This is a genomic window from Pseudoalteromonas sp. MM17-2 (assembly GCF_022347945.1).
GTDB lineage: Bacteria > Pseudomonadota > Gammaproteobacteria > Enterobacterales > Alteromonadaceae > Pseudoalteromonas > Pseudoalteromonas ruthenica.
Genome location: NZ_JAKRFV010000026.1, coordinates 1 through 55,976, shown reverse-complemented (window position 1 = coordinate 55,976; position 55,976 = coordinate 1). Strand labels below are relative to the sequence as shown.

The window sequence follows — 55,976 nt, the reverse complement described above, 5'->3', positions numbered from 1 at the left end:
AGGCGACATGGTCAATACATTTAACGGCTTCATGGATTTCTGCGCTATCACACTGCCCATCGACGATGGTGATTTTTACGTGTGTGGTCCGCTGGCCTTTATGAAGTTTGTAAAAACCCGCTTAATCGCAATGGGGGTGAGTGATCATCGTATACATTACGAAGTGTTTGGCCCCCACGCTGAGCTTTAGTCATTAATGCACAGTGGCTCGCTGGCAGTTACCACGCACTGCTTTGGGCCACTGATGACGAAGGTTGGGAGATAAATCAAAATTATCAATACTCCTGGCGGCTATTTGAAGTCCCTTAATATTGCCAAACTAAAGCGAGTCTCTCGCAACCAGATACAAAATATTACGCATTAACATCGACAATAACCCGACCTCGCACTTGGCCGTGCAGTAACTGCTGTGCTACCTCTTGCACACCACTTAAAGGGATGCACTGTATCGCATCATCGAGCATCGACAGTTCCAAGTCGACCGTTAGACGCTGCCAAGCTTCTAAGCGTTGCTCCATTGGTGCCATGACGCTATCAATACCAATGAGTTTAACGCCTCTTAAAATAAAAGGGGCTACACTTGTAGGCAAGTCCATGCCTGCAGCCAATCCACAAGCTGTTACTACTCCACCGTATTGAGTTTGAGCAATAGCATTGGCCAATATGTTTGAGCCTGCAACATCTACAACACCTGCATACTTTTCCTTGGAGAGTGGTTTCGCCTCACCTTCAAATTCGCAACGCGGCAAAACTGCATTCGCTCCTAGATTACGGAGGTAACTTTCTTGTTCTAAACGCCCTGAAACAGCAGTTACGTTGTAACCCAGCTTACTTAAGATTGAGATTGCTATCGAGCCCACTCCTCCTGCAGCTCCGGTTACTAATATAGGCCCTGACTCAGGAGTAACACCCTGCTTCTCTAGGGCTAAAACACATAGCATAGATGTGTATCCAGCGGTTCCAATAGCCATTGATTGCTTAAGACTTAGATTTTCTGGCAGTGGAATCAGCCAATCGCCGTTAACACGAGCTTGCTGGGCAAGGCCACCGGTATGCTTTTCCCCAACACCATACCCATTGAGAAGTACCGCATCTCCCGCCTTGAAACGACTATGAGATGAGCTTTTGACAACCCCTGCGAAGTCGATACCTGGGATCATTGGCCATTGCTTTACGACACCCGGTTTATGGCAAATAGCCAAGGCATCTTTGTAATTTAGGGTCGAATAGGCGATATCAATGACAACATCGCCCTCATGTAATAGTGATTGGTCAACGGATTTTAGCGCCGTTGTTTGCTCACCGTTTTTGTCTATGACTAAAGCGTTAAACATAAAACCTCCAAATTAGACCGATCGTCTATAAAAATATAAAAAAATTACGCTTTTAAACCGCTTAGGTAAAAATCTACAAACATTCTGATTGGCTCAACATCCTTTTGAAGCTTAGTATGAAGAATTGCCCCCTCCCAACCTATCCAAAATAGCTTACTGTGATAAGTGCAGTCTATGGAACTGTCGACATTGCCCTTATCTTGTTCTGCTTTAAGATACGCTGCTAATAGATAACTCCACTGAGTGAATACATCAGTTAACTGATCACCAAAGCTGGTAGGCAAAGTACTAAGCTCTTGGCCAAGATTACCGATAAGGCAGCCTCGGCGAAATTTATATTTCTCAATTCCGGACATAGCATCTGCGACAAATGCGTGAAAACCACTGAGCGGCTTATGTTCATCGGATTGCAAATGCTTTGCTAACTTTTTTTTAAAAAATTGATTGTAGCTCTCTATAACAGCCTTACCGAAAGCCTCCTTACTATCAAAGTAGTGATAAAATGATCCTTTCGGGATCCCCTCTCTCTTTAGTATGGTTTCTATTCCAATACTCGAATAGCCAGCTTCCGTCAACACCTCAACTCCGGCATGAAGTAACCTACGACGGGTATCGTTATGCTCGCCCAAGACCTTTGCCGGGCGCCCTCGTGGACGCTTTGGTTTCATATTTGTACTCATAATCAAAAAATAGACTGATCGTCTATAAAAATCAAGACCCGTATTTATCCCAGTAAGGAACGGAACCAAAATATTCGATCAAATAATCTATAAGGCTTCGCACTTTAGGCGCCAGTTGGCGCGAGCTCGGATATACCGCCCATATTGCCGTATCGGAAACAAGTGGATACTCTGGAAGGAGCTCTACTAGCTTTCCTGAGGCGAGTTCCTTATATGCACTCCATCGTGAGTTAATGGTGATCCCAAGACCTGCGATACAGGCATCACGAATAGCCTCACCATTATCTGTCGAGAAGTTTCCTTTTGCTTTGATGTTTATCTGACCTTCAGGGCCAAGAAAAGACCAACGGTCGACATTATTTAGCGTAATGCAGTTATGCTCATACAAATCGCTGGGGGTCGTGGGGAGACCGTGTTCGGATAGGTAATCTGGGGCGGCGCATATTACTCTAGTATCTGCTGCCAATTTCCGCGCGATGAGGCTTGAGTCAGTCATTTCAGCATTGCGAATAGCAATATCAAACCCCCCTTCTACAAGATCGATAATCGTGTCGGATAATTTTAGGTCAATCGAAACTTGTGGATATTTAGTCAGAAATTTTGGTATTGCCGGAAGCAAATGCATTCTGCCAAATGAAGCTGGAGCGGCAATGCGCAATGTCCCCCGAGGACTCGCATTGCCGATTCCCACAGATGCTTTAGCAGCCTCGATACTATCAATCACGTCCTCTGCATAACGGACAAAGGCATGGCCATCCTCGGTAAGGGATACCTTGCGTGTTGTACGGTGTAGCAATCGTATTCCTAAATCTTTTTCAAGTTTAGAAATATGTGCACTGGCAACAGCGGGACTTAAGCCTAACTCCTTACCTGCTTGACTGATGTTGTACGTGTGTGCGGCGCGAATAAATAGTTTTAAGTGATCTAAATTCATTTTCAATAAAATCAAAAAACTGATTCTTTGAAAATAGCAATTTTCAAATAAAAACGCAGCAATTAGACTAAAAAACGTTCCAATCAAATCGACAAAAGGTCACGTTATGAAAGCTATGATTGTAAATAAATTCGGAAGTCCGGATGTATTCGAGCTAACAGAACTCACAAAGCCTGAAGTGAAAAAAGGCCATGTACTCGTGAAAATTGCGGCCACTAGCGTCAATACAGTGGATACGATGATCCGTCAAATGGGCGCTGATCTGCCTTTATCTCCTTCGGCTCCAGCCCTTTTAGGGATGGATTTTGCAGGAGTGGTTGAAGCAGTTGGTGAAGGCGTTCAGTCATTTAAAGTGGGGGATGAAGTTTACGGTTGTGCAGGCGGTTTAGCTGACCTTCCAGGCACTCTTGCTGAATATATTGTTGCGGATGCTGATTTAGTCGCCATCAAACCTAAAACAGCGTCTATGGAGGAAGCCGCTGCAATTCCACTAGTGGGGATAACAGCATATGAAGGGCTTATTCGCGCCAACGTAAAGCAAGGCCAAAAAGTGCTAGTCCATGGCGGCTCTGGAGGCGTTGGCCACATTGCACTGCAACTAGCTCGCCACTTCGGAGCAGAAGTATACTCAACAGGTGGAGGGGAGCGCCAACTTGAGTTAATAGAGCAGCTTGGAGCAACCCCTATTAACTACAAAACAGAGTCCGTTGCGAGTTACACGCAGCAATATACCAAGGACAAGGGATTTGACGTGGTATTCGATTCGGTGGGTGGCGAGAACCTCCTAAACTCATTCGAAGCTGCGGCGCTTAACGCACATGTCGTATCCACCGTTTCCATGCTCAACTTAGATCTAAACATGGTTCACTTTAAAGGCTTGTCACTGCATGTAGTGTTCATGCTTATTCCAATGCTTCATAACACTGGTCGCAGCGAGCATGGAGTGATATTGGCGCGGTTGGCAGAGTTGGTTGATAGTAAAAAATTAAAACCAGTCTTGGATGAATCGCGTTATACGCTTGAGCAAATTGGTCAAGCTCATCAACGGCTGGAAAGCGGTAAAGCAACAGGTAAAGTTGTGGTGACGCTGTAGTTTTTCGATATCTTCAATTTTCTGTGAGGAGCCAACTGGGAAAGCTCCTCACACTCACACTTTAGGAGAATCTTATGCTACTCACTTTAAGGCTTTCATTTATAAGCTTGGTAATACTTAGTAGCCACTTTGTAAACGCTGACGAGGCGCAGTCGACCTTTGTAAAGCCGTTTGATAACAAGATTGAATGGGGGTACCTAAACCCTTTACGTGGTGAGAATAGCCCAAAAGCACTCAATCTATGGGGTGATAGAACAACGTCAGGTGCCACAGGCATGCTGGTAAAGTTCAAGCCTGATTTTTCATCTCCCCCACATATTCATAATGTCGCGTATCGTGCAGTGGTTATTAGTGGTAGTTTGCACAATGACGATCCTACAGCGCAGCCGAACTGGATGACCACAGGTTCATTCTGGACTCAGCCGGCAGGCTCAAATCATATAACCGCTGCGAACAGCGCTGAAAATATGATTTACTTGGAGATAGACGAAGGTCCTTACTTAGTCAAACCGCCGCAACAGCAATTTGCTACAAAAGAGCAACCCCTCAATCTTTATTGGTCAAATATAGCATGGGTTGATTCTCATCAATCAAAAATGTTGTCAGGCTCCGGAATCGCCTTGTCAAAACTATGGCAAAGCAGTTCAGGCACTGCAATGACCGGGTATTTCTTGAAAGTGCCCGCAAATACATCTGTTAAGTTAAAGAGTGAGTCTTCACAATTTAAAGCCGTCGTCATCAAAGGAAATATCGAGTACGAAGGCCAAAACACCACAACTTCTCTTAAATCAGGCAGCCTTTTTAGCTCTGAAGGCGTTACCGACCACCGCTTTACCACTCAATCAGAAACGGTCCTGTACATCCGCACCAACGACGTATTTAAGGTGATAAAGATATGAAGGTTTATTAACTGCACTTTCAGTTCCGTAAACAAAAGGCAAGTTTGCTTGTTACTGGCGACTTGCCTTATAAGTGGTGATTACCAAACATAGTCTAAGGCGTTACTTACGCAGTAATATGGATAAATTAGCATTGCCAACGCAAACCAGCTATCCACTCGGTGAACTACTTTCATGACAGCCGCTTAAATTGAACTATAATTTCGTAGTCAATCTAGCCTTGAGGAGTAAGTATGTCAGGGTATCCTTATAAATCGCTTCATGATTTAGCGATAGAAGATGTTGAATGGATGCGATGGCAAAAACTAGTAAACACGGTCGCTGCACTATTCAATTCCCCAGTGGCTTTTATCAACCAAGCTTCAACCAAAGGCATTGAAGTGTTAGTGGCTTCGGAGTTACCAACAACCCATTACTCTCCTGGTGGTTCAGCTAGCAAAGAAGTCAATGTTTATTGTCATCATGTGGTGCAAAGTAATACACCAATGTATGTTAAAGACGCTTCAACAACCGACCAATGGAATAACAACCCCGAATATACCAAAGATAATTACGTCTCCTACTTGGGGTATCCAATACAGTGGCCTGATGGCAGAAGCTTTGGCACCTTATGTGTTATGGATACGGCTCCCACCGAGTACAAGCAGCATTTATTCGATGTTTTTGAGCTAATGAGGGACGTCATCAATAGCGATTTAGCGCATATATATAAAGAGAATGAATTGAAAGTTGAAAGCCGCCTTGATCCACTCACTGGCATCTATAACCGCCGTGGTTTCGAGGAAGCCTTTGACAAGTTTACTGCCCTGTCCTGTCGGCTGAATAGAAACGCACAGCTGCTTTTCATCGATTTAAACAACTTTAAGTCCATCAATGATACTTTAGGGCATGAAGCCGGAGATCAGGTATTGCAGCGCTTCGCCCATATCCTAAAGTCTTGCACTAGAGAGTCCGACTTATTGTGCCGTTGGGGAGGCGACGAATTTGTCGTAATGCTTAACAGTGATGACCAGGTCGCACAAAAAGAATTCATACAGCGCATAAATGATAAACAAAATAGCGAGTGTGACAATTTAGGGACCCCCGAGATTTGTTTTTCAGCGGGGGGAGCGGAGATTGCTCCCAGCCAAAATGCCAATTTAAGGGATTTCATACACATTGCAGATCAGCAAATGTACTCGTGTAAAGATAAAGCTAGTTAGGCTCTCTTCGCCATAAACACCTTGCCCTCTTTACTCGTTGTGAGGTGAAGCACTATCACAAGGTTGGCTATGAACCATAGATCTTTTATTACAAACTGTCCTAGCCGATTCAGTAAAGTTTCGTCGCTCAGTGCAGCTTCTGCGCTAAACATAAACGTTTGAGTCATCAAGAAAACTGAAAAGCAAGCCAACGCGCTGAATAGAATTAGCCTTTGTTGACGAAAAATAATGCCTACACCCAAAAGAAAGGCAAAAGTGATGTCGAAAAACCCTATAACGTTAGAGGCCATTTGAACACTAAACACTTCGTACATCCAAGACATAAAAGGAGAGGTCTCAACCAATTTTACAATTGCTTTAGCCTCAAACTCCATAAACTTCACGCCTCCAATCCAAATCAACACCATTGCAACAGGCAGATAATTTAAAGCAGTGTGGCAATTATCTTTGAATTTATCTTTATAAAACAAGAATGTGAAAACTGGCAGTATCGCAAAATACTTGATAATTCCCTGCCCCGAGCCAATAACCGGAAACCCACCTTCAGAGGCTAACCATCGACTTGGCGACACTAAAGTCAAAAGCACGAAAACACAAACGATGGTAACCAATAAAAATGATACCTTTGTATCCATCACCTCCATATAAGTCAGTAAAAAGCTCATAGCCATAAAGCATAAGCCAACCCCAAAGACAAACCCTAACGTCCTTGTTGGGACCAAACCAGTCACATTATAAAATGTTGAAAACTCCTTAACTGCTGCAGGGTTAGCTCCCAGCGTAAAAGACAGCCCTAGTATTAGAAGGCTGAAACTCATCAAAATGAGTACTATCAAATTAGTGTACTTTAAATTCATTTTTTATCTCACTGCATGGAAAGCTAAATAGACCCAACCAAGCAGTAAAAAATCTCACTCTTAAATTTCTATAAATTCAACCATTGCCTGAAAATGAGCCAGCCTCTCTCATTAATCAGAATGATAAAATGCCCAATAGAGATACATGAAAAAGCCAACTGTAATCACAGGTGGCTCAGTATTTCCCCCCCTTTGAACTTTTAAGCTAGAGCTGTTAGTTCGGAAAGTGTTTATTTAAGAAGTCCAAAACATGAGTAACGTACTTCTCGGTATCAAAGACAGGTGCACTGTGTCCTACACCTTCTTCAATGAAAAGTTGGTTGGTAACTCCATGCTCATCAAGCTTAGCCTTAAGTATCTCACTTTGAGATAGAGGCACTCGCTTATCCAAGGTGCCGTGTAACTGTATATATGGTGGAGTATTTTCATTCACATAACTCGTCGTTGATGCTTTCTTGGCAAGCTTTGGAATATTGTTTGGAATATCTCCTAAGAAACGAGATACAGACGATTTTTTGCTGGCTTTCTTGCCACCTTTATTACTCAATTCAAGTAAATCGGTAGGGCCAAAAAAGCTCACTACGGCTGAGACCTTGTACTTTGGTGGCTCATAGAAATCTACTTGGTTGTATGCCGAATTAGTCGCACCAATAAAGCCAGCGAGGTGCCCGCCAGCAGAGCGTCCCATGATCACAACATTGTCCGCTTTAATATCGAGCTTTTCAGCATTGTCGTACAAATAGTTCAGTGCATCATTAATGTCTTGTACTGGTTGAGGAAAGATCGCTTCTCCACTTAAGCGATAATCAACTGAAGCTAGCGCATAACCTTCATTCAACACAGACTGAAGTAATAGTGGGTTCTTTTCTGGGATGGCGTCTTTGCTCCCACGTTTCCATGCACCACCATGTACCCAGACTAATAACGGGTACTGAGTATTTGATTCAACCGAAGGAGTATAAAGATCGAGTTTAATCTCTCTTTCACCTACAGTTTTGAACAAGATATCCTTCTCTACATTGAACTCCCCAGCCAAACAGACAAAGGGTATAAGTAGCAGAGAGATCATCGCAAACTTAATTTTCGTATTCATTGTTTTGTTATTCGCTTAAAAAAGTGAGTAGATTAGAAAGTCGCTTCAGCCGCTAACCAGTAGCGTCGGCCATCTTCAATGTAGCCAAACTCTTCCTCTGTGGTTTGCTCATCGAACAAGTTATAAACCGCTGCCATTAACTTCACATTCTTAGTTACACGCCAGTTCACACCGAGATCCACGTAAGTAATAGAAGGTGCCAACGTTCTTGTACTATCACTAGTGATGTTGCTTTTCTCTTTGCTTTGATAGTTCATACGGGCCCATGAAGCAACATTATCACGCACTGCCCAATCACCATTAAGTGAGAAGATATGTTCAGGTGCTTGTACAAGAGGCAAGCCATCATCATCGTCATTAGTGTTCTTTTCACTACGAGTATACGAGTAGGTTGCACTTAGTGTAATTGACTCTGTAATACCCTTAGATACGGAACTTTCTGCACCATAGCTGTTCGCATCATCAATGTTGACGTAAGTGCGGTCGCAACTTCTGCTATCAGTACACGTCGGATCGACAAACTCACTTTCGATCTTGTCTTTGAAGTCGCTGTAAAAAAAAGTAATGTTTGCAGAAAGGTCTCGCTCATTAACGTAATACAGTCCCATCTCTGTATTGATGGAGGTTTCTGCTGTTAAGTCTGAATTACCGTAAATAGAACAACGTCCTCTACAGCTCTCTTGAACCCACTCTTCGTCCATTTGTGTCAAACTAGGTGCTCGATACCCCGTAGACACACCACCTTTTAGCGTCCAGCTAGGGTCAATAGACCAGACCCCGTAAGCTCTTGGGCTAAATTGCCCGTCAAAGATCTCATTGTCGTCGTAACGTAAACCAAGGGTGAAAGCGAATGTATCCGTGAGATACCTCTCATCTTCAGCAAATACTGCCCATTGCTTGTTTTTAGAGGTCAATGACAGTTTATTATCAGTCAGATCCTTTTGCTCGAAAGATGCGCCCAGTGTTAAGTAGTGAGCATTAAGAGGCAAATCCCATTGCGTATTAATTTGACTATTCTCGACTTCTTTATCTGCACCGATATTTTTTACTGTTTCATTACTGATAAATGAAGAGATTGTACCCCAAGAGTAGTTTCCGTCGTGGCTTAAACCAATAGATTGGCGTTCATATTCTCGTACTGCAACTTGAGACTCTCGTTCCACTGACTTACCTAGAGTGGTCTCTCGCTCTTGGTTATGATTGGTGAACTCCAGAGTAAAAGTGTCATCCGAGGTAGGTGTGAGGTACATAGAAGCTCGATAGCTGTCGAGTGTCTTACCTGCATAACCACCTTCAATTTCATCTTCTTTTCTTTCCTGATACAGTCCAGTCAAAGAAGTACTCAACAGACCTTCAATGACAGGGCCAGCAAGATAAAGCTGCCCTTGATAGCTATTTCCAGATTTTGAATTTTCTTGAAGCGTCGTTTCTGCACGCAAGCTTCCGCGCCACTCTTGATAATTTTTACGCGTAATAATATTAATCACACCACCCAAAGCATCAGACCCATAAAGGGTTGACATAGGGCCACGTACAACTTCAATACGTTCAATTGCACTCAACGGGGGAAGCCAGTCTTGTTCAGTAAACGTACTACCATTAGTTTGAGTTTCTCGACCAGACTGCTTCCTGCCATCAACAAGAATGGCCGTATATTGAGCGGGCATACCTCGAATTGAGATATCTTGGCCATCACCACCTCCTGTGACAGTTACCCCAGGTATATCACTTAAAGCATCAGTCAAATCTTTATATGAGCGATTTTCAAGTTGCTCTCGGGTGAGAACACTTATTGTTGCTGGCGCTTCTGTGACATTCTGTTCGTAACCAGAGGCTGTAACCACTACGGTTTCCATTGCCGTTGTATTGATATCAGTCTCAGGTAACTGGTCATTTGCAACAACGACCATAGGTACAGTAATACAAGCAGAAACAACTGATGTAGAAAATAGAGAGTATGTGAAAAGAGGCTTCATATTGAATAGGTCTAAAATGTAATTGCATTTAATAATTATTATCAATTATAACATGATTACCATAATCACTGACAAGTTAACCACTATCGAGAAAAGAGAATATCACTATCCAATATACGAATAGTTACCTACGAATTACCCGATATAAGCATTTAAGCTAAAGTGTCGGTTCCAACAAAGAGCTGTTTAAAGATCTCTCGTACCCATTCACACATAGGATCATCGTTAAAGCGTTTGTGCCAATATAGGAAGACTTCTTGAAAATCCAACTGTAGCTCGGCAGGTACTTCTCGAATGATCAAGCGAGGGTCTTGACAAGCTGCTTTTGCAAAAGGTGTCGGTAGATGAAATATAATCTCAGTCTCCGCAGCGATACTTGGAGCAGAACTACAGTTATTCAGTTGCACTGGCGCTGATAAACGCTTTTTTTGTTCGCTAACTCTAGCTCTTGGTATTCATGCTCAAACGACAATCGCTTCTCACCCTGCAAAGAGACTTGTCCAAAGTCAAATTCGGCCAAACTCTCTGGAGTTAGATCTAAATCGGCCAGTGGATGATAGCGGTTCATAAGCAAACGGAAAGTGCGCTTAGCAACAACCATTCGATAGATATTTTGCTCAGAGCTTGGCGGTTGATGAGAGGAGAGTGCGAAATGAACATCTCCAGCCACCAACGCATCAAAATGACGTTTTGGTGCTGAGTCCAAACTGACCTTAAGGTTTGGAGCCTCTTGCCGAATCTTAGCGATAACCTTAGGCATTAAGGTATTAATCTGAGGAAGAAGGCCGTAAACCTTAACGGCGCTTGATACAGTGCTCGGATCAAACGAGTCTCTATGGGCAAGTTTTACTAAACTGATAATCACATTATTGATGTCTTGCCTTACTGACTCTGGTTTTGGAGTCAGTTCATAGCCATATTTCTAGCGCACCAGTAATTCGTCATTAAAGAAAACTCTCATTTTTTGCAGTGTTCGACTTACCGCAGACTGGCTCATATTTAAAGCCATAGCGGTGTTAGATACATGCTTCTCTTCGAGCAAGTGCTTTAAAACAAAGAGCGAGTTCAGATCAATTTGAGATAAGTTCACGTCAATACCACCCATTAAGCTTCCAGTAGGTGGCATAGAACATAAATCTCTAGAGCTTGTGGTAAGTGTTTTCGATACTACAAGGCACTATTGAAACATAAGTCTGGTAAAAGGACAGTTTCCGTGCTAACACGAAAAGGGGCATAAATGAGTTGGCAAGATGTCCTATTGAAATGAGACAATTGATCTCACTGCGACTCTCTTTTGAACGCCCATTTTTGCTGTTTATCACGAGCATACAACAAGCTAAAGCTAGCTCGCTTATTTTTCACTCGCTTTGCCAGAATGTACAAGCCGACAACAAAGGTGGTGACTGTTAGTGATAACATTGGCAATCCAAATATTCGAACACTATTTATAGGAAAGCTCCTACCCTGACTCAATACGGTTAGATATACCTTAAATTACCGTTTTGAATAAAAGAAAATCCCCTGTATTTGCAGGGGTGTATGATGTCTAGCCCTGCCTTTTCGGCAGTTAAAAGTAACTGTTGTGGTTGATTACTTCCTAGCCTAATTTCAGCTGCCTACTCGGCAGTTCACATAGTCGTATTTAAAGCCTAGAGGCTGAGCCTCGAACACGGTAATCGCTGGGGAATATTCGAAGTGGAAACAGGCATCGAACTCTACGAGACAGGTCGCCTTGTTCTTTTGACTGGCAAATTTAAAAAGGTTTTTTTACTCAGGAGTGTTTGAGTGTGCGTCAGTACATTAGTGTTTTTAGTGAACTGACTAAAAATTGGCTATGACAACTTATACTTCAAACAACAAGGGTGTCGTTTGAAGTATAAGTTGACATAGAATGAGCCCTTGCTCTGGGCTCTATCTGAATGTTTTGGAAGTATAAGTTGACATAAATTTGAAGTAAAAGCCGACAAAATATACCACCAAAAGCACAGTTCAATTTTAAGCCTCACTTAACCACGTGAGATTCTGTAGTTAAGCTGTTCACTGACCGGTTTACTGTCACTCAAAAACTCATCGAAGCCGTAGTCCCTTGAAAAATATGAAAAAGATTTTAATGCGAAATAGTTTTTCTCATCGCAATACCTTTTCCCTATCCATGCAGCTAGTTCTAATGACTTTTCATAATCGATTTCTTCGCTGAGATTTATATGAGTGATTCCCGTTATCGGCTTACTAGCTACACTCGCTCCCAAAAGTGACAACTCTCTCAGATAACTTTTTACATTGCTCTCCCAGCCAAAAACAATCACCGGCCCCACTGAAACGCCCGTAATGTAATGAGCGTGTATATCCAACCAAGTCAACGTTTCATCTATTGTTGCTAGAGTTTCGCCTGCATATAAAAGAATATTTACTTTAACCATAATCCCAAGATTATGGGCTGCTTTAATAAGTTCAGATGCTTTAGCCAAATAATTTTTGGGTTTTACTGACTTATTCATTGCTATTAGTTGATTACAACTTGCACTTTCTAACCCTAAGTCCACAACCCTCAATCCAGCACGATACAAATATTCCAAATGTTTTACTCTTATGCTGTCGACTCTGGCTTCAGTACGCCAATTAAAGCGAGGAATTGAACTGTTAGACACCTCAAACTCGAGTTGTTCAGACCATTCTTGGTTAGAAGCAAACAAAGAAGCCTCGAGATAAAAGTTCATTGGAGTTAATCCATCATCCATAAAAGTGGACTGAGCTTCTTTTAAGATTATTCCAGGATCTTTCAAAGGAGTAAGAGGTTCATCCCTTTCTTGACAGAAAGAACACTTCATTCCGCAGCCTCTAGAAATCTCTATGCTTGGCTGGTACAAGTTTCTCTCGTGTAATAGGGTATAATCCAGGCTAGCATCTTGACTAATCTCACTTTTGTCAGAATAAAGCTGAGTCGCATTTTCATTGCCTGTTACAAGCTTCAAAATGCGTGACTCGGCCACTCCATCACATACAATGTCAGCTAATGGAACGAGTCCTTTCATATCTTCTATTTGACCATCAACTACCCAGCGCCCACCTATAATAATTTTCTTTTTAGGTAACAAACGTTTAAGTTCAGTCAAAAATCGGTTGGTCCAACCGATTGCATAGAAGCTAGGAATGGAAACAAGCACAGGAGCATTACTTCTTAATATTCCATGCTCGATACATAACGATAATGTATGTTCAGGGCTATCAAAGTTTCCTTGTATCTGAATCGTATCAAAACCATTACGTTTTAAGATTGATGCTAAAGAAAGCAGCCCATAATTTAAATATCGATTTCTTCGATGGATCAAAAGATCTCTTTTCTTGGTCTGAAGCTGGCCGGCTGATATACAAAATATTTTTCTCAATGTAATTCCTTTTAAATGTTAATTTCCCTCTATCGTCAATGACTATTTTTATTTAGAAGAGCTGACTTCCGGACAGGATGTTTTTTCTGGTTGAGTTCCACTCCACTTTTCATCAATAATGATAAACTTGACGCCTACAAGTATGCAAATGACTCCTATGACAAATGTGGCCTTCCCAGTATGCTTACCAAAAGCAGTATCAATTTCGCTTCTCACATTACTAGAAAAAACCTTGGCAGAATAAAAAAACGCAATAGCTATAGAAACAAAAAAAGACGAGATCACTACCAGCATTTTCAGGGGAGAAATGCTTCCGGCATCAACACAGGCGGGAATAGTAATTCCCCACAACACACCAAAGACAATGGCTGTCATCGCAAAACCAGCATGTGATAGCGTACGCACTAACATAGCACAAAAACCCGTCACCCTAGTCCAGTGATAAAATAGAAAACTAACTCCGATTACTACAAAAATTGTATATAGAGACAACTTTAATCCTGTTAACTGCATAAATTCATCAATTGCAGTCATAAAAACTCCATTCCATTTTTCATCACTTGCCAGCGTCATTAACCCTAAAGCAAACGAAAGATAAAAAGGAGCAAATGCCAACTTCAAAAACTCTCCTACTGCCTGAGCTCCAGAGAGGTTGGTAATATATTCTGACCTGAACGTTTTCTTCACTTGGAAATAAAAGCTTTTTAGTTTATTGAAAACCTGTTTAAACTTATCAATCATAAGTCCACTCCTAAAAAGTTTAACACTTTGAGCTTACTCAACATCGGCAGCTCCCCTCCCTTTTTTGCCTTGCCCCCTTGCCTGAAGACCTTTTCACACAAGAAGTTAATCGGTTTATCGGGTATGATTTAGCGAAGTTTTCTCCAAATATCTTACGCCACTTTTCTATGGATCGTTCCATATCACCTTCAGAATATGCATCGTTAATCCAATCGTTGTACGTCTTAATTTGGAACTTAAAATTCTGAAACTTTTGCTCGTTCCAATGGCGGTTAAAGCTTTCTTCTTCATCAACTGGATTAGTCACAATCGGCATCGAATCACGCTGTTCAAGCCACTGATTAAGCTTATTAAACAAGCTCTTAAAAGAAGTAGGTAAATCTTTATACTTATCTCTACCGAAAACCTCATCCCACAAGGAAATTCTTGTAGCCAACAATGTAGTTAGTAAAATTGATTTTGCCGAAAAGGTTTGCTTATGATCTCTAAGGTATTTAGCCAAACGGATCGACTTAATTAAGTTATTATTTTTAGTAACAGAATTTTTCCCTGCTACCCAATCGCTAAACTCTTCACTTGAGCAAGATTCGAACTCATTGGTTTGCCTATTGCAGACATAATTTTGGTGGCCAATGATTAACGGCTTACGAACACATGGAACAATATCAATATGAAACTCGCCAGCATAATTAAGTTTTAAACAGCGGGTTTGTCGTGACACTTTGCCACTATATTGATTTGAAGCCTGAAACAACTCATATAATGCCTGGATATAATCTCTAGGTTCCCATCCTTTTATCGGTTTCAAATAAACGACAACATCTGCGTCAAATACGGCTTTCTTTTTAGTCGGTTTTATTATCGTTTTCTGGGCATAGCTTCCCTGAGGAATGGCGTTAATATACGCAGTTTTAAAACTCACGCTTTGTTTGATGACCCCCGTAATAGTGCTCACTCGTTGCTCTAATGCATTAATCCGACTTTGATTTAAACAAACCTCTGTGCTCATGAATTCATTGAAATATTTAATCAGTTTCATGCTACTACCTCATAGTCAGAAATCGAGCCACTGCGAAGGAGAACAGACCAAGGGTGTTTACGTTCAGATAGTTCTGGGTTGAAGTGATGGAATAGCAGCTTAGGTAAATGCCCTTGATTTAAGGAAGCGCCGAGTCTAAAAACGAAAGAAGATTGAGCGGCCACAAAGAAGTTTATACACTGTAGCTCTGGGTAATTAGGTATAATTTCATTATTAATGAAACATAGAATGTCTAAAGCAAATCTCTCTTGTTTCCTGTTACTACAAATTTGGTCATAACCATACTTCCCTGATTCAAGCTTCACACCATAAGAATTGGAATCCGGAAAATCTCGATACACAGATTCGTAACTGATTGGTAAGCTCAATGAAATAATAATACTGACGGATTTCAAATTCTTTTTTGATGTTCTTAAGTCAACAAAGACTAACTGTTCCCCATCATCAAACTCATCATTGAAATGCCACTTCTTATTCCGACGGTCCCAGTCGGCAACATGTATATTCTGCATATTGCCAAGAATATGTCCTGCCGCTGCCACCATAGGGACTGGAGCGACACCAGCATATACAAGGTGCTTTTTACCATTGTTCAGTGAACTCCCGCTATCTTTTATGACTTCGGGTATTTGACAAATTTTTCTCAGCTGCTCTTCAAGCGAATTAACATTCTCCGTTTTGTGACTACCAGCATAATCAATATTAAGTGGTTGAGGTTTAATCTTTTTCAAAGGCTTTGGTAATTCACTTTGAACATCACCAATATTGTGATTCACCAACCCCATGTGATGAATTTTTAGAAGCTGTGAATCTTCAGCGACTTTATACTCTCTCCATGATGCGTAAGCTGCAAAAACAACTCCGACACCTAGTGTAAAAATCAAAAACCCATCACTTAAGGTACTTGGATTTAAAGAAAAATTGATAAAGTCAGTTTTCACAGATAGATTTAAATTAGTTACTCCTAGCGCTGCTAAAGACCAAGAGATCATAAACTTACCTAGAGCCATGAGGCTTGGTCGTTTAATGAGTTCTATATACCACTTGAGAAAACTAAAAACCAAATGTGCTATTTTCACTATCAAAGTTCCCTTCTTTGTTCATAAGATTCCGCCACATTTGGATGTTCGCCACCTCCATACCATTCATTTGTTGCCAACCACCCATTGAAATAGATCAGCCAAAGTGAAGCCCAAGGCACTACCGTATCGCTCAAAAACTTATTTCTATTCCACTCTCCGGAGCCAGGAAGAAACAGACATAGTTTTATTTTATCTTGGGTGAAAGTGTAGATATGGGGGGGAGTCTCCCCACTGGTTATTTCGTACAAATTAGGAGAAATGACAAATACACTTGGTGCGGAATTCAATTTGTAAGTCACTTTAATTCTGTATGTACCGTACGGATCACCGAGCCGCAAGTCACAATACCAAATTAACTGATGCTGCTTTACCTCTCCTTTCCCGTGGGGGTACCTTCTTTTCAGACTAAGTAATTGTTGATGTAATGTTTTATGGCAAATCTCTATTCTACTCATTCATGAGCCCCAAAAAATGTATTAGCTTTCACAGGGGTACATGTAGCGAAGGTTGTAACCGCACCACTACTTTTGACAAATAAGTTTTGTTGCTCACGGTTGTGATTTATCACTTCATAATGTTTGGCGATAGCAGTTTTTGATGGTGATTCACCAAGCAACTCTTCTAGCCTAGCCTTTATAAACTGTAGCGACTTAACTGTTGAAAGTTCGCGAAGCTTAGCCATTATGTCACAGTGCCAAAATCGAAACGCTTCTATTCTTTGAGGATCCAAGTTCCATTTTTCAGCAAAGTTTTCATACTGATTTTTGGGATTAGGCACCCATAGTTCTATGCGATTTCCATAAACTCTTCTCTCGATGTACTCTGGCATTCTTTCAACAACAGTCAGCAAAACCTCTAACTCATTATCAAAGACATTATTTGTTACGATATCCTGATAAACTTTTGCCGCTAACGTTGTAATAATGATTGAGATGGGAGCTTTTCCATTAAGCTGAGGAGTAGCTGAAAAAAGTAGGTCTCGGTGACGTTTCATTATTTGAACAGAACGCCTCAATATTCCTTTAAACTGGCTATGTTCCGGCAGTTCTTCAATGCTCTCATTACTCACAGCTTCAGTTAAAATTGCCCGATCCATATAGCCTTTATAGTGAGGCATCAACTCAGCAATAGAATCAAAATAATTGGCATATCCTTTTGGATTGGATGCTTTCCACTCCTGCAATTTTTTGTCAGGCACAGATATCGCGTACGCTTCATTTGCATTATTTTGATCAGGAATACTCGGTGTAATATCGAGGTGAAAGTCATCGGCATAGTCAACCCTACACCCCCTGTTTAATTCTGAGACTAAATCTTTAAAGTGGCCATTTTCCTTGAGCCTCTGTACAACGTTTTGTCTGCAAATATCAGGGTGTATATCAACCGCATTTGGCAGGTAGCAAATAAAATCCAAGTCAAACTCATTCTGTGATAATGGCTTCACCGTAGTGCCAATCCTTTGGCTACCTTGTGGATATATTTCCGCAGACTTAAATATAGGAGAGTCACTTTCTGAGAGCCACTTTCCAACAGCTTTATAGCGACGTTCTGCTAGCTCCCTTTTCGTCGGGGATGGTTCTAGCGATGCACATGCATACTCTATCAGCTCTGTAAGTAATGACTTCTGAGCTCTCGATAAGGAGTCAAAACTTTCTCTATATAATTCCGCTTTCATTTGATACTCCTCTGTTACATGTACATGTCTTCTCTAGCCATTTGTTCGATAACGAATCAACCCTGGTTAAATTGAATACTACAGTATCATGATGATACGATCAACAGATTTTTATGATCGCTTGACTGTTTCCTTAAAGTCCAACCTTGAAATCAATGTTGTATACAGCGTAGCACTATGATATTTATAAAGGAAAATAAAAGTGGGAGTAGTTTTACGATGATCAGTCTCAGGCACTTACCATCAGCACAAGTCTCAAGATTAACGTATATAGAGTTTTGCTTACGGTTTTTAGGTAGTTTCTCTCGAGCGGATCTCGTTAAGAAATTTGGAATTGGAACAGCTGCCGCTAGTAGAGATATAGCGGAATATAAGAAGCTAATGCCAAACAATATCTCAGATACATCTAGCTCTAAAAATTACGTACTTAGCGAGCAATGGGAGCCCTTATTCAACTTCAAATCCTCAGAAGTCTTGGCTCAACTTACAGGTAGAGAAATTCAAAGCTTCTCTCATTCGTATATTTCCAATGAAATCCTCGATATTATTGATGAACCTGATTTAAACATTGTCACTGAAATAACAAAAACAATTCTTTCACAAAGAGTTATAGAAACAGAATATTTCTCCAACTCTAGTGGGATCAGTACTAAGACGTTAGTTCCACATTCATACATGTACAATGGCTCCAGGTGGCATGTACGGGCATTTGATAGAAACAAGAATAGATTTGGTGACTTCGTCATATCTCGATTTCTGAGTGCAAAAATAATCGAAAAAGAAGCACCAAATACACTTGAACGGAAAGCAGAGGATATTCAATGGAATAGAATCATTGATCTTGAAATAATTCCTCACCCCAGCTTGGAGGACACCCGAGGTGTGATTAATGAATTCAACATGGTTGAGGGTGTTTTAAAGAAAAGGATTAGAGCATCATCAGCTGGTTATTTTTTAAAAAGCCTCTATGTCGATTGTGCACGAGTACCCACAGAAGATAAACATTTCCGATTGAGACTAAAAAACAGACTATCTTTATACGGGGTCGAAGGACTAAACATGGCGCCATATTTCGACGGCTTTGAGGAGGAATAATAGTTGACTTCCTAGAAATACACCTTTCCGAGAGCTAATGAAAACACCCCAGCATTTGCTGGGGTGTTTCAAAGTTAGCCCTGCCTTTTCGGCAGTTAAAAGTAACATGTTGTGATTGATTACTTCCTGGCCTGATTTCAGCTGCCTACTCGGCAGTTCACTCTAAAGCGCGCTCTGGTTAACCTTTCACAAAATTTTCAGCTGCCTACTCGGCAGTTCACAATAAAGGTTAGTCAATATATTCATTACATACAAAGGATTAAGCTTAAAAACTCAATTTCACCTTCTCATCAGCGCTGCTCTGAATACATTGATTTAAAATGACTAATTTCGATTAACTAATTAAAAGGCCAGAAAGGCTCGGTACTGTACCGAGGTGATGTTCGTTTGTGGCAAAACCGTATTTATTAAATCCACCCGCTGTACCAGAACATTCCCGCCGCTGGATATGTAATACAAACTCATTGTTATTGCTTTTACTTGTGATCGGTATTGAGTGAAAATGCTCTATTTCTGTGGGCTCAAATTCATAAATCGGGTTGTACTCTTCCCCTCGGGCTTCAGCTCTTAGCTTTGCCCTTACCATTCTTCTGCGTCTTTCGCCGACAAAGGCTTTGGATATGGACTGGTTGCGCACGAACTGAATTTCATCGGCCAGCTCCGGAACTGTTCTAATCTCAGATAATTTAAACAGGCCATCATGGCTCATCATCTGAAAGTAATTTTGCTGCCGCAGTGTCTGTAAATGGCTCTCGTTCTCGGAAACAAACGCGATTTGATTACCTACAGTCTCCTCGTTCCATTTGGGAAAACTCACACCTATTCCATCAAGTTCAAATCTGCTTAAATAGCCATGCAAAATGCCAATACACCTGCCAGCAAGCAGCGAGTAATCGCAATTGATTGGGAGATAGGTGACCGTGAAATAGCTGCGCTTCATCCTTTAGACCTTTGGAATAAACCACCTTTCAACAGGATCGATGCCAGATAGTGAATGTGCTTAGACTCTTCATCATCTTCCAGACCATCCCTCTCCATATGCCTGATATAAACAGCGACCTTTGGAAGTAGAGAGTAAAAATCCAAACCATTCTTTGGCGTTCTATGCGCAACTAATACCTGCTTGTCTGCACCGTATTCGTGAATACGCAAACGCTTGAGATCTTCTGTGTACCAGTCGTCTATGGTTTGAATTGCAGCGCCAACTTTTTGCGCATTCAAACTTGCAACTTGTTTACCATCCACCTGAGTGTAGGCTAGTTGCTTGGATGACATTCCTTGTTCAACATTGTCTACAAACTTCTGACTGGGGTGGATCTCCTGGCAAAAGGCCGTTTTAATTCTGCTGGTAATGTCCAAATAGCAATAGGCCTGAGGATTAGCCAAACCATTTTCAATAGCCTCGGTCAAGGTTGCTAATGCAGCCTCATCGTTTCCCCAAACGCCATTCCATTTTAACCTTTGAGCACCCTCAATCACGATTGGTTCTGAGTGTTCCGTGAGCACTTCAACATCAAAGCCCGGTGATTGCTTATTACGCCATAACCAATTTCCCATCAGTATGTTTTTCGCATAACGTGAGGCTAATTCTTTAAAACCACCATGCTCCTTGTAGGTCTCGACAAAGCGCTTCAGCCAATAGCTCACTTTACGGTCATCGCAAACGTATGGTTCAACACTGTTCGCCTCTACCCGCAGAGAAAAACGACAAAAAATCTCATTCACAGTCGGTGGCACATAGCATACGTCTATGGTCTGTGGATTCCCAAAAGCTAGATCTTGGGGTGCAAGGCTTTTGGGTTCTCCGAGCTTTTGATATGCATCGGTAAAACCGGATTTCTGCCCAATCAGTTTATTCTGCTCTATCTGCAATGGTTCGAAGTCGGATTCGGAAGTTTTATAAAAAAATACGGCCTTGCCCGGAGACAAGGAACGCGTATAACTTAGGTGTCGCGGGAGTCGCATTGAGTGTACTCAAACTTGGCTTTTTTCATAAGCATAGACGTTTTCTCGACTCCTATTACCCAGAAGGCATTATGAAAGAATGCCTTTGCTCCTCCCATGCGTGTAGTAATTGGGTTAACGCATTCTAATAAACCAATTGCGGGCTCAACATAACAATGCTTAGATCCTAACGCCTCTTTCCTCTGGGTCGGCTGTTCCAGTGACGCAAACCCTAACCCAGCGGGCCGTTGATTTGGATCTGCGTCTAGTAATTCCACCATGTCTTCGAACGTTCTCACCTGGTGTTTTGAAGGATAAAGCCAACAACCTCTCGACGGCAGCAAACTCAGTTCTCCAAAAAGCTGAGTTGGACTGGTGAATGCCTGGCACCACTCGACGGTTTCATACAGCGATGGCGGGTGCATGGTGCCGCCAGCAAAAGAGGTAGGGAAAGCTGCCTTAAACATATTGTCGGTTAATTGAGTCCGAGTGCTCTCGTGAGGCACAAAAAGCCGAAATACCAAATCAATCGTCATATCACATTTGGGCTTATCAACTATCCCCGGTCTTTTTGCCGAGGTAATTCCTTGGTTAGTTTTAAGCTGATTCTGCTCAGGCAATGGCTTGCCGGTATGTAATTGATAGCTGTGTAAGAATATAGCCGAACCAATACACTCGATAGAAGGGTCAACAATAGACTGAAGCTTGCGCTGAAATTTATTTGCAACTCCCGCCAATGCGGTTAACGAAGGAATACCCTGCAAATACGGGTTAGGCATCCCCTCAGCATCGAATATGCGAAGCCCCTTGCAGTAAACATACATAACCTGAGAATCGACCAAGGTTTCTTCTAGAGCTTCCTTGTACGTTAGCACATATCTCAGCTGATGTTTTAATACCGGCATTAACTCAGGGTGGTATGCAAATTTCTTCAATGAAGCTTGGGTAGATAATTGCTCATTCAGCCTACCACTCAGCTCACTAACTATGCCGGTATTATTCGGCGCTAAATTCTCTACGAGCGACTTCAGAGGCTCTGGCACAAGAGTGTGGTTTCCATTATTTTGAAACCCGATAATTTTGTCTAACCACTGCATCAAGGTACTTCGCAATTGACGTATCGCAGCAACATGGGTTAACCGTTTTTGCCTCAGAGTGTTATAAACTGGTCTGCCAGTCAAAACGGTAAGTGCGGTTTTAAAGCTTTTGCTTGTAAGTACCTTATGATTGAATAGTCTTTCGTTCGGGTCTTTTTCAATATACTCCCCTAAGCTGCTCTTTCGCGACGTTGCAGGAAAATACCTGAGCACACGTACATTACCACCTAAGGAACTTGGTAAATCACCGACATTTGCAGGTCGTGTATGTTCAACCACTCCCCAATTCACCGCTTTATCCCGAGCCAGTTGCTGAACCCTGGCCAGCATTGTATGGCTCACCACAGGAGAAACACTCAGGTATTCTTTTCCATAGGGCATCATCAATTGAGGGGTGAACTCGCTGACCTCGCCTGGCAAGTCAGTGGCAAATAATAACTCTTTTATCTTCGTAGCTAATGCCATTACGGACTTTTTGGTTAAACCCAAGTTTCTCATCGCTTCTACCCAAGCGGTTTGTTCGTCAATCAAGACACTGGCTAGATTATTTACTTCGCCTTGCCACTGGAATGAGGTCAAAAACAGTTTTGCATGATTAATCTCAGCGCTGTTATGTGACCAACCCAATAGCTTAGGCAAAGAAGCACTGGTTACCGCGGGGATATCCTTATCGATCACTTGTGCAATCAAGCGTTGGTGACTGACTCGAATATCGGGATATTTCAGGTTATGGGTATGAAACCATTTCACCTCACTGATACACTTCGCCATCAGTTCTGTGTCTTTTAGAACACTTTTCGCTGCATTGATGCTTGTCAGGTCAATCTGTTCATTGCGCTTATAAACTAAGTTGATGAGCACAGCAGCTATCTGCTGTTCATATCCGTCGACCACAACGGATGGAGCATAGGGAGCAAATAGTTTTCGCAGTGCATCAGATTTTTCACGCACAGATTTGAGCGCCAACGCTTCAGCTAAGTCCATAATTCACCATGGCGTGATAAATTGATTTTTGAAGTCACCGACATAACGCCCTTGCGATTGCGCCAATTCAACTACCTGACGCAGATAGAAAATGCACCTATCTGGCTGCAAACGTTCGTTCTTGTTCAATCTCTCGCTACAAGTTAATTGCCCCTCTTGATATAGCCTAAACACCTGTTCCAAAGTCGTACCAACCAAAGTTGCGGCATCCAAACTATTTAACAGCAGGTCTGCGATGTTCGGGTGTTTTTGTTTTGGGTTCTTTTCAACCAAATCACAGAGAAAATCAAGTAATGAATCAACGATAACATTCGTTCTTAAGACGTTGGGCGCAGCTACTTTACTAACTTTGATCACATCACCAAAAACACTATTAAATTTTGTGTGGTTAAATGGCCTTAGCTGCTTTTCTCGTGCCCTAGATGCCTTTTCATCTAGCTCAGAGAAAAAGTTATCAGGCCATTGGTTAAAATATTTGATGAAAGCCTCATTGAAGTTAGCCTGCTCTATGTCATGGCCGTACTGGCAAGCAAACCATGTCAACTTACCCACCAAGCGGTGCGCATCCGCACCGCTGAGCCCTTCACTAACCGCTATGTCCGCTTCACTTGCAGGAGCCATAGTCTTTAGCTTAGCACCACAGCTGCACTGTGAGAACTGCTCAGACGCTCTGTAATCGATTAGTTCGCCACACTCAGCACAGTGAGACTGTAATTGCACTTTGTGCTTGTGACAGGCCTTGTAGGGCTTTAAATGCCAATAATAGGGAAAGTAACTCTCTTCCTTTAAACACTCTGAGCAAATTGGAACATAGTTTCCTCTTAGAAGCATTCTGGGTATAAGAAGTTGGTCGCGAATAAGGGCGGTCAAATGCCCAAACTGAGTATTGCTTCGCAGCCAGGATAAGCGAATAAGTTCAAGCGATGCCAGAGCAGCCCACTGCGCAACGAGCTTGAACGCCCTGACGCGAAAACGGCTTGATTGGCTGGCGTGGTGTAGATTGGCAGTCTTAAGATCTAGCGGAAATGCCCCTTCCAACTCATGGTCACACTCAACCAAGCTCTGCCAAATAATATCGGCTAGCTCATGGTAGTCGGCATAAGCGTTGTCTCGCGTTAAGCGTAGTAAGTAGCTTTCTAGGGCTTCATCCTTGAAAGGCTTAGTTTGAACTAAGAAATGCATTCCGAACCTAAACTAAGTTAATCTTAGTTTAGGTTTAGTCGAAAGATGTTGGATTTGCTAAATTTTTTATTTGGATTGTTCTACTGTTGTGTGACGCTTTTGAACTTCCTCGAGCATTTCAGCCTGATCTTCTATAGACAACTTGCTAATCGCGCACAAAAGCTCGGCTAGTGTATCCTCTTCACAGTAAAAATATGCGACAGGCACGTTTAGCTTTTCAGCTATACGTTTCATCGTTAAAAAGTCGGGCGAATGTTTGCCCTTTTCGTACTGGTTCATTCTTGCGCTTGCAGTATTTGGCTCCATTCCCAAAGCGATCCCCAGTTGCTGCTGGGTAAAGCCAGCTGCTTTGCGGGCCGCTTTCAGGCGAGCGGGTGTTGGCGTATCCATTTGAACCTTAGCTACTAATTTCAGTAGCTAAGATTCTCTTAGTATATCAGACGGAAGTGTACTAAGGATATTTTAGTAAATATATCTTACTACAAGTTAACCCTAATTCAATTTCCAGGAGACTAGTGTTTATAACATAATTGATGTAGTTTTATGCGTCTGAAATATAAATGCAATTACGAAAGCTAAAGATTCATAAAGAGGTGTCAACATGACTGAGAATTTATCCAATGAAAGGATTCAAAGGGTGAGTAAATACTTAAAAAACCTCTTTCTTGATCCTAATAACTATAGATTCATAGATCATGAAAAACATGAACAGGTATCAGAAGAAAAAGTAACTGATACCAGAGTACAAAAAGCCGCAAGGTTGTTCATTGAAGGTAAGAACCGAGAGAATATAAGAGACCTCATCGCAAGCCTGAAAGCAAATGGCTTTCTAGAAGTAGATGTCATTCAAGTCCAGGATTTAGGTGATAACAGATTTAAAGTCCTTGAAGGTAACAGACGTGTTGCTGCTTTAAAATGTCTTCAAGAGGATTATGATTCAGGACTACCAATAGGCAATTTGGATCCTGCAATTTTTAAAAAAGTTCCCTTCGAAATTCATGAGTTTGACGATAGGGACAAGCACCTCATATTAATGGGGTTAAAACACATAAGCGGTAATAAAAAGTGGGCCACATTTAATCAAGCCACGCTAATATATGATTATTTGAAACCCTATCAACCACAAAGCAGTGAAAGCTATGTCCAGAAAGAAGAGCAACTCGTCGGCTCTTTAGGGATTACCAAGCATAAACTTAGAGCCATGCAAAGAGTTTATAATTTAATCCTAGAATATCAAAAAAGTGATTACTCAGATCAATTTGAAAGCACCATGTATGGCCTATTTGAGGAAATCATTAAAAAACCTACAATTCGGGCTTGGTTAGATTGGGATGATGATAATTACTACCCAAGAAACAGAGCAAATCTCGACCGAATATTTTCTTGGATATCTAAAACCGAGGAAAGAATACATGACGACGATGAGCTCGATGATTTTGATGATCCATATGAAGAATTTGAACCAATAATAACTAAATCCCTAGAGATTAGGGACCTGTCCTTATTCATTAATAACGAACAAGCCTTATCTGTTATGGAGGAAGAGCGTAGCCTCGCACAAGGGTTAATGGCTAGTGGAACTAAGGATAAACAAAACTATTCTCAAGCACTATCTAAATTAAAAGACAACATAACATCCTTAAAGTCTTATCAAAATTTAATTTCTAGCGAAGATTTTGACCAGCTAAAAGAAGCTAAAGAGCAGCTATATCAGTTATTACCTAAACAACAGCTTGTCGATATTGAAGAGGGTAATTTTTCAGTCGCATTCGAATACTCAATATCACAACACTTTTCTGAAATATCGGTAGAGTCATATAAAGGAATATCCGGATTAAAACTAGATAGCTTAAATCGAATTAACATTTTTGCTGGGATGAACAACAGTGGTAAAACATCACTTTTAGAAGCGATTTATTTATTGTCTATCCAGAATGATATTAGCTCCTTTTTTAAGCTCGCAGCTTTGAAAAACAAAGTACTCAAATTAAGTACATCATGGCTAAACCAAGAATTAAATTCGAGTATCAAGGTGTCGGGAAAGTTTAACAACTGTAAAACTCAGGTTGAGTTTAGTAAGTTTGAGGCTGGTAATATTGATAAACGCGAAGACTATATAGCTTCGTACTCTCTCATTTCAACTATTGATCAATCTTCATTACCCAATACCGTGCATACTTACGCACACTCTCCATTAATTAGAGAGAACGAGAGAGTTGTTAAGCTATGTAATTCTGTTTTTAAAAGTCCTTACTTTTATGATCCTGAAGATGTGATGAAGGAACACACTAGAGCTGTAGAGGTAAAGGTTAAAGGCCGGAGTTTAATAAATATTATTGTTAATTTTTTGAAGGAAATCGACTCAAACATCCAAAATATTAGATTAGTCGAACATGATGAAATCAGAAGATTTATCGTGGAGTCTTCTGAGCTTTCAGATAAAGATTTAGACATAACTAACTATGGCGAAGGCCTTCAAAGAATATGGTACATAGCACTCAGTTTTGCCGCTTGTAGTAATGGTATTATCTGTATCGATGAGTTTGAAACAGCGATACATTATTCACTACTAATTAAATTTACCAAATTTACCCAAGAGCTTGCTGAAGAGTTTAATGTACAGGTATTTCTGACCTCTCACTCTAAAGAGTGCATTGATGCATTTCTTCTAAATGAATACTGTAATGAATCCATATCTGGCTTTTTACTGGAAAAAAATGGCAAAGAGATGTCGAAAAAGCAAGTTGACGGAATAAGGCTGTTACAGCTCATAGAAAGTATTGATTTGGATATAAGGGGAGCAACTCATGGATAGAGTAATTGTAGTACTGTGTGAGGGACAACATGATATAGCTTTTGTAAGCAGAGTATTGAAAGCTCACCATTTCGTTCCGTATAACAAAAAAGTAAAGGATTTTCATAAGCCACTAGGAAAACTTTTTGAGAATATTTTAAAACAAAAAGACATCGCGGATAAGAAACTGGGTTTTCAGTCAGATTACAAACTTCCCTCGGTTGCATTAGATAACGGAAATAGCCTCATATTATTTCACAACATGGGGGGAGATGAGCGGCAAGACGAACGTGCAGAAGTTTTAGATATGTACCGAATGCTTTCTGGCAATGATGATTTCAGCAATCTTGATTTCATCTTCCGTTTTATTACTTTATTCGATGCTGATGATCTAGGCATTTCTCACAGGCTGACTCACTTGACTCAAGAACTAGGTCTAAACTCTGTACTATCGCAAGGCCAAATTTTTTATGATGGTCAATTTGAATATGGGGCTTATATTTTTCACAGCGGTGAGGAAGTAGGGACTTTGGAGGACGTATTATTAGACATGATAGAAAAGAGTGAAGAGGAAATCATCAATAACTCAGAAGACTTTATCCAAAGCAATTTAATTGACGCTGCCAGAACCAGAGAATACGTTTGTACACCTGCAAGTAAAAAATACAAAGGCTCAGGAAAATTCAAACATAAGAAGTCGAAACTATCTATTGCAGGACAGCTACAATTTTCTGGTATGAACAATAGTGTTTTTATCGCAAATACAGACTTTCTCACTTACGAAGAATTAACAACTAATGTCCATTGCGTCGACATAGTAGGTCTATTTCAATAGATTTACTTCCTGAGCAACTGAGCTATTGGCATCTTCTCCGTAAACCGCGTTGGATTATGCGCCTCATTATCCGAGCTACTGTCGGTGTGATATACCGAGTAGCTCTCTACCTCACAGGCCGTGATCTCATCCACCGATAGTTTAAACGGGTCTTCTATGCCTGGGTAAAATACTTCAAATGCGGCGCTGAGATGCTGCTTGGTTAATGTTTCTGAACCGCATATAAGGGCTTGCCTTACAGCTTCATTCAGAAAATGCTTTAAGGTGCGGAAACAGCCTTTCGATACCGCAAACAAGGCATAGACAATATCTTGCTGTTGTATAAGAGGCTTCTCACGAAACGGCATACGTGCGGCCAAGCCCATCAACACTCGGACAAACAGCGTTACATCTTTAGAGAGCTTAAAGTAAGGAATAAAGCGCCGTATCATCAAACGCGATGACCACTGAGGCTCCTGGCCTATCTGTTCAGCCCATGGCATACCTACCAAAACTATCGGAATCCCCGCCTCTTCGTTCAGGAATTTGAGCCTATTTGCAATTTCGTTGCGCTTTTTCCCTTGGTTAGATTCCACTAGTTCCTGAAATTCATTAATAATAATGAGCTCAGTGCCACACGATTTTAAATTAGCAATTAATGAATCAGTAAGATTGGCATCATTGTGTTTTAACTTCCTTTTTGCAGCTCCTACCTGACCAAGATCGCTAATTAGCTGCGCTATAGTTGATTCCAACGTTGGACGACTGGGAATGCGAGAAACCAGTATGGGGTGATGATAGACACCATCTATGTGACATGCCGGATGTTTGTTTTTGTAATAGTTAATTACAGAAGATTTGCCACAACCTGTGTCACCCGTTAGCAACATACATTGCTTCTCGCCGGTAAGTTTTTGACCCGCCCTTAAGCGTTCAAAGTCATTGAGGATTGTCGTCATTAATGGGTATTCAATGAATACATCAATAAACTCATTTAGGCGCTGCGTTTGTATCTCTGAGAGCATAGTCAAAAGCCCTCTAAATCTGACACGAAGTCGTCCCAATCACCTTTATTCTGCTCTTCCCCTGTTTCTACTTTGTCAGGTAGCTTTTTAGTGGGTGGACTAGGCTTCACCGATACAAGATTGTCACTGGCGACATTTTGATATTTGGCCAAAGCCTTACCGCCCCTTACTTTGGGTTTTCGCATCAAGTTGGCTAGCAATTCAACTTCGCTTTGAATTTTTTCGTGGATCAGCATCCTCGCCCTGGCTAGAGCAGCAACATCCATATGAGAACCGATAAAATCACGCTGTAAGCGAACATTGACCTTATGTTGGTGTAGACTCAAGCCCACTGTATAACCGTTAGGATCGATACATGGCACTTCAATGTAGTGATCTAACTCAGGTAAAAAGGCATAAACCATAGAAAGGTCTTCCGGATTCACCTTCAACATCAGTTTTACTGAAGCCTTGGGACTAAAGCGCTTTCTGTAATCAGCAAGTTCGTTACTGTCGTAACGTAAATTTTCAAAATGAATACCGCCCTTACGAATATGCCGCCATACGCTCATCCCAAGTACTATTTCCAGACGCTGAGTATCATCACTGGATAGTGGTGCTGGCGGGAGCTGCTCGTACCCCTTATCCCACTCAACAGCAGGAATATAGTTAAAACGGCTATCTGCCTGTTGGTGATAAATGTCTACAATCCAGTGATGGAAGACTTCTATAAACGCACTAAAGCGCATGATGGCGTCTTTTTTTGGATCATAGCCCTCCTTTTTTAAGATATTTGAAAAGGTTTTTCCTGGAATAGGATCTAATAGCTGAGTGTTTATTACTCCAAAAATTCGCTCCACGAATGGCTTAAGCCACGGCTTACCCACCGGATTGTACTGTAAGTTAATGCCGAGTTGTGCACAAGCCGACTCAAAACTCTCTCCCCAGAATTCAATACCATTATCTACCACTAAGGTTTCAATCTTTCCGCAACAAGGCCAATCGTGGGTTATATCCGGATACTTCTGTTTAACCCAGTTCTTGGGTTTCATTGCGTTTAGCATCGCCCGCCGAATTGCATCGTAACTAGGGTCATTGAAACCAAGATAAAACCCGACAACACAATGGCTATAGACATCAATTAAGATGGTTAGAGTTGGCCGTCCTAGCGGTATTTGTAACTCATCATCCAATAGAATTAAGTCTAATGGAGTGTGATCTACCTCTACCCTCTCTAACACTCGTGTCGGTCTCTTGTGGCTCTCTACTTTGTTGTAGGCTAAATCTGCGATACGTTTACCATAGCGGGCTCGTAATACTTCATAATGTGGTAATTTATCTATACGGTTCTTAAACGCCTTATACGTTAAAGGCCTTAAATCTTCACCTATTACTTTCTCGTTCTCTATTAACACTAAGTCTTTGTAATATTGATAGGCTGAGCTAACAGAAGGCCTTTCTTTCACCAAAAATCGTTCAAGCGCTTTTTCAAAGAACTTGTCTGTGTCTGTTCTCTGTGTTCTTTTCCCTTTTTTTAGATGTTTGGGGATAAGTGCAAATATGGATTCATCAGATTCAGAATAAGATTTAAACCAACGCGCGGCAGTGCGCCAGGTCGGTTTGTCTGCACCTTCGAATTTAGGCATTTCTTTAATTAAGGGCTCGAGATTTCTCTCGGTCCAACCCCCCACTAATCGCTTTCTGAGCCACCGAATATATTTTAACCTAGCGTATGTTGTCTGCTGTATTTGTTGCGGGTAAGCACTAAGGTCTTTCTCAGCTTTGGTGCTTTTTGGTGCTTCTACTTGGGGTATCGGATGTTGGAATTCATCGTCAAACAACCCCAGACTTTTACTGTTCATCTGAGGCCCAAATTACAGAGTCTAATGAAAGTGCATCTGCAGTGAGATCTGTTGCCAACTGCCCGATGCATAACAGCCTTGCAACGATGGATAAAACCTCTCCGGCAGAAACCTTTAGGTAATTCACAAGCTGCGCGACCTTCACTAACCCAGTGCTTTTCACTAACCCAACAACAACCGTATGTAATTCGGTCAATGCCTGGAAACCCGAGTAACGATGTAATAGCTTCAGATTATCTAAAACAGGAAATACTCGAATTTGCTTATCTGTCACCAATATAAGCTCAATACCCAGCTGCTTTGATGCCAATTGCTTCTGCTCAAAGCGTAGCCGAAACCCATCCTTAGCAAGCTCTTTTACCGGCTTTATCTCGATATACTTTTGCGTGCCATCGCTGTGAGTTAATAGAAAATCAGGTGTATATGGGCAGGTACGGCCTTCAAAGTCGTATTTAAAACCAAGAGGCTGAGCCTCGAATGCAACAATCGCAGGGGAATATTCGAAGTGGAAACAAGCATCGAACTCTAATGCCGATTCTACGAGACAGGTCGCCTTGTTCTTTTGACTGGCGAACTTAAAAAGGTTTTTTACTCTGGAGTGTTTGAGTTTACGTCGGTACATAGCCGTTTTCTTTTTTTAGCGCACTGACTAAAAAATAGGCTATGACAACTTATTGTTCAAATTTATGTCAACTTATACTTCAAATATGTCAACTTATACTTCAAACAACAAAGGGGGGAATTTGGGTGGCAGCCTTACCAGCCACATCTCGGCACACACGTCACACGCTGTGGCTGCTCCCTTCCGGGCCTGACCAGATTCACCTGCTAGTGTTGCGAGAGGACCAATAAGGCTACCATTGAGGGCCTTCGTTGGGCGCAGGAGGGATTATCGCGACTTTACTACTGGGATTCAAGGAAAATCCTACTATTTACTACCAACTGCCTAGTAACTGACCATTTCGCAGTAATACGCATCACTTTAGCCCTGCTCTACTTTGTAACTCGCTAAACCAACGTAAGGCAACAAGCTTTCGCTTACACATTTTGGAAACAAAAGTGTACACATTTTAACCTTGATTACGTTTTAACACATTAAATTACCCGTCAAGGCATTGAGCAACTTGGATAAATTTAATATTTATTTAATTTTAAATTAATAATTTTTACTTTTATTTTACATTAGTACCCATTTTGACTAGATTAGAATCGCTCGCTTTGGAGAAGTTTGCAGGATCAAACGAGTATTAGCGGTGCTCAGCACCACCCATTCGGGAAAACTAATCGGGAGCAAACAATGAATAAACCTCAAGGATTTATGCTATCAACCTTATCAATAGCCGTGTCACTGGCAGCAATTTTGCCCGCAACGAGTATTGCGGCGCAAAAAACCTACCTAAGTGAACAAAATCAAATTAAAGATATTATGATGGCAAAGTCGACTGCCGTTTCAGCCTCCCCCACTGCAACGGTACTCGGCCTTGATACTCAGGATGGTATCAGTGTTGTAAAGCAGTACAACAGCCAAAACGGCGATAAAACGTTTCGCTATCAGCAAATGCACAAAGGCATTCCTGTTATCGGCGATCATGCCATTCTAACTTACAACAAAGATGATCAGCTTATTCGTGCCCATGGCGCCGTGGTCAATAACATCGCTGCCGACGTCCCCTCGGTAAACGCCAAGGTAAGTAAGAAGCAAGTAGGCAAACTAGTGCGCGCCATGCATCGTAAAATGCATCAAGGCAAAGCAGCGCCTGCCATCGAGAATGAGCAATCTCGCTTAGTCATTTGGTTAGACGATGCGAACAAAGCGCACCTTGCTTATGAGGTGACCTACAACAGTTATGGTGATACCCCGTCGCGTCCCTACATGATTATCGACGCCAAAAGCGGTAATGTATTGCATCAGTTCGACAATTTACAGCATGCTGATGCCACCGGCCCGGGCGGCAACCAGAAAACCGGTCAATACAATTACGGAACCGACTACGGCTATTTAGATGTGAGCCAATCTGGCAGCACCTGTACCATGGAAAACGCCAATGTGCGCACCATTAACCTCAACAATGGTACTAGCGGTTCAACAGCGTACAGCTTTACCTGCCCAGAAAATACCTACCAGCAAGTAAATGGCGCCTATTCACCGCTTAATGATGCCCATTACTTTGGCAACGTAGTGTTTAACATGTACAACGACTGGGTTGGTACTGCGCCATTGTCATTCCAGTTACGTATGCGCGTGCACTATGGCAATAACTATGAAAATGCGTTTTGGGATGGCCAAGCGATGACCTTCGGTGACGGCGCCACAACCTTTTACCCATTAGTTAGCCTCGATGTGTCTGCACACGAAGTCAGCCACGGCTTTACCGAACAAAATTCCGGATTGATTTATTCTGGTAAATCAGGCGGCTTAAATGAAGCGTTCTCCGATATGGCTGGTGAAGCTGCGGAAGCTTACATGCTAGGTAGTAATGATTGGCTCGTCGGTGAGCAAATCTTCAAAGGTAATGGTGCGTTACGTTACATGGCTAACCCGCCACAAGACGGCCGCTCCATTGGTAATCAATCAGATTACTACTCAGGCATGGATGTGCATTACAGCTCAGGGGTGTACAACAAGGCCTTCTATTTATTGGCAACCACCAGCGGCTGGGATACACAAAAGGCCTTTAAGACCATGGCACGTGCTAACCAGCTTTATTGGACAGCGAGCACCAACTGGGACTTAGCAGGTAACGGTGTTATGGATGCCGCGTGCGATCTTGGTTATGAACCTAATGATGTTAAAGCAGCCTTAGCAGCTGTAGGGGTAACATCAAGCCTCAGCGCGGGTAGTGACTGTGGTTCAACTCCGCCAACACCTGATGAAGAAATCACCAACGGTGTGCCTCGCACAGGTATTTCCGGTGCGGCGAAAGAGCAAATGTTCTTCGTTATGAATGTGCCCGCAGGTGCTACGAATCTCACCTTTAACACCTCAGGTGGCTCAGGTGATGCTGATTTATACGTGAAATACGGTTCACGTCCAACGCTTAACGATTACGATTGTAACAGCACGTCATCAACCAGTACTGAGTCATGTGCAATTAGCCCCGTTCAAGGCGGCGAGTACTATGTCATGGTCGAAGCGTGGAACCAGATCAGTAATGTGACCTTAGAAGGTAACTATGACGATGGTAGCACGGGGCCAACGCCAATCGACCGCACCGAGAGCAACATCAGTGTTAACCAAGGCGGCTGGGCTCGTTTTAGCCAAGACATTGGCAGTGGCTACAGTAACCTCACGGTAACCATTAGCGGCGGTAGTGGCGATGCGGATCTGTATGTCAACTTTAGCTCGCAATCAACCACCAGCGACTGGGATTGTCGTCCATATCGCAATGGCAACTCAGAAACTTGTACCTTTAGCAATCCGCAAGCAGGTACATGGCATATGGATTTACGTGGCTACCGCGCAGCTAGTGGTGTCACCCTGTCCATCCAAGCAGACTAAATCATTCTCCCTGAGTAGGGGCCAGCTACTGGCCCCTTTTTCGTTTAAGGACCCATCTTATGAAATATTCTTACCTCGCCATCGGTGCGGCGCTTGCTTGCGCTACGAACAGCGCCTTAGCGGCACCGGAAAAGGCATGGATCACGGTCGAGGCCCATGCCATGGCGCACTATCAAAAACAGCAAAAAACACAGTGGCAAAGCGCTGCAACGCAATCAATCGCTGGCACAGCAGTTGATGTTATCGCTATAGATCCTAAGCATATACATCGGCTAAGCGATTTTATGCACCATGAATACAAACGCTGTGGCGGCTTTATTTATCATGAATCTGAGCAAGCGGCGAAAGCCTACTTGCAACAGGCTCAAGTCAATAACACGCTAACAGTTGCTACTGTTAATTACAGCATCGACAACCCCGCTGCAGCCCAGGCGCTGCTGGCTGAGCTGAGCACCACTCGTCTAGATAACACCGTAAGTACTCTAGCAGCATTTCATAACCGTTATTATTCACAGCAAAGCGGTGTCGATGCAGCAGATTGGTTACGCACCCACTGGCAACAAATCGCCAGTAGTCGCAGTGATATCACCGTGCAAAGTTACAACCATAGCTGGGCCCAAGATTCGGTGGTGGTGACAATCGCCGGACAAGAGTTAAGTGATGAAGTGGTGATCATTGGCGGTCACTTAGACTCGATTAATCAATCATCACCCAGCCAAGGTCGTGCTCCGGGAGCTGATGATAATGCCAGCGGCATTGCAGTATTAACCGAAACCCTGCGAGCGGTCGTCGACAGTGACTTTAAGCCTAAACGGACCATCAAAATTATGGGCTTTGCGGCCGAAGAAGTGGGACTTAGAGGCTCCGGCGCTATAGCTCGTGATTACAAAAGCCAAGGCATCAATGTGGTGGGCATGGCGCAATTTGATATGACCGGTAATAACGGCTCAGCTGAAGATATTGTATTGATGACCGATTATACCAATAGCGGCCAGAATCAATTTATGGCAAACCTTGCCAGCACTTATCTTAGTGACCTGGTTATTGGCTATGATCAATGTGGTTACGGATGCTCGGATCATGCCTCTTGGCATAACCAAGGCTTTGCCGCCTCGATGCCGTTTGAATCAAAAATGAGTGATATCAACTACCGAATTCACACCAGTAGTGATGACCAGTTTGATGCCAGTCATGCCATCAACTTTGCACGCTTGGCCAGTGTTTATCTCGCTGAGCTTGCGAAAAGCGCTGGCTCTGCACCGCCACCACCGAGTGACAACGAGCTCACTAATGGTGTGGTTGAATCTGGTCTTAGCGCTGGCGCTAAGGAACAGCTACTTTACACCATGGATGTACCCAGCGATGCCACTGATCTTAACTTTAATACCTATGGCGGCAGCGGTGATGCTGATTTATACGTGCAATTTGGCACGCCACCGACACTCAGTAGCTATGATTGTAAAAGCACCACGGCATCAAGCACAGAAAGCTGCAGCTTTAGCACGCCACAAACAGGGACTTACTACGTGATGGTTGAGGCTTGGAATGCCATTTCCGGTGTCAATCTGGTCGGTGAGTATCAAACAGGTTCAACCGGTCCAACGCCCATTAATCGTAGCGAAGGGCCGATTTCTGTCGCGTCTTCTCAATGGCAACGCTTTGAGCAGCCTCTTACTAGCGGCTATTCGCAATTACAGGTGAGTATATCCGGCGGTAGCGGCGATGCCGATCTGTATTTAAACCTTGGCTCTCCGTCGAGTCAGTCGCAATGGCAATGCCGTCCATACAAAAATGGTAACAATGAAACCTGTACCATTAGCAACCCGCAAAGTGGAACTTGGTACATTGATTTGTACGGCTATAATAGCGCCACGGGTGTAAATTTATCGATCACCGCCAATTAGTAATAATAAAGGGGCCCGTTGGCCCCCTTTTTTCAAGAAAGTTGAATTAATCCAATTCTGCGCGCAGCTTCTTCAACACCGCTTTTACCTTCTCAACATTCTCTGGCCCCATGCGTAATAGCTGCTTCTGAGCGGGTGGTAAATTCTCCCATTCGGAATAAGCATACTTGTAGGTGACTGAATCTCGTAATAGGGGGACCTGAGTAGTCATTTCGGGAGTCTCTAAAAGCAAGTCAATCGACTGCTTTAAGCGCGCCTCAAAACTATTGTTAGGATCGCCAACTTCACCATAGGCCTGTTCAATCAGTGGTTCATATTGTTCATACAGTGCCACCAACTGATCGGTATTCATCGAGGTCAAAATACCAACATAGGGGTCATAGCGCTCAAAGCTCTTCGGATCCATCGTCAGCACATCGCCTTCTTCCACGGTGAAAGGCTGCTCGAGTTTTTCCACTGGCGAGTGGTTTGTGGCCACACGCCCCTCGGCGAGATTATTGACAAACACCACAGTGCGGCGGATCAAGTCGTCATTGACCAGCAAATTAGCGCTGGATTGAGCCAGTGATTGCTGCAAGCTGGCGCTAACCATCTCATCGCTATCGTCCAAGGCCGGCAACTCGGGTTGCGGCTCGGGCTGTTCGTCTTCACGAGACTGTGGACGCTGTTGCTGCTCATCGGGGTTGCTCACGTCTGTGGTTGTCGGCGCGGCTTGGGGTTTATTTTCAGGTTCGGGCTCTGCAACAGGCTGAGGTTTGTCTTCCACTGGCAACTGCGCAGGCTCAGGGGTGGCCTCAAGTGGTAAGGGCTGTTGAGATTGTTTGCTGACGACAAAAATTACCACCACAGCCAGCACCACTAACACCACCAATGCTAGGATGATGTTGTTACGGCTGGGTCCGCGTTTACTCTCATGTTCGGTAGGTTGTTCACTCATAAAGGCTCCGTTATGAAAAAGTCAAAATCGCCAATCTTCAAAAAGTAATCTGCCCTAATTGCTGCGAGCATACTCGCCGTTGAGCATATCTTTTTATTTTAGAATCTTTTACATTAACACTATGTGTCCATTTAAGTGCAAATACAATGCGAAAGCAAACTAATTGCGGTCGCGCTGGAACAGCGTTGCTACTGAGCGGCGGCGGCGCGCGAGCCGCTTATCAAGTAGGTGTCCTCAAAGCGCTAACACAAAGCCTTCCAAGAACGGCGCCACTGCCATTTAAAGTGATCACAGGCACCTCTGCCGGAGCAATTAACTCTGTGGCGCTTGGATGTTGGGCTTCGTGTGCTCATTTGGCGAGCCGCAAGCTTGAGCAAGTCTGGGGACAGTTTCACACCAGCGATGTTTATCGCAGTGATTTTGCGCATGTATTTGGCCATCTTATAAAAAACATTTTATCGAGCTTTCGCTCTGGGCACGCCAATCATGCCCCAGCGAGCTTATTCAACAATGCCCCTTTGCGGCAGTTATTAGCCGACGTGCTGCCTATGGAGCGTATCGACCGTAACATTCACCGTGGTGTGCTCGATGCGTTAGCAGTCACTGCATCTAACTACAGTACCGGCGACTCCGTTACCTTCTATCAAAGCAATGAGGCAAAACCCTGGCGGCGGGCCAAACGTCAGGGTGTCAAAGCTCGCATCCATTTAGAACACCTGATGGCCTCCAGTGCTATTCCCGTGGTCTTTCCCAGCGTAAAGATTCGACATCAGTACTATGGTGATGGTTCCATTCACCAGATGTCTCCCCTGTCCAGCGCCATTCATCTTGGTGCCGAGCGCATCTTTGTTATCGGTGTTGAACAACCCAAAGAGGAACATCGTAAATATGCGCCGCACTACCCGGGCATTTCGCATATCGCGGGGCATCTGTTGGACAGCGTGTTTGCTGACACACTGCATGGTGATTTAGAGCGCCTTGAGCGCATTAACCGTACGGTGGGATTGTTGAGCGCGAAAGATAAACATCGTGAACTTAAACATATCGATACGATGGTGATCAACCCATCACATAACTTTAATGCCATTAGTAGCGAGTATTACGATGACATGCCGCTGGCGATTCGCACCCTACTACGTGGTATCGGCGTAAAACGCTACAGTGAGTCGAGCTTGCCGAGCTACTTGTTGTTTGAACGCCGTTATACACAACACTTGATGGAGCTAGGTTATCAGGACGGGCTGGCGCAACTGGAGCAACTGCGCGCGTTTTTGTGTCTCGATTAACTGCCGCCATTGAGTAAAAAGCGCTCGCAACGCTCTACTCGCCGAGGTTTGCCCTTTAACACCAACACGTCATGCCCCTGTAGACTGGTTTCAATACTGGGCGCTTCTATCTCACGTCCTTGACGACGCAGTGCGGCAATACTCACACGCCGTGCTTGCAGGTTGAGCTCGGCGATGGTTTTACCCACGGCATAGGCGTTATCTGCCAAGGCAAATACATGCAAGTACTCTAAACGCTCGGTGTTTTCATCGCGGTGTGGCGCCTCATCACTAATATAATAACTGTGCAATAAGGAGTAACGGTTTTCTCGCTCTTGGCTAACCCGACGAATAATACGCTTCATCGGCACCCCACTCATAAATAGTACATGAGACGACAACATCAGGCTGGCTTCTAACGACTCAGGCACGACCTCTGACACGCCACTTTCTTTTAACTCATCAAGATGGGCATCATCGGGCATGCGCGCGAGAATATTCACCTGCGGCGCGACTTGTTTCACTACCTCGGCGACCATTTGTACCTTGCTAAGATCAGTGAAGGTAATCACCACCAAACGCGCCTGTGCCGTTCCTGCGCGCTCAAGAATGCTTTTTTGCGTGACATCGCCAAACATCGCATGGTAACCGGAATTTCTTCCTTGTTGCACGAGGTAAGGGTCCAGTTCAATGGCAACAAAAGGCAACGCCTCACTGGAAAGAAAACGCCCGATATTTTGTCCAACTCGCCCGTAGCCACAAATTATCACATGCTCACTAAGGCTTTCATCAACACACTCAATGCGCTCGGGGGCTTCAGTACTTGCGCGAAAAAGATGATGTACCCACTTAGGCGAGTGCTCTATTAAATACGGTGTAATGGCCATGGAAAACACCCCTAAGGCGATGAGAAACGACGCCAACTCACCGGCAAAAATTCCCTGGTTCCCAGCTAAAGCCACCAACACAAAGCCAAATTCCCCCATTTGACAGAGCATCAGGCCTGCACTTAAAGCATCGCTTTTGCGCTCTCCCATCAGTTGCGCAATGCCAGCCAGTAACACCAGTTTACTGAGCATCAACACCGCTAACGCGGCGAAAATAATATGCGCATGCATTAATACATAGGCTAGGTCTAACTGCATCCCCACGGTGACAAAAAAGAGCCCCATAAGGATGTCCCGGAACGGCCGAATATCACTCTCCAGTTGGTGACGGTACTGGCTTTCACCCAACATCATTCCCGCTAAAAAAGCCCCTAACGCCATGGATAACCCGAACCAGTAAGTCAGCCCACCGGCAAATAATGTCACCAATAAAGTGGTTAATACAAACAGCTCTTCATTACGCATCCGCGCCACTTCATTGAAGATCCGTGGCAAACACCATTTGCCGATGGCCCACAGCAAGGTGCACACAACGGCCCCTTTGGCCAAAGCCATTGCCAAACTATAGGTCAATGACTGCTCAGTATCACTGGCCAGTAACGGGATGGTAATAAGCAGCGGTACCACGGCTAAATCTTGAAACAGCAACACCCCAACTGCGAGTTGACCGCGCCGTTTCTGCAGCTGCCCGGTGTCCTTCAAGCATTTAACCACCACCGCCGTGGAGGACAACGCCATGAGCGTCGCGATGGCAAACGCGCTCAACGCGTCAAACGCAAAACCCCACAACAACAAGAAAAACACCGAAGAAGTGAGCACCACTTGCAGTAAGCCAACACCAAATACGATGTTGCGCATGGCAATCAAGCGTGGCAGGGAGAATTCGAGGCCCAAACTGAATAATAAAAAGACAATGCCAAGCTCAGCGATACCATGCATTTCATGGCCATTAGCAAGCCAGGCAAATCCATGCGGTCCGGCCAACAGCCCTGTGGCTAAGTACGCTAAGATAGGCGGCAATCCAAGGCGTTTAAACATCCACACTAAGATCACCGCACTGAGTAATAGACCCATCAATTCAATAAACAGCTGTTGCATGGCACTCCTTTGGCGTCAAAGACCTGACTCTGGGCTAATACTTTACCATTAACTATAGCAAGGGCTTGTTTTATATCCAGTTTAAAAATTTGGCATGTTTTTCGCTTATAAACACTACGAATTTAGTCTGGGAGTGCAATAGATGGATAATGTCCACATTTTGACTTATGCCAATACACAATCAAGCCATGATCAGCAGCAAGCGGCATCGTTTTGCCGCCCGCAATCTGCGGTCAATGTCGTGGCGTTAACCCAGCAACTTCAGCGTAGTCTGGAAGTGGTGGTGTTGCTTGATACGTTCGCGCAATTTGTGGCGCCTTACGCCAGCTTTGATGGCCTGCAGTTACACAGTAGTTTGGGCGTCAGTGAAATGAGCAACAGCCGCAACACCAGCGTCGCCAATCGCTTCGATATTGACGTTGAACGAGAGCATCTCGGGCAACTGGTGTACTACAGCCACAGCCCGTTTAGCGATCAGCTATGTACGCAGCTAAAACAATGGCACCAAATACTCAGCTATCCACTGCGCAACGCCCTCACCTACAATCGGGTGTTACGCCTGGCTACGCGCGACCCATTAACGGGGCTGAATAATCGCAGCGACTTCAATATTGGCATGGAAAAGAAGCTCGAGGTTTGCCGCCGTCAGAACCGTCCTTTCAGCTTGATGCTATTGGATTTAGATAACTTTAAGCAGGTTAACGACCAACAGGGCCACCAAGTGGGCGATGAAACGCTACAAGAGTTTGCCATGATCCTAAAAAGTTCAGTACGCGGTACCGACTCGGTCTTTCGTTTTGGCGGCGATGAGTTCGCGGTGCTGATTGACGACGACGATTTTGATACCAACCAAGTTGTCGCCGAGCGAGTGCAAAAGGCGGTGCATGCCAATGCGTTGATGTCTCGTCATGGTGTGACAAGCAGTATTGGTTATGCCTTGGCTGAGGCCAAAGACTCTAGTATGAGTTTATTTGCTCGCGCCGACAAAGCCTTATATCAGGCGAAGAACTTAGGCCGCGATACCCATTATGGTGAAGCTAACAGTCACGCTTTAGAGCGCACTAACTTAAACACACACAATAGCAGCCAAAACCCAGAGAAAAATGCCAAAATCAGCTGAAACAAGGATGTAAAGCTGGGTATATCAATGGCAATAACACTCACCAGCGGTGCCAGTACCCCGAGCATGAAAAACATGCCGCCCTTGCCTAGCCAGTAAGCGAGTAACAAAGCACCGCATAACACGCCACTGAAACCTGCATATGCCAATACATTGACATGTAATGTGCTCAGCAGCAGCGCCACCACTAATAACGTGAAGGTAACGGCTAGTGCCGCCGGGGCTTTGTTGACTAAAGATAAACCTACTTGGGGCGTTCGCTGCACTGCCATTGTACTCCGTTTTTGCTGAAATAATCATAATTATAGAAATAGCCGACCACGGCCACCAAGACATCATCGTAGTATATAAGCGGCACGCGTTGACGCTGCCACGGAGGCACTTGCAGGGCTTTAAACCACTGTGACAACTTCTTAGAGTGCGCTTTATTATGAGGACGAATTACGCTACTTAGCTGTCCAAAGCGCACGCTCAACTGCTCTGCTCCCTCTAGAGGGCGCACTCCTTCGCCTGCTTGAGCACTCAGTACGGTGCCATCACTCAACGTCACACTCGTACAATCAGTGCTTAAACGCTGCGCTTCCAAGCTCGGTTGCTCCGTGCACAAATAAGCATGGTCTTGATATCGGCGTAATACACATGACGAGCCGTGCAAACGCTTCAATACCACTTGCATCTGACTGTCAGCGCGAGCGCACGATAACTGCTGAGCTAAGTCCTGTAGTTGCTTTTCACTGGGCATCACCACATCATGGCTGTGTAGCCAATAACGTAGCGCATTGTGGTAGCGTGCGCCGCTGAGTTTACGTAGTGATGTTAGATTAAGTGAGCTCTGGGCGTGGGCGTTAGCAATATCATCGTGCGCAATTTCATCCAACAACTTTTGCTGGCGCTGTATGATTGCCATACTCTGCGCGACTTTTTTATAAAAACCGTTAAAACGCGCACTGAGCAGCGGTAATGCTTGATTGCGTAAAAAATTACGATCAAAGCCGTTATCATCGTTTGATTCATCATGAATATGAAGCAGGCCCTGACGCTCTGCATACTCGTTAAGCTCGGCGCGAGAAAAACCCAACAGGGGCCGTAGTAGCGGCCGTTGATGCCAATAGCTCAACGCCTGCATGCCACCAAGCCCTTTCAACCCAGCACCACGTTTAAGGCGTAAAAAGAAGGTTTCCACTTGGTCGTCGCGGTGCTGACCAAGTAGCAACACATAACCCGCTGGCGCACAGCTATCAAGTGCTTGATATCGCTCTTGCCGAGCTTTATCTTCAATACCACGACGCGTTTGTGTGCCAATGTGGACATGCTCGCTGAAAAACGCTATCTCACGCTGCTCACACTGCTGTGCACAGAAGTCTAACCACTGATCGGCGTGAGCGCTCAAGTTATGATGAACGTGAATAGCACACAGCGCTAGGTTTTCACGCTGAGCATAGCGCCAAGCCAACTCTAAAAGCACCATAGAATCGAGGCCACCGCTTAGGGCCACCGCCAATCCTTTTGTGTCTGGCACACATTTCAGTAAAGCATCAAGCTCTGAGGAAAAGGTATCTTGCATAGGTAGGCAATAAAAAGGCCGACAAATATCGGCCTTACTAGCGATGGCTTAACAGTAACCAAAGCTCATTAAGCGCTGATAGCGAGCATCAAGCATCTCGTCAACGCTATGTTCACGCAGCTCGGCTAAATCGCGCTTAAGCTGTGCTTTAAGGCTTTTCGCCATGGCATCGTAGTTGCGATGAGCGCCGCCTAAAGGCTCTTCAATGACGGTATTGATGAGATCAAGCTCTTTCACTCGCTGCGCGGTCACACCCATGGCCTCGGCTGCCAAGGGCGCTTTTTCTGCACTTTTCCATAGAATCGATGCACAGCCTTCAGGGGAGATCACTGAGTAGGTACTGTATTGCAACATGTTCACTCGGTCGCCAACACCAATGGCTAATGCACCACCAGAGCCACCTTCACCTATCACGGTACATACTGTTGGCACTTTCAATGCCGCCATGACCTTCAAATTACGAGCAATTGCTTCACTTTGGCCGCGCTCCTCGGCACCCACACCAGGATAGGCTCCAGGGGTGTCGATAAAGGTGAATATAGGCATTTTGAAACGTTCGGCCATTTCCATTAGGCGCAGCGCTTTGCGATACCCTTCCGGTTTAGGCATGCCAAAATTGCGCTTGATCTTCTCTGCCGTATCACGGCCCTTTTGCTGGCCGATCACCATCACTGGTTCGCCGTCTAAACGGGCTACACCACCGAGAATAGCAGGGTCGTTAGCGAAGGCACGATCGCCCGCTAGTTCATCAAATTCGGTAAAAATACGTTCAATGTAGTCGCGCGTATAAGGACGCAAAGGGTGACGCGCTAACTGCGAAACTTGCCATGCGCCTAACTCAGAGAAAATCTTTTCAGTTAGTTCGACATTTTTCTCTTTTAAACGGCTGACTTCTTCTTCCAGCCCTAAATCTAGTTCGCCAGCACGACTCACTGTGCGTAACTCTTCAATCTTCGCTTCCAATTCGGCAATTGGCAGTTCGAAATCCAAATAATTGAGACTCATGCTCTAATTAACCCATTTAATTAAATTCTAATTCGATATCTTGCGCCGTCAGTAAGGATAACTTATGAATCAAATCATCCGCTGGCGTCACACACCATTGTGTTCCTAGTTCTAGCTCGGCTAAGGCGTCCGGCCGGCGATAAACGACTTTTATCGGACACGTACCGAACTTATATGGTTCCAGCACTTTCTCTAACTTTTCGAAGAAGTTAGCATCAATTTTCGCCATATCTACCGTCATTTTCATCGCTTTAATGCGCTTTTCACGGGCCTCAGCGAGTGTACAGACGTCTCTGGCGGTCATTGTAATGCCGCCAGAGAAGTTATCAAAGCTGACCTGTCCGGTTATAACCAAGATATTGTTGATTTGTAGCAATTCTTGGAAAGTTTCGAACTGTTCTGGGAATAAGCGTACATCAATTCGCGCACTCTTGTCATCTAAGGTCAGCAATCCCCAACGTTTATTCTTTTTATTAACCAAGGTGCGTGCATTTATCACCAGCCCGGCCGCTGTGGTTTGCACATCACGCTCTGTGGGCACTAAATCCACCAACTTGCCGCTGGTGTAATGTTTAAGCTCACTGCGATATTGGTTAATAGGATGGCCGGTTAAAAACAGCCCCAGCGTTTCGCGCTCGCCATCCAACCATTGGTTATCAGTAAAATAAGGCACCCGCTTAAAGGCTTGTTTGACTTCCTCAGGTTCAGTAGCCAACAGCCCAAACATATCGCCTTGGCCTAATTGCTCGGCCTTGTTGTGCTGCTCGGCTGATTTAATCGCTTCAGGCAGTGAGGCCATTAAAATAGCACGTCCACCTTGTACTTGGTCTGGGCCAAGCTTATCCATGGCCCCCGACATAATGAGCTTTTCAATCACCCGTTTATTTAGGCGTTTTAAATCCACCCGTGCACAAAAATCAAAGAGATCTTTAAACGGACCATCCTGCTCGCGGGCACTGAGAATGGCTTCAACAGGTCCTTCACCCACGCCTTTGATGGCGCCGATACCGTACACAATCTCACCTTGGCGATTCACCGTAAACTTGTAGAGACCGGCATTAACATCCGGAGGCAACAAGGCGAGCTTCATATTCTCGCACTCATCAACCAAGGTCACGATTTTATCGGTGTTATCCATATCTGCTGACATCACCGCCGCCATAAATTCAGCGGGGTAATGGGTTTTCATCCACAGGGTTTGGTAAGACACCAAGGCGTAGGCAGCAGAGTGCGATTTGTTAAATCCGTACCCAGCGAATTTTTCCACCAAGTCAAAGATTTTCATCGCCAGTTCGCTGTCAATTCCCTGACTTTGCGCCCCTTCAGCAAAGGTTGAACGCTGCTTTGCCATCTCTTCTGGCTTTTTCTTACCCATGGCTCGACGTAGCAAATCTGCGCCACCGAGTGAGTAGCCAGCGAGTACCTGAGCAATCTGCATGACTTGCTCCTGATAAAGGATAACCCCGTAGGTGGGCTCCAAAATCGGTTTCAAGCTGTCATGCTGATACTGCGAATCTGGGTAGGAGATTTCTTCGCGTCCGTGCTTACGGTCGATAAAGTTATCAACCATGCCCGATTGCAAGGGACCAGGTCGGAATAAGGCCACCAGGGCTATCATATCCTCAAAGCAGTCCGGCTTCAGGCGGCGGATAAGATCCTTCATCCCGCGCGATTCGAGCTGGAAGACCGCTGTGGTTTCGGCTCGTAACAGCAGGTCGATACTGGCGCGGTCATTGAGGGGAATGGCATTGATGTCCACCGGCTCCTTGCCTTCACGGGCTAGGCGCTCGTTGGTCATATCCAGTGCCCACTGCAAGATGGTCAAGGTACGCAGACCGAGGAAGTCAAACTTCACTAAGCCGGCGGTTTCCACGTCATTTTTATCGAATTGCGTGACCGGGAACTTGCCTTCCTCATCACAATACAGCGCCGCAAAATCAGTGATGGTGGTCGGCGATATCACCACGCCGCCAGCGTGCTTACCGGCGTTTCGCGTACAGCCTTCAAGAATACGGCACATATCAATGAGATCGCGCACTTCCTCATCGCCGTCATAGGCCTCTGGCAGTCGCGGCTCAACCTCAAAGGCTTTTTCCAAGGTCATACCCGGGTCGCCAGGCACCAATTTGGAAATACGGTCAACAAACCCGTAGGGATGGCCCAATACCCGCCCCACATCGCGGATCACCGCCTTCGCGGCCATAGTACCAAAGGTGATGATCTGTGATACTGCATCACGACCATATAATTTGGAAACGTGATCAATCACCTCATCCCGTCGGTCCATACAAAAGTCGACATCGAAATCCGGCATTGAGACCCGCTCGGGGTTCAAAAAGCGCTCGAATAGTAAATCGAATTGCAGCGGGTCTAAGTCGGTAATTTTCAGGGCATACGCCACCAGTGAACCGGCACCGGAACCACGTCCTGGGCCCACTGGGATATTGTTATCTTTGGACCACTGGATGAATTCCATAACGATTAAGAAGTAACCGGGGAAACCCATCTGGTTAATAACATCGAGCTCTATTTGCAGGCGCTCGTCATATTCGCCGCGACGCTCAGCGCGTACCTGCTCATCAGGAAACAGGAATTGCAACCGCTCTTCTAAACCTTCACGAGAGACTTTAACCAAGAAGTCGTCTATTTTCAGCGAACCGGTGGGGTAATCTGGCAAAAAGTAAGTGCCTAGCTGGACGGTCACGTTACAGCGCTTGGCGATTTCAACGGTATTGGCGAGCGCCTCAGGAATATCACTGAATAGCTCGGCCATTTGCGCTGGGGTTTTTAAATACTGTTCGCTGGAGAAGCGCTTCGGTCGGCGCTTATCCTCTAAGGTATAGCCGTCATGGATGGCGACACGAATTTCATGGGGCTCGAAATCTTGCTGCTCAAGAAACACCACTTCATTGGTTGCTACCACAGGCAGTTGATGGGCTGTCGCGTGCTCAACGGCCAAATGTAAGTAGCTTTCTTCATCAGCGCGCCCGGTGCGCATTAATTCAAGGTAGAAATTGCCGGCAAAATGTTGGCGGTAAAATTGGCTGATCTCTTCAATCACTCCAGCATTGCCCTTAAGCAGCGCCTTGCCCAAGTCACCGTCCTTGCCGCCACTGAGTAAAATTAGCCCGTCACTGTGCTCGGCCAACCACTGACGGTCAACCATAGCGCGGTGCATCACATGGCCACGCAAATAGGCTTTAGAAATCAGTAAGGTGAGGTTGTTATAGCCTTCGTTATTCTTTGCCAACACCACCAAACGACAAGGCTCATCGGGAAACTCCGGGCTATTGAGCCAAATATCGGCGCCGACAATGGGTTTTATCCCAGCGCCATGGGCGGCACCATAAAAACGCACCAGACCACACAGGTTCATTTGGTCGGTAATGGCTAAGGCGCTGAGCTGCTGTGCTTGCGCCGCACTGACAATAGGCTTGGTTTTAGCCAAGCCATCAACCATGGAAAAGTCGCTGTGAACGCGCAGATGGACAAATTCAGGTGCGGCCATTATTTCCCCCGCTCAGCGAGTACACGCTGCACCGGTTTAAAGCTCTTACGGTGAAACTCGGTGGCTCCATGTTCAGCCAATGCCGCAAAATGAGCTTTAGTTGGGTAGCCTTTATGGCCCGCAAAGCCATATTCGGGGAATTGCGCATCCAAGGCTATCATTTCCTCATCCCGCGCCACCTTAGCTAAAATCGAAGCGGCGCTGATTTCAGCCACCAGCGCGTCGCCTTTGACCACGGCTTGTGCAGCCACATCGAGCTGCGGTAGGCGATTACCATCAACAAAGACAAAGTCAGGAGTAATATCAAGCCCCGCCACAGCTCGCGACATGGCAAGCATGGTCGCGTGCAAGATATTGAGCTCATCTATCTCGCTGACACTGGCACGGGCAATACAGTAACTCAATGCCTTTTCTTTTATCTCAGCACTTAAGGCGGTGCGCTTTTTATCGCTCAGCTTTTTTGAATCACTTAGTCCGGCTATCGGTTTATTGGGGTCAAGGATCACCGCTGCGGTCACCACATCCCCCACCAGCGGGCCACGCCCCACTTCATCTACACCGGCAATATACTGAACATCGGGACGATTAATCTGCATCAATAAGCTCCAATACGGCTTTGGCTGCTTGAGCACTGGCATCGCAGCGAATGTCTTTATGGATTTGCGTAAAACGCGCAATCAAGGCTTGATTATCCCCGTATAACTTAGGCTCAAGCGCGGCGCATAAGTTATCGACATTGCACTGGTGCTGTAAAAACTCGGGAACCAGCTCCTCGTCAGCCAACAAATTAGGCAACGAGAAGTACTTGATGGTGAAGGTAAACACATGCTGCACCATCCAATAGGTCATGGCTTTGAGCTTGTATCCCACCACCATAGGCTTTTTATACAACATCCCTTCCAGTGAGGCGGTTCCCGACGCCAGTAAAATAGCGTCACTGGCTTGCATCGCTAAGCTCGATTGACCATCAAGTAATAGCGCGTTTAACTTCGGTGCATGTTGTTGTTGCAACGCTAAGAACTGCGCTTTGCGCGCTTCGTTCACCAAGGGCACCACAACTTTTAAGTCTGGATTAGCTTGCTGCAGACGCTCGGCCGTTTGCGCATAGGTGGGTGTCAGTAGCCCCACTTCCGAGCCACGACTACCCGGTAACAGCGCCAACACTTTATCGTCGCTACTGAGCCCCAGTTGCGCTCTTGCATGCTGGTTGCTTTGCTCTACAGCGATATCATCGGCTAAGGTATGGCCGACAAAGGTGCATGGCACTTGGTGCTTGTCATAAAAGGCCTTCTCAAAAGGCAGCAGCGACAGCACTAAATTGGTGGCTTTGGCGATGTTATGAATGCGCTTTTGTCGCCACGCCCACACCGAAGGACTGACATAATGCACAGTGGTGATCCCCGCTTGCTTCAATGGCAGCTCAACGCGCAAATTAAAATCGGGCGCATCAATGCCAATAAATACATCAGGGGGATTGTCGATAAAGTGCTGCACCAATCCTTTGCGAATCTTTAACAGCTTAGGCAAGCGCGAGAGCACCTCAACGAGTCCCATTACCGAGAGCTCTTCCATATCAAACAAGCTTTCACACCCGAGGGCGTTCATACGGGGACCGCCAATACCGACGAACTGGGCATCAGGGTGGCGTTGTTTAATGGCTTTTATTAGGCCTTCACCAAGAATGTCACCGGACATTTCACCGGCAACGATGCCGATGCGAAGAGGTTGAGTGGCGCTCATATTGGGGACAGATTCCACTTTGGGCTGTTGTTATTAATCGCCTAGTCTACCCTGTTTGCGATGCGCTTAAAACCTCGTTGCTATTAAATGCACAATCCTTCTACGCCCTAGCTTGATGAGCTGGTTGATATTTTTCCTGTGTGCCTTTCTTTTAAATTAGATGTTGCTAATATTGTGTTGACTTCGTAAGCAGTAGTCTGGATACTAACGAAAGTTTCAGTAATTACTGAAACTTTAAACAAGCTTACATTAAGGGGTGTTCCATGATAGATGAATCCTTTGTAGACATTTCCCGTCTACAATTTGCAATCACTGCCTTCTATCACTTTTTGTTCGTGCCGCTCACGTTAGGGATGACATGGATTTTGGTGATAATGGAGTCTGTCTATGTAATGACAGGGCGCGAAATTTACCGTGATATGACGAAATTCTGGGGGAAGTTATTTGGTATTAACTTCGCCTTAGGGGTGGCCACCGGACTGACTATGGAGTTCGAGTTTGGTACCAACTGGTCTTATTATTCTCATTACGTTGGTGATATCTTCGGTGCGCCCCTTGCCATTGAAGGGCTGATGGCGTTTTTCTTAGAGTCCACCTTGGTCGGCATGTTCTTTCTAGGCTGGGATCGGCTCAGTAAAGTGCAGCACTTGGGGGTAACCTTCTTTATGGCAGTGGGCACCAACCTTTCCGCGCTGTGGATTTTAGTCGCCAATGGCTGGATGCAAAACCCTGTGGGTTCAGAGTTTAACTACCTGACCATGCGTATGGAAATGCAAAGCTTTGCCGAATTGGTGTTCAACCCAGTGGCACAGGTTAAGTTTATTCATACCGTCTCTGCCGGCTATGTTGCCGCCTCTATGTTTGTGCTTGGGATCAGCGCCTTTTATATTCTTCGCGGTCGTGATGTTGCTTTTGCTAAACGCTCGTTTTCGGTTGCCTGTAGTTTTGGCTTAGCCTCGGTATTATGCGTGATTCTGCTCGGCGATGAGTCCGGCTACGAGGTCGGCGAGGTGCAAAAAGTGAAACTCGCGGCGATTGAAGCGGAGTGGGAAACTGAGCCTGCCCCAGCTGCTTTCACGTTATTTGGTTTTCCAGACTCTGAAACACAACAAACCCATGCGGCGGTAAAAATCCCCTATGTTATGGGCATTATTGCTACCCGCTCGCTGGATGAGGAAGTCACCGGCATTAAAGAGTTGCAACAAAACCATGAACAACGTATCCGCAGTGGTATGGTGGCTTATCGCTACTTGGAAAAGCTGCGTAATGGCGAGGAAACACCAGAAAATATTCGTCAATTCAATCAGTACAAAGACGACTTAGGCTACGGCTTACTATTAAAGCGTTATTTGGATGACGTGTATAACGCCGATGAAGAGCAAATCCAAAAAGCGGTGCAAGACTCTATCCCGCAAGTTGGGCCCCTGTTTTGGGCATTTCGTATTATGGTTGCCTGTGGCATGGTGATGCTGCTGATCTTTGCCGCCGCGTTTTATTACAATGCTAAACGCCAAATCGAGCAAAAACGTTGGCTACTCAAAGCGGCGTTATTTGCCATACCACTGCCCTGGATTGCCATTGAAACAGGGTGGTTTGTGGCTGAGTATGGCCGCCAGCCTTGGGCTATTTCCGAGGTATTACCGACCTTTATGGCCACCTCGAGTCTGACCTTTAATGATGTGCTTATCTCCTTAATTGGCTTTATTACCTTTTACACCATATTGGCCATTATCGAAATCTGGTTGATGTTGCACTTTATTAAGCAGGGGCCAAGCTCACTGCACACAGGTAAGTATTACTTCGAGCGTCAACAGCAACTACAGGAGAGCAAATCATGATATTTGATTATGAAACGCTAAAACTTATCTGGTGGGTGCTTATTGGCGCATTGCTCATTGGCTTTGCCATTACTGACGGCATGGATATGGGCGCTGCCACCTTGTTACCTTTCGTTGCCAAACAGGATGTCGAGCGCCGAGTAGTGATCAACACCGTAGGTGCACACTGGGACGGTAACCAAGTCTGGCTTATTACCGCAGGCGGTGCACTCTTTGCCGCTTGGCCCATGGTGTATGCCGCTGCCTTTTCAGGCTTCTACTTTGCCATGATGCTGGTGTTGTTCGCGCTGTTTTTCCGCCCCTTGGCCTTTGACTATCGCTCGAAACTGGATAACCCAACATGGCGGAACCGCTGGGATTGGGCGCTTTTCTGCGGTAGTTTCATTCCAGCACTGATTTTCGGGGTGGCCTTTGGTAACTTGTTGCAAGGGGTGCCTATTCATATCGATAACCTCATGCGTGTGAGCTATCACGGCTCCTTCTTTGGGCTGTTGAATCCTTTTGCGCTGCTATGCGGTGTGATCAGTGTAGCGATGCTGGTTGGCCACGGTGGCGTATGGTTACAAATGCGCACCGCTGAGCCCGTAGCTTCACGTAGCGCCCGTTTCGGTCGCATCGCGCTGGTTGTCGCCCTCGCTGGCTTTGCCTTGGCCGGTGCGTGGCTGACGCAAATCGACGGCATGCAGATTGTCACTATGGCCGATACCAATGCCCATGCCGACCCATTAGCAAAAACAGTGACAACGGCAACTGGTCTATGGTTGAACAATTACAGCGAACGCAGTTGGACCTTGGCGTTCCCAACCTTGGCGTTTGCCGGAGGTCTGTTGGCCTTGTTGTGCTCACTTAAGGGTAGACCTGGTTTTGGCTTCATCTGTTCGAGCATCATGTTGTTAGGCATTATTATGACCTTTGGCGCATCCCTGTTCCCGTTCATTATGCCTTCCAGCCATGACGCCAATATGAGCTTAACCATTTGGGACGCCGTTTCCAGCCACATGACTTTGAATATCATGTTTATTGTGGTCGCTATACTGCTCCCCATAGTACTGTCTTACACCACTTGGTGTTATGTGAAGATGTGGCGCCGAGTAAGCAGTGAAGAGATTGAAAACAACACCCATGGCAGCTATTAAGGAGGCACTATGTGGTATTTTACGTGGATTTTAGGGGTATTATTCGCTGTTGCCTTCGGCGTGATCAACGTCATGTGGTATGAGATGGGCCAGCATAATGATTGTGTGGCCGACGATCACAAGGAGCATGATTAATAAATGACCCCCCGCCCCAACCGCGCGCAGCAAAACCAGCTGCGCGTTTTTTTAAAAAACTTTTCACGCTCACAAAATGGCGCGATGCTGACAAGCATTTCTTTAGGTATCGTCAATGCCTTACTGATGATAGTGAGCTGTTACTTATTAGCACACATTTGCCATGCGGTGATGTTTGCAGATGAGCACTTAGCACAACAGCACACCCAGTTAGCCATACTGGCTGGCATAGTGGTATTGCGAGCACTGTGCAGTGGCGTTAGTCGCTATGTCAGTGAGCGCTGCGCCATTGCCCTAAAACAACAAATGCGCCATGCACTTTGGCAAGCCATGGTCACAAAACAGCGCCAAGGTCAGCTTGAACACAGCCCCGCGCAGTTGGTCAACACCCTTAACCAAGGCGTGGAATCACTGCACGATTACTTCGCCAAATACATTCCCGCTGTCGCTTACGCAGGCTTCATCCCTCTCGCTATTATCGCGGTGGTGTTTCCTATCGACTGGCAATCTGGATTAATCTTTCTTGTTACGGCGCCACTCATTCCTTTTTTCATGATTTTAATCGGTTATAAAGCCGAGGCGCTCAATGAGCAAAACTGGCAGCAGCTACAGCGTCTTGGCCATTATTTTATGGACCGCCTACAAGGCTTAGTGCAGCTGAAGCTATTCAATAACGAGCGCCAGCAAATTGAAAATGTCGCGCTGATGGCCGATAAATTTCGCATCACCACCCTCTCGGTACTGCGTATTGCCTTTATATCCACCTTAGCACTGGAATTTTTGGCGACCATCAGTATCGCCTTAGTGGCTGTGATTATTGGCTTTCGCCTTTACTTTGGCTCGTTAGATTTTGCCACCGGTTTTGTGGTGCTGTTGTTGGCGCCGGAGTTTTATCTGCCGCTGCGCCAGTTAGGTCAGCACTACCATGCCAAGCTCAAAGGCTTAGCCAGTGCCAGCTCAATGCTGTCGCTGCTACAAAAAGCAGACAACGACCCCCTAAAAGGTGAGCAATTAGCGAACCATATCACTATCCATACAGTGAGCACCGAGAATCTGTGCTGGCGCTTTGACGACGCCCAGCACGACACCTTACAGCAGTTATCGCTTACGTTCTGCGGCCCCGGTCTGCATGCCATTGTCGGCGCAAGCGGCAGCGGCAAGTCCACATTACTGGATTGCTTGATGGGCCTAAAGCCAAGTGTCGCCGGAGCCATTAAAATAAACAACCACGCCTTAAATACTTTAGACATCCAGCAATATCAACAGCGCATCGCTTGGGTTGCCCAATCGCCGACTCTCTTTAGTGGCAGCATCGCCGAGAATGTCGCCTTGGCGCAACCAGACGCACCACTGAGTGCCATTCGCGCGGTCTGTAAAGACGTAGCTCTGGATGATTACATTATGACCCTCGCGCAAGGCTACGACACCCCCATAGGCGAGCTCGGTAAAGGGTTATCCGGAGGGCAAATACAGCGCCTAGCTTTGGCCCGTGCCCTGTTAGGCAAACCCGATGTGCTGTTTTTAGATGAACCCACAGCGGCCCTTGATAAGCACAGTGAGGCGCATGTGCAGCAGTGTTTAGAGCAGCTCAGCAAACGCTGCTTAGTTATCGTTATTGCCCATCGTTTGCATACCATCAGCGATGCACAGCAGGTGGTGGTCATGGAGCATGGCCGTATCGCTGAGCAAGGTAATTACTCACAGTTGATACAGCACCCCCACTCAGCACTCAACCACTTACTCCAAGGAGCGGCGGTCGATCATGGCTAATTGGCAGTTTTTGTTATCGTTATTGCGTCCACACCTAAAGTGGGCAGTCATTGGCTTGGCACTGGCGCTGTGCGCCTTAATAGCGAATGTTACTTTGTTGGCGATCTCCGGTTGGTTTCTTGCAGCCATGGCCAGTGCCGGGCTGCAAGGGATCACCATGAACTATTTTACCCCAGCGGGCATTATTCGTTTTTTGGCGGTGGTGCGCACCGCCAGTGGTTACGGTCAACGCTTGGTCAATCACAACACCACGTTTTTGGTGCTTAAAACCTTGCGAGTGAGCGTGTTTGCAGCACTCACCAAAGTGCCCTTACAACAATTCACCAGTATTGGCCAACAGCTATCGCAATTGCAAGACGATGTTGAGCGCCTTGATGAGTTTTACATTGGTGTGCTGTTGCCGGTTTTACTTGCCCTTGTTGCGCTGCCTTTGTTCGCTTGGGTATTAAGCCTGTATAGCACAATGTTGATGGTGGTCAGCGTCAGTGCACTGCTGCTGTGCGGCGTACTGTTACCCTGGTGGTTGAGCCGCAACTTAAAGAGCATTGGCACACACACCCAAGCGGCTCACACACAGCTTAATGAGCGCTTGGTGGAAGCGACCCGGGGGTTAAAAGAGCTACAACTGGCCGGCGCCTGTGAGCGCTACTGGGAGCACATCGATCATGCCCAACACGCTTTAGCTAAAGAACAACAACGCTCACAAAATTGGTATGCGCGCCATCAGGGACTGTCATTATTTGTTAGCCAACTGACCATTATTCTCGTGCTTATCGTCATGATCCCCATGGTCACCAGTGGCGCTATGGTTAACGTCAATCTGGCGATGTTGATGTTATTGGTACTCGGGGGATTTGAAATTGTGCTAACACTCCCTGATGCCATGCTTAAACTCGAGCTGACATTGGCAAGCAGCGAGCGCTTACGCCAATTGGTGGTGCAGCCCAAGCACAATGAAGCTAAGGAGATAGGCGAGCTCACTAGCCAAGAGGTATACTCCCTGCATGCACTGAATTACACCTATCCCGGTAGCAGTAACGGCATAACAGATATCAGCTTCACCATTCAGCAAGGCGCAAAAGTGGCTATTGTTGGTGCCAGCGGTGCTGGCAAGTCCACCCTACTGGCCTTACTCAGTGCCCAGCTGCAGCCGAGCTCAGGCAGCCTGGAGTGTTTTTCTCGCCCGCTTTCGAGTCTTAACACGCATTGGCTTTACCAGCACTTGGGTATGTTGTCGCAACAATGCCATGTGTTCAGTAGTAGTATTAAGAACAATTTGCTGTTGGCGAAAGACGATGCCAACGAGCAGCAACTTTGGCAGGTGCTTGCGCAAGCGCAGCTGAAGGATTTTGTCGCGACAACCGAGCATCAGCTCGATACGCTCGTGGGCACTGGCGGGCGGACTCTATCTGGAGGCGAAGCGCGACGTTTGCACATTGCCCAGCAATTATTACGCGACCCGCGCGTGCTGTTACTCGATGAGCCCACACGCGGACTGGATAACCGCAACCAAGAGCTGGTTATTGACGCCTTAATGGCACTGTTTAACACTCGTACCGTGATCACCGTGACCCATGAAAGCACGCTGTTAAACCGTATGGACCGAGTAGTTTGGCTCGAGCAGGGCCGTGTTAGGGCCACGGGCACACATCAGCAACTGCAAAAGCACCGTGATTATGTCCGCCTAACCAGTGTGATTAACTAGTGACTAGTCCTGAAATAAGTTGACACTTATTTTGATTAAAACGCCTGATGTACTTCATCGGGCGTTTTGTATTTTAGAGCCAGGTGTGGGCGTCTCTT

The 55,976-nt window shown here is 45.0% G+C and carries 46 protein-coding genes, 1 other RNA gene and 1 pseudogene; 16 read left to right on the top strand and 32 right to left on the bottom strand.

Features of this window, described 5'->3' with window-relative positions; genetic code table 11:
• Positions 1 to 190 (top strand): annotated as a pseudogene (locus MHM93_RS17415) (NO-inducible flavohemoprotein); the annotation flags it as partial.
• A 163-nt stretch (positions 191 to 353) separates the two neighbouring features.
• On the opposite strand, the gene MHM93_RS17410 reads toward MHM93_RS17415, so the two are convergent.
• Genes MHM93_RS17410 through MHM93_RS17400 form a run of 3 tightly spaced genes read right to left on the bottom strand, consistent with a single transcriptional unit; the run spans position 354 to position 2,948 of the window.
• Complete coding sequence (locus MHM93_RS17410; RefSeq protein ID WP_239450001.1) at positions 354 to 1,334, bottom strand: MDR family oxidoreductase; 981 nt, start codon at positions 1,332 to 1,334, stop codon at positions 354 to 356.
• A gap of 44 nt (positions 1,335 to 1,378) precedes the next feature.
• Entirely contained in the window at positions 1,379 to 2,002 is a 624-nt protein-coding gene (locus MHM93_RS17405) for a TetR/AcrR family transcriptional regulator (protein WP_171036779.1), read from the bottom strand.
• A 43-nt stretch (positions 2,003 to 2,045) separates the two neighbouring features.
• On the bottom strand, positions 2,046 to 2,948 hold the full coding sequence (locus MHM93_RS17400; RefSeq protein ID WP_138509059.1) for a LysR family transcriptional regulator: 903 nt from the start codon (positions 2,946 to 2,948) through the stop codon (positions 2,046 to 2,048).
• Between the two features lie 106 nt (positions 2,949 to 3,054).
• Between MHM93_RS17400 and MHM93_RS17395 the strand changes: the two genes are divergently transcribed.
• The 3 genes from MHM93_RS17395 to MHM93_RS17385 all read left to right on the top strand — a co-directional run bounded on the left by MHM93_RS17395 (position 3,055) and on the right by MHM93_RS17385 (position 6,142).
• Positions 3,055 to 4,041, top strand: a complete 987-nt coding sequence (locus MHM93_RS17395) for a zinc-dependent alcohol dehydrogenase family protein (protein WP_152440909.1) — start codon at positions 3,055 to 3,057, stop codon at positions 4,039 to 4,041.
• 74 nt (positions 4,042 to 4,115) lie between these two features.
• A complete protein-coding gene (locus MHM93_RS17390; RefSeq protein WP_239450000.1) occupies positions 4,116 to 4,940 on the top strand; it encodes a DUF4437 domain-containing protein in 825 nt (274 codons plus the stop codon).
• A gap of 233 nt (positions 4,941 to 5,173) precedes the next feature.
• Positions 5,174 to 6,142, top strand: a complete 969-nt coding sequence (locus MHM93_RS17385) for a sensor domain-containing diguanylate cyclase (RefSeq protein ID WP_239449999.1) — start codon at positions 5,174 to 5,176, stop codon at positions 6,140 to 6,142.
• Here the strand turns inward: MHM93_RS17385 and MHM93_RS17380 are convergent.
• The 12 genes from MHM93_RS17380 to MHM93_RS17325 all read right to left on the bottom strand — a co-directional run bounded on the left by MHM93_RS17380 (position 6,139) and on the right by MHM93_RS17325 (position 17,991).
• Positions 6,139 to 6,999, bottom strand: coding sequence for a DUF417 family protein (locus tag MHM93_RS17380; protein WP_239449998.1), 861 nt, complete (start codon positions 6,997 to 6,999; stop codon positions 6,139 to 6,141). The two genes, MHM93_RS17385 and MHM93_RS17380, sit on opposite strands and share 4 nt — an antisense overlap.
• A gap of 214 nt (positions 7,000 to 7,213) precedes the next feature.
• Positions 7,214 to 8,092: an alpha/beta hydrolase gene (locus MHM93_RS17375; protein WP_239449997.1), complete on the bottom strand. Its 879-nt coding sequence runs from the start codon at positions 8,090 to 8,092 to the stop codon at positions 7,214 to 7,216.
• Positions 8,093 to 8,124: 32 nt separating this feature from the next.
• Positions 8,125 to 10,068, bottom strand: a complete 1,944-nt coding sequence (locus MHM93_RS17370; RefSeq protein WP_239449996.1) for a TonB-dependent receptor — start codon at positions 10,066 to 10,068, stop codon at positions 8,125 to 8,127.
• Between the two features lie 397 nt (positions 10,069 to 10,465).
• Positions 10,466 to 10,933 carry a LysR substrate-binding domain-containing protein gene (locus tag MHM93_RS17365; RefSeq protein WP_239449995.1) on the bottom strand — a complete coding sequence of 156 codons (468 nt, stop codon included), beginning with the start codon at positions 10,931 to 10,933 and terminating at the stop codon, positions 10,466 to 10,468.
• 57 nt (positions 10,934 to 10,990) lie between these two features.
• Positions 10,991 to 11,173: a LysR family transcriptional regulator gene (locus MHM93_RS17360; RefSeq protein WP_239449994.1), complete on the bottom strand. Its 183-nt coding sequence runs from the start codon at positions 11,171 to 11,173 to the stop codon at positions 10,991 to 10,993.
• Positions 11,174 to 11,346: 173 nt separating this feature from the next.
• Positions 11,347 to 11,487: a hypothetical protein gene (locus tag MHM93_RS17355; RefSeq protein ID WP_239449993.1), complete on the bottom strand. Its 141-nt coding sequence runs from the start codon at positions 11,485 to 11,487 to the stop codon at positions 11,347 to 11,349.
• Between the two features lie 587 nt (positions 11,488 to 12,074).
• Positions 12,075 to 13,454, bottom strand: a complete 1,380-nt coding sequence (locus MHM93_RS17350) for a radical SAM protein (RefSeq protein WP_239449992.1) — start codon at positions 13,452 to 13,454, stop codon at positions 12,075 to 12,077.
• Positions 13,455 to 13,502: 48 nt separating this feature from the next.
• Positions 13,503 to 14,195 (bottom strand): hypothetical protein, encoded by a 693-nt coding sequence (locus MHM93_RS17345; protein WP_239449991.1) that lies wholly within the window; start codon positions 14,193 to 14,195, stop codon positions 13,503 to 13,505.
• 37 nt (positions 14,196 to 14,232) lie between these two features.
• Positions 14,233 to 15,234, bottom strand: a complete 1,002-nt coding sequence (locus tag MHM93_RS17340) for a cyclic GMP-AMP synthase DncV-like nucleotidyltransferase (RefSeq protein WP_239449990.1) — start codon at positions 15,232 to 15,234, stop codon at positions 14,233 to 14,235.
• On the bottom strand, positions 15,231 to 16,313 hold the full coding sequence (locus MHM93_RS17335) for an SAVED domain-containing protein (protein ID WP_239449989.1): 1,083 nt from the start codon (positions 16,311 to 16,313) through the stop codon (positions 15,231 to 15,233). The genes MHM93_RS17340 and MHM93_RS17335 overlap by 4 nt, the downstream gene beginning before the upstream one ends.
• A gap of 2 nt (positions 16,314 to 16,315) precedes the next feature.
• Entirely contained in the window at positions 16,316 to 16,771 is a 456-nt protein-coding gene (locus MHM93_RS17330; protein WP_239449988.1) for a hypothetical protein, read from the bottom strand.
• Positions 16,768 to 17,991 carry a nucleotidyltransferase gene (locus MHM93_RS17325; RefSeq protein WP_239449987.1) on the bottom strand — a complete coding sequence of 408 codons (1,224 nt, stop codon included), beginning with the start codon at positions 17,989 to 17,991 and terminating at the stop codon, positions 16,768 to 16,770. The genes MHM93_RS17330 and MHM93_RS17325 overlap by 4 nt, the downstream gene beginning before the upstream one ends.
• Before the next feature lie 219 nt (positions 17,992 to 18,210).
• Here MHM93_RS17325 and MHM93_RS17320 point away from each other — a divergent pair, with 219 nt between their 5' ends.
• Positions 18,211 to 19,086 carry a WYL domain-containing protein gene (locus MHM93_RS17320; protein WP_239449985.1) on the top strand — a complete coding sequence of 292 codons (876 nt, stop codon included), beginning with the start codon at positions 18,211 to 18,213 and terminating at the stop codon, positions 19,084 to 19,086.
• 334 nt (positions 19,087 to 19,420) lie between these two features.
• Here MHM93_RS17320 and cas6f read toward each other — a convergent pair whose 3' ends face one another.
• From cas6f to MHM93_RS17295, 5 genes are all read right to left on the bottom strand, one after another.
• The gene (cas6f, locus tag MHM93_RS17315) at positions 19,421 to 20,026 is read right to left on the bottom strand and encodes a type I-F CRISPR-associated endoribonuclease Cas6/Csy4 (protein WP_239449983.1); all 606 of its coding nucleotides are present in this window, start codon (positions 20,024 to 20,026) and stop codon (positions 19,421 to 19,423) included.
• Positions 20,023 to 21,015 (bottom strand): type I-F CRISPR-associated protein Csy3, encoded by a 993-nt coding sequence (gene csy3 / locus MHM93_RS17310; RefSeq protein WP_239449981.1) that lies wholly within the window; start codon positions 21,013 to 21,015, stop codon positions 20,023 to 20,025. Before csy3 ends, cas6f begins: the two co-directional genes overlap by 4 nt.
• A 14-nt stretch (positions 21,016 to 21,029) precedes the next feature.
• Positions 21,030 to 23,111: a type I-F CRISPR-associated protein Csy2 gene (locus tag MHM93_RS17305; RefSeq protein WP_239449980.1), complete on the bottom strand. Its 2,082-nt coding sequence runs from the start codon at positions 23,109 to 23,111 to the stop codon at positions 21,030 to 21,032.
• A 3-nt stretch (positions 23,112 to 23,114) separates the two neighbouring features.
• On the bottom strand, positions 23,115 to 24,293 hold the full coding sequence (locus MHM93_RS17300; protein WP_239449979.1) for a TniQ family protein: 1,179 nt from the start codon (positions 24,291 to 24,293) through the stop codon (positions 23,115 to 23,117).
• A gap of 66 nt (positions 24,294 to 24,359) precedes the next feature.
• Complete coding sequence (locus MHM93_RS17295) at positions 24,360 to 24,683, bottom strand: helix-turn-helix transcriptional regulator (RefSeq protein ID WP_239449978.1); 324 nt, start codon at positions 24,681 to 24,683, stop codon at positions 24,360 to 24,362.
• Between the two features lie 211 nt (positions 24,684 to 24,894).
• Between MHM93_RS17295 and MHM93_RS17290 the strand changes: the two genes are divergently transcribed.
• A complete protein-coding gene (locus tag MHM93_RS17290) occupies positions 24,895 to 27,108 on the top strand; it encodes an AAA family ATPase (protein ID WP_239449977.1) in 2,214 nt (737 codons plus the stop codon).
• A complete protein-coding gene (locus MHM93_RS17285) occupies positions 27,101 to 27,922 on the top strand; it encodes a DUF3226 domain-containing protein (RefSeq protein ID WP_239449976.1) in 822 nt (273 codons plus the stop codon). Before MHM93_RS17290 ends, MHM93_RS17285 begins: the two co-directional genes overlap by 8 nt.
• 2 nt (positions 27,923 to 27,924) lie before the next feature.
• On the opposite strand, the gene MHM93_RS17280 is transcribed toward MHM93_RS17285, so the two are convergent.
• From MHM93_RS17280 to ffs, 4 genes are all read right to left on the bottom strand, one after another.
• A complete protein-coding gene (locus tag MHM93_RS17280) occupies positions 27,925 to 28,926 on the bottom strand; it encodes a TniB family NTP-binding protein (protein WP_239449975.1) in 1,002 nt (333 codons plus the stop codon).
• 2 nt (positions 28,927 to 28,928) lie between these two features.
• Positions 28,929 to 30,767, bottom strand: a complete 1,839-nt coding sequence (locus MHM93_RS17275) for a transposase family protein (RefSeq protein WP_239449974.1) — start codon at positions 30,765 to 30,767, stop codon at positions 28,929 to 28,931.
• Complete coding sequence (locus MHM93_RS17270) at positions 30,757 to 31,389, bottom strand: TnsA endonuclease N-terminal domain-containing protein (protein ID WP_239449973.1); 633 nt, start codon at positions 31,387 to 31,389, stop codon at positions 30,757 to 30,759. The genes MHM93_RS17275 and MHM93_RS17270 overlap by 11 nt, the downstream gene beginning before the upstream one ends.
• A 132-nt stretch (positions 31,390 to 31,521) precedes the next feature.
• An RNA gene (ffs, locus tag MHM93_RS17265) (signal recognition particle sRNA small type) lies at positions 31,522 to 31,618 on the bottom strand.
• 467 nt (positions 31,619 to 32,085) lie between these two features.
• Here ffs and MHM93_RS17260 point away from each other — a divergent pair.
• Both MHM93_RS17260 and MHM93_RS17255 read left to right on the top strand, forming a co-directional pair.
• Entirely contained in the window at positions 32,086 to 34,266 is a 2,181-nt protein-coding gene (locus MHM93_RS17260) for a M4 family metallopeptidase (RefSeq protein ID WP_239450003.1), read from the top strand.
• A gap of 59 nt (positions 34,267 to 34,325) precedes the next feature.
• A complete protein-coding gene (locus MHM93_RS17255; protein ID WP_239449972.1) occupies positions 34,326 to 36,170 on the top strand; it encodes a M20/M25/M40 family metallo-hydrolase in 1,845 nt (614 codons plus the stop codon).
• Between the two features lie 46 nt (positions 36,171 to 36,216).
• Here the strand turns inward: MHM93_RS17255 and MHM93_RS17250 are convergent, their stop codons facing one another.
• Entirely contained in the window at positions 36,217 to 37,107 is an 891-nt protein-coding gene (locus MHM93_RS17250; RefSeq protein WP_239449971.1) for a DUF3014 domain-containing protein, read from the bottom strand.
• A 146-nt stretch (positions 37,108 to 37,253) separates the two neighbouring features.
• Between MHM93_RS17250 and MHM93_RS17245 the strand changes: the two genes are divergently transcribed.
• Positions 37,254 to 38,393, top strand: a complete 1,140-nt coding sequence (locus MHM93_RS17245) for a patatin-like phospholipase family protein (RefSeq protein ID WP_239449969.1) — start codon at positions 37,254 to 37,256, stop codon at positions 38,391 to 38,393.
• Here MHM93_RS17245 and MHM93_RS17240 read toward each other — a convergent pair.
• The gene (locus MHM93_RS17240; RefSeq protein ID WP_239449967.1) at positions 38,390 to 40,357 is read right to left on the bottom strand and encodes a monovalent cation:proton antiporter-2 (CPA2) family protein; all 1,968 of its coding nucleotides are present in this window, start codon (positions 40,355 to 40,357) and stop codon (positions 38,390 to 38,392) included. The genes MHM93_RS17245 and MHM93_RS17240 overlap by 4 nt on opposite strands.
• Before the next feature lie 142 nt (positions 40,358 to 40,499).
• Between MHM93_RS17240 and MHM93_RS17235 the strand changes: the two genes are divergently transcribed.
• Entirely contained in the window at positions 40,500 to 41,477 is a 978-nt protein-coding gene (locus MHM93_RS17235; RefSeq protein WP_239449966.1) for a GGDEF domain-containing protein, read from the top strand.
• Here MHM93_RS17235 and MHM93_RS17230 read toward each other — a convergent pair.
• From MHM93_RS17230 to lpxB, 6 genes are read right to left on the bottom strand one after another with little or no spacing between them, the layout of a single operon-like run.
• Positions 41,402 to 41,749, bottom strand: a complete 348-nt coding sequence (locus tag MHM93_RS17230; protein WP_239449965.1) for a hypothetical protein — start codon at positions 41,747 to 41,749, stop codon at positions 41,402 to 41,404. The genes MHM93_RS17235 and MHM93_RS17230 overlap by 76 nt on opposite strands.
• Complete coding sequence (gene tilS / locus MHM93_RS17225; protein WP_239449964.1) at positions 41,722 to 43,041, bottom strand: tRNA lysidine(34) synthetase TilS; 1,320 nt, start codon at positions 43,039 to 43,041, stop codon at positions 41,722 to 41,724. Before tilS ends, MHM93_RS17230 begins: the two co-directional genes overlap by 28 nt.
• Before the next feature lie 48 nt (positions 43,042 to 43,089).
• Complete coding sequence (gene accA, locus MHM93_RS17220) at positions 43,090 to 44,046, bottom strand: acetyl-CoA carboxylase carboxyl transferase subunit alpha (protein WP_022946673.1); 957 nt, start codon at positions 44,044 to 44,046, stop codon at positions 43,090 to 43,092.
• A 16-nt stretch (positions 44,047 to 44,062) separates the two neighbouring features.
• Positions 44,063 to 47,554, bottom strand: coding sequence for a DNA polymerase III subunit alpha (gene dnaE, locus MHM93_RS17215; RefSeq protein WP_239449963.1), 3,492 nt, complete (start codon positions 47,552 to 47,554; stop codon positions 44,063 to 44,065).
• Entirely contained in the window at positions 47,554 to 48,150 is a 597-nt protein-coding gene (rnhB, locus tag MHM93_RS17210) for a ribonuclease HII (protein WP_239449962.1), read from the bottom strand. The genes dnaE and rnhB overlap by 1 nt, the downstream gene beginning before the upstream one ends.
• The gene (gene lpxB, locus MHM93_RS17205) at positions 48,140 to 49,294 is read right to left on the bottom strand and encodes a lipid-A-disaccharide synthase (protein WP_239449961.1); all 1,155 of its coding nucleotides are present in this window, start codon (positions 49,292 to 49,294) and stop codon (positions 48,140 to 48,142) included. Before lpxB ends, rnhB begins: the two co-directional genes overlap by 11 nt.
• A 263-nt stretch (positions 49,295 to 49,557) precedes the next feature.
• On the opposite strand from lpxB, the gene MHM93_RS17200 reads away from it, so the two are divergent.
• The 5 genes from MHM93_RS17200 to cydC are packed head-to-tail and all read left to right on the top strand — an operon-like array spanning position 49,558 to position 55,878.
• Positions 49,558 to 51,132: a cytochrome ubiquinol oxidase subunit I gene (locus MHM93_RS17200; RefSeq protein ID WP_239449960.1), complete on the top strand. Its 1,575-nt coding sequence runs from the start codon at positions 49,558 to 49,560 to the stop codon at positions 51,130 to 51,132.
• Positions 51,129 to 52,268, top strand: coding sequence for a cytochrome d ubiquinol oxidase subunit II (gene cydB / locus MHM93_RS17195; protein WP_275444315.1), 1,140 nt, complete (start codon positions 51,129 to 51,131; stop codon positions 52,266 to 52,268). The genes MHM93_RS17200 and cydB overlap by 4 nt, the downstream gene beginning before the upstream one ends.
• Positions 52,269 to 52,277: 9 nt before the next feature.
• Positions 52,278 to 52,403: a cytochrome bd-I oxidase subunit CydX gene (gene cydX, locus MHM93_RS17190; RefSeq protein WP_022946769.1), complete on the top strand. Its 126-nt coding sequence runs from the start codon at positions 52,278 to 52,280 to the stop codon at positions 52,401 to 52,403.
• Between the two features lie 3 nt (positions 52,404 to 52,406).
• On the top strand, positions 52,407 to 54,173 hold the full coding sequence (cydD, locus tag MHM93_RS17185) for a thiol reductant ABC exporter subunit CydD (RefSeq protein ID WP_239449959.1): 1,767 nt from the start codon (positions 52,407 to 52,409) through the stop codon (positions 54,171 to 54,173).
• Entirely contained in the window at positions 54,166 to 55,878 is a 1,713-nt protein-coding gene (gene cydC, locus MHM93_RS17180; protein ID WP_239449958.1) for a thiol reductant ABC exporter subunit CydC, read from the top strand. The genes cydD and cydC overlap by 8 nt, the downstream gene beginning before the upstream one ends.
• Positions 55,879 to 55,976 lie beyond the last annotated feature (98 nt).

Excerpts from the sequence above, each read along its gene's own strand:
- MHM93_RS17410 (WP_239450001.1), bottom strand. The coding sequence starts at position 1,334 with ATGTTTAACGCTTTAGTCATAGACAAAAACGGTGAGCAAACAACGGCG.
- MHM93_RS17405 (WP_171036779.1), bottom strand. The coding sequence starts at position 2,002 with ATGAAACCAAAGCGTCCACGAGGGCGCCCGGCAAAGGTCTTGGGCGAG.
- MHM93_RS17400 (WP_138509059.1), bottom strand. The coding sequence starts at position 2,948 with ATGAATTTAGATCACTTAAAACTATTTATTCGCGCCGCACACACGTAC.
- MHM93_RS17395 (WP_152440909.1), top strand. The coding sequence starts at position 3,055 with ATGAAAGCTATGATTGTAAATAAATTCGGAAGTCCGGATGTATTCGAG.
- MHM93_RS17390 (WP_239450000.1), top strand. The coding sequence starts at position 4,116 with ATGCTACTCACTTTAAGGCTTTCATTTATAAGCTTGGTAATACTTAGT.
- MHM93_RS17385 (WP_239449999.1), top strand. The coding sequence starts at position 5,174 with ATGTCAGGGTATCCTTATAAATCGCTTCATGATTTAGCGATAGAAGAT.
- MHM93_RS17380 (WP_239449998.1), bottom strand. The coding sequence starts at position 6,999 with ATGAATTTAAAGTACACTAATTTGATAGTACTCATTTTGATGAGTTTC.
- MHM93_RS17375 (WP_239449997.1), bottom strand. The coding sequence starts at position 8,092 with ATGAATACGAAAATTAAGTTTGCGATGATCTCTCTGCTACTTATACCC.
- MHM93_RS17370 (WP_239449996.1), bottom strand. The coding sequence starts at position 10,068 with ATGAAGCCTCTTTTCACATACTCTCTATTTTCTACATCAGTTGTTTCT.
- MHM93_RS17360 (WP_239449994.1), bottom strand. The coding sequence starts at position 11,173 with ATGGGTGGTATTGACGTGAACTTATCTCAAATTGATCTGAACTCGCTC.
- MHM93_RS17355 (WP_239449993.1), bottom strand. The coding sequence starts at position 11,487 with ATGTTATCACTAACAGTCACCACCTTTGTTGTCGGCTTGTACATTCTG.
- MHM93_RS17345 (WP_239449991.1), bottom strand. The coding sequence starts at position 14,195 with ATGATTGATAAGTTTAAACAGGTTTTCAATAAACTAAAAAGCTTTTAT.
- MHM93_RS17340 (WP_239449990.1), bottom strand. The coding sequence starts at position 15,234 with ATGAAACTGATTAAATATTTCAATGAATTCATGAGCACAGAGGTTTGT.
- MHM93_RS17330 (WP_239449988.1), bottom strand. The coding sequence starts at position 16,771 with ATGAGTAGAATAGAGATTTGCCATAAAACATTACATCAACAATTACTT.
- MHM93_RS17325 (WP_239449987.1), bottom strand. The coding sequence starts at position 17,991 with ATGAAAGCGGAATTATATAGAGAAAGTTTTGACTCCTTATCGAGAGCT.
- MHM93_RS17320 (WP_239449985.1), top strand. The coding sequence starts at position 18,211 with ATGATCAGTCTCAGGCACTTACCATCAGCACAAGTCTCAAGATTAACG.
- cas6f (WP_239449983.1), bottom strand. The coding sequence starts at position 20,026 with ATGAAGCGCAGCTATTTCACGGTCACCTATCTCCCAATCAATTGCGAT.
- MHM93_RS17305 (WP_239449980.1), bottom strand. The coding sequence starts at position 23,111 with ATGGACTTAGCTGAAGCGTTGGCGCTCAAATCTGTGCGTGAAAAATCT.
- MHM93_RS17300 (WP_239449979.1), bottom strand. The coding sequence starts at position 24,293 with ATGCATTTCTTAGTTCAAACTAAGCCTTTCAAGGATGAAGCCCTAGAA.
- MHM93_RS17295 (WP_239449978.1), bottom strand. The coding sequence starts at position 24,683 with ATGGATACGCCAACACCCGCTCGCCTGAAAGCGGCCCGCAAAGCAGCT.
- MHM93_RS17290 (WP_239449977.1), top strand. The coding sequence starts at position 24,895 with ATGACTGAGAATTTATCCAATGAAAGGATTCAAAGGGTGAGTAAATAC.
- MHM93_RS17285 (WP_239449976.1), top strand. The coding sequence starts at position 27,101 with ATGGATAGAGTAATTGTAGTACTGTGTGAGGGACAACATGATATAGCT.
- MHM93_RS17280 (WP_239449975.1), bottom strand. The coding sequence starts at position 28,926 with ATGCTCTCAGAGATACAAACGCAGCGCCTAAATGAGTTTATTGATGTA.
- MHM93_RS17275 (WP_239449974.1), bottom strand. The coding sequence starts at position 30,767 with ATGAACAGTAAAAGTCTGGGGTTGTTTGACGATGAATTCCAACATCCG.
- MHM93_RS17270 (WP_239449973.1), bottom strand. The coding sequence starts at position 31,389 with ATGTACCGACGTAAACTCAAACACTCCAGAGTAAAAAACCTTTTTAAG.
- MHM93_RS17260 (WP_239450003.1), top strand. The coding sequence starts at position 32,086 with ATGCTATCAACCTTATCAATAGCCGTGTCACTGGCAGCAATTTTGCCC.
- MHM93_RS17255 (WP_239449972.1), top strand. The coding sequence starts at position 34,326 with ATGAAATATTCTTACCTCGCCATCGGTGCGGCGCTTGCTTGCGCTACG.
- MHM93_RS17250 (WP_239449971.1), bottom strand. The coding sequence starts at position 37,107 with ATGAGTGAACAACCTACCGAACATGAGAGTAAACGCGGACCCAGCCGT.
- MHM93_RS17245 (WP_239449969.1), top strand. The coding sequence starts at position 37,254 with ATGCGAAAGCAAACTAATTGCGGTCGCGCTGGAACAGCGTTGCTACTG.
- MHM93_RS17240 (WP_239449967.1), bottom strand. The coding sequence starts at position 40,357 with ATGCAACAGCTGTTTATTGAATTGATGGGTCTATTACTCAGTGCGGTG.
- MHM93_RS17235 (WP_239449966.1), top strand. The coding sequence starts at position 40,500 with ATGGATAATGTCCACATTTTGACTTATGCCAATACACAATCAAGCCAT.
- MHM93_RS17230 (WP_239449965.1), bottom strand. The coding sequence starts at position 41,749 with ATGGCAGTGCAGCGAACGCCCCAAGTAGGTTTATCTTTAGTCAACAAA.
- tilS (WP_239449964.1), bottom strand. The coding sequence starts at position 43,041 with ATGCAAGATACCTTTTCCTCAGAGCTTGATGCTTTACTGAAATGTGTG.
- accA (WP_022946673.1), bottom strand. The coding sequence starts at position 44,046 with ATGAGTCTCAATTATTTGGATTTCGAACTGCCAATTGCCGAATTGGAA.
- dnaE (WP_239449963.1), bottom strand. The coding sequence starts at position 47,554 with ATGGCCGCACCTGAATTTGTCCATCTGCGCGTTCACAGCGACTTTTCC.
- rnhB (WP_239449962.1), bottom strand. The coding sequence starts at position 48,150 with ATGCAGATTAATCGTCCCGATGTTCAGTATATTGCCGGTGTAGATGAA.
- lpxB (WP_239449961.1), bottom strand. The coding sequence starts at position 49,294 with ATGAGCGCCACTCAACCTCTTCGCATCGGCATCGTTGCCGGTGAAATG.
- MHM93_RS17200 (WP_239449960.1), top strand. The coding sequence starts at position 49,558 with ATGATAGATGAATCCTTTGTAGACATTTCCCGTCTACAATTTGCAATC.
- cydB (WP_275444315.1), top strand. The coding sequence starts at position 51,129 with ATGATATTTGATTATGAAACGCTAAAACTTATCTGGTGGGTGCTTATT.
- cydX (WP_022946769.1), top strand. The coding sequence starts at position 52,278 with ATGTGGTATTTTACGTGGATTTTAGGGGTATTATTCGCTGTTGCCTTC.
- cydD (WP_239449959.1), top strand. The coding sequence starts at position 52,407 with ATGACCCCCCGCCCCAACCGCGCGCAGCAAAACCAGCTGCGCGTTTTT.
- cydC (WP_239449958.1), top strand. The coding sequence starts at position 54,166 with ATGGCTAATTGGCAGTTTTTGTTATCGTTATTGCGTCCACACCTAAAG.